The sequence below is a fragment of the Streptomyces sp. 378 genome (genome assembly GCF_030124145.1).
In the GTDB taxonomy this organism is placed as follows: Bacteria; Actinomycetota; Actinomycetes; order Streptomycetales; family Streptomycetaceae; genus Streptomyces.
The window spans coordinates 56507-102326 of record NZ_JASKMS010000032.1 but is presented as its reverse complement, the minus strand read 5'-3'; the positions used below and the strand labels follow the sequence as shown (position 1 = coordinate 102326).

Below are 45820 nucleotides of genomic sequence, written 5' to 3'. Positions count from 1 at the left end.
TCCCGCCGGACGGTGTTGAGCCGGGTCAGCAGCGCGGTGATGGTGCGTCCCTCACGCTCGGCCGCTTCCCAGTCACGGTGCCTGAGCTGGTACTTCTCCGAGTCCAGATACTCCTCGCCGCCCTCCTTCAGCGGGGTGTTCTCACACAGCTCGTAGCCGGAGTAGATGCCCCAGGCCGGCGACAGCGTCGCCGCGAGCACCGCCCGGACCTCGAAGGCGGGCCGGCCCCCGTCCTGGAGATAGGCGTGCAGGATGTCGGGGGTGTTGGGAAAGAAGTTCGGCCGCATGTAGGAGGCGGCCTCACCCGACAGCTCCGTCAGGTACTCCGTCAGCTCCTGCTTGGTGTTGCGCCAGGTGAAGTACGTGTAGGACTGCTGGAAGCCGATCTGGGCCAGCGTGTGCATCATCGCCGGCCGCGTGAACGCCTCGGCCAGGAAGATCACATCCGGGTCGGCGCGGTTGACCTCCCCGATCACCCGCTCCCAGAACACCACCGGCTTGGTGTGCGGATTGTCCACCCGGAAGATCCGCACCCCCGCCTCCATCCAGTGCCGCAGCACCCGCACCGTCTCGGCGACCAGCCCGTCCATGTCGGCGTCGAAGGCGATGGGATAGATGTCCTGGTACTTCTTCGGCGGATTCTCCGCATGGGCGATGGTGCCGTCCGGGCGGTGATGGAACCACTCCGGGTGCTTGTGCACCCACGGATGGTCCGGAGAGCACTGCAACGCGAAGTCCAGCGCCACCTCCATGCCCAGCTCCCGCGCCCGCCGCACGAACCAGACGAAGTCCTCCTGCGTGCCCAGATCCGGGTGCACCGCGTCGTGCCCGCCCTCCGGCGAGCCGATCGCCCACGGCACCCCCACATCGTCCGGACCGGGAGAGAGCGTGTTGTTCCTCCCCTTGCGGAACGTGGTGCCGATCGGATGGATCGGCGGCAGGTACACCACGTCGAAACCCATCGCCGCGATCGCCGGCAACCGGCGCGCGGCCGTACGGAACGTGCCGTGCGGCTGCTCGCGCGTGCCCTCCGAGCGCGGGAAGAACTCGTACCACGAGCCGTACAGGGCCCGCTCCCGCTCCACCAGCAGCGGCAACGGCTCACTGCTGGTGACGAGCTCCCGCAGCGGATGCCGGGCCAGGACCTCGTCCACCTCCGGCGTCAACGCCGCCGCGAAGCGGGCCGCCGTGGGCAGCGCGTCGTCGCGCAGGGTCGTGGCCGCGGCGAGCAGCACGGTGCGGCCGGCTTCCTTCGGTACGCCGGCCGCAGCCCGCTCGTAGAGCTCCGCGCCCTCTTCCAGGACCAGACCCGGGTCGATGCCCGCCGGGATCTTTATGCCCGCCGCGTGACGCCAGGTGGCCACCGGATCGCTCCAGGCTTCCACCCGGTACGACCAGTGGCCGACGGCGTTCGCGGTGACCTCGGCGCCCCAGCGGTCGCTGCCGGGGGCGAGCTCACGCATGGGCGTCCACGGACCGGGGCGGCCCTCGGGGTCCTTCAGGAGGACATTGGCGGCCACCGCGTCATGCCCCTCCCGGAACACGGTGGCGGTGACCTCGAACGTCTCACCCACGACCGCCTTCGCCGGCCGGTTGCCGTTCTCCACGGCCGGGCGGACGTCCCGTACCGGGATGCGACCGATGGCCCGGGTCCTCCTCATGGTCCTCACCTCCACCGTGCTCGGAAGCCGGGCCGCCGGGCCCGGTTCAGGGACAGATGCGCGGGAAGGCAGCTACCTTCCCGCCGGGGATCTCCGCTCGGCGACCGGGGTTCTCCGCTCCGCCGCCGGTGTTCTTCGTCTGACCGACGTGGCCGGACGGGGCCGTTCGTTCGGTTCCTGCAGACAGGTGACGTGCTGCTCCTGCAGGCACGTGATCTGCTGTTCCTCCAGGTAGGCGACCTGGTTGGTGCGCAGGTACCGCTCGGCCGCGTCCGCCGCCTCCCGCGCGCAGCGTTTGCCCATCAGCACGCAGAGGGTGTAGCCGGAGTCCTCGAACGTGGTCCGCACCGTGCGGTCGTTCGGTGCCGCGAGCATCACGCGTTCCCAGGCCCGGTAACGCCGCAACTGCCGGGCGACTTCGGCTTTGGCGGGTAGCAGCATGGCACCGATCACCTTTCGGGCTCGAGGGACACGGTCTCCCGACGGTCGGACGGCGGCCGTACGCACAGCGGCACGGACCCGTAACGGCGATCGAGTTCTTCACACATGGTGCACGTGTGACGACGCAGCGTCTTGTTGGATCTTCAATCAACGGCGGCTCGCTCGGGCTGTTCGGGCCGCCGCGGCCCGCTCACTTGTGTCCGCCACCGCCTCAGGCGTGCGCTCGTGTTGCACGAACGGGCTAGCACCCTCAGGCTGAGGGTGACTCAGAAGCGATAGGCGCTCACGTTCCGTGTTCGGGGCTCGTCCCGCAGGACCGCGGGAGCGAGAAGGAGCTGAGCTTCGCGGTGAGGAGCCGACCGATGAAGACCGCAGTGCCCTGCTACTACCACCTCGATGTGGAAGTCAGCCCGGACCGGGTGGGACAGGTCAGCCGCATTCTGGCCGCTCACCTGAAGTTCTGGGACCTGGACAACCTGGTCCAGCCCGTCTGCGGCGGTGCCGAGATGCTGCTCAAGGCCATCGACGAACACGCCACGGACAAGAACACGTCGATCGAGATGTGGTGGAACGGGCAGCACCTGATCACCGCCATCGGGGACAACGACCGCGCCCTGCGCCCGGACCAGGAACTGCGAGGCTGCCTGGAGCACCTCGCCGCGATGAGCGACGGCTGGGGATGCTGCGCCACCGAGACCGGCAGCAAGGTCATCTGGTTCTCGCAGCGCGCCCGCGCCGGGGAACGCGTCCCGCTGGTGCCGACCGCTCCCGCCCCGCGGGAGAGCGAGGGCCTCGATGTGCCCCGCGAGGAGCGGGTCGCGCGGCTGGCCGGACCGGCCAGCACCCCGGGCGACCTCCTGGAGGAGGCCCGGTGACCCGCCGGCAGCCACGGATAGGGGCGTCCGCCTGGGGCGGGCGCCCCTATCCCCTGGGAGCGGACTACGACGGTGAGGGCACCAACTTCGCGCTCTTCAGCGAGGTCGCCGAACGCGTCGAGCTGATCCTCGTCGACGACGACGGCACACACACCCGGGTGCCGCTGAACGAGGTCGACGGCTTCGTGTGGCACGGCTACGTGCCCGGTGTGGGCCCCGGCCAGCGCTACGGCTACCGGGTGCACGGGCCGTGGGCCCCCGCCGCCGGCCACCGCTGCAACCCGGCGAAACTGCTGCTCGACCCGTACGCCCGCGCGGTGGACGGGCAGATCGACAACCACCCCTCGCTCTACGAGCGCAACCCGGACGGCCCCGACCCGGCCGACAGCGCCGGGCACACCATGCTCGGCGTGGTGACCGATCCGGCCTTCGACTGGGGCGACGACGCCCGGCCCGGCCGGCCCTACGCCGACACGGTGATCTACGAGGCCCACGTCAAGGGCATGACCCGCACCCATCCCGAGGTGCCCGAGGAACTCAGGGGCACCTACGCCGGGGTGGCCCACCCCGCGGTCGTCGAGCACCTGACGTCCCTGGGCGTCACGGCCGTCGAACTGATGCCCGTCCACCAGTTCGTCCACGACGGGGTGCTGCACGACCGCGGCCTGGCCAACTACTGGGGCTACAACACCATCGGCTTCTTCGCACCCCACAACGGTTACGCCGCCCACGGCTCGCGCGGCGGGCAGGTCGCCGAGTTCAAGCAGATGGTGAAGACCCTGCACGCGGCCGGGCTCGAAGTCATCCTCGACGTGGTCTACAACCACACCGCCGAGGGCAACGAGATGGGCCCCACCCTGTCCTTCCGCGGGATCGACAACTCCTCGTACTACCGCCTGGTCGACGGTGACTGGGAGCACTACTACGACACCACCGGCACCGGCAACAGCCTGCTGATGCGGCACCCCTACGTACTCCAGCTGATCATGGACTCGCTGCGGTACTGGGTCACCGAGATGCACGTCGACGGCTTCCGCTTCGACCTCGCGGCGACCCTCGCCCGGCAGTTCCACGAGGTGGACCGGCTGTCGGCGTTCTTCGACCTCATCCAGCAGGACCCGGTGATCAGCCGCGTCAAGCTGATCGCCGAGCCGTGGGACGTCGGCGAGGGCGGCTACCAGGTGGGCAACTTCCCGCCGCTGTGGTCGGAGTGGAACGGCATGTACCGCGACGCGGTGCGGGACTTCTGGCGCGGTGAGGACCACACACTCGGCGAGTTCGCCTCCCGGCTCACGGGCTCCTCCGACCTGTACCAGCACAGCAGGCGCCGCCCGCGCGCCAGCGTCAACTTCGTCACCGCGCACGACGGCTTCACCCTGCGCGACCTCGTCTCGTACAACGACAAGCACAACGAGGACAACGGCGAGGACAACCAGGACGGCGAGAGCACCAACCGCTCCTGGAACTGCGGCGCCGAGGGCCCGACGCGCGACGCCTCCGTGCGGGAGCTGCGCACACGCCAGCAGCGCAACTTCCTCGCCACGCTGCTGCTGTCCCAGGGCATCCCGATGCTCTCCCACGGCGACGAGCTCGGGCGCACCCAGGGCGGCAACAACAACGCCTACTGCCAGGACAACGAGATCTCCTGGATCGACTGGCGGCTCACCGAGGAGCAGCGCGACCTGCTGGAGTTCACCCGATACCTCATCAGGCTGCGCACGGGGCACCCCGTACTGCGGCGGCGGCGCTTCTTCCGCGGCGAGACCCTGACCCGGGCGGACCAGCCGCTGCCCGACCTGGTGTGGCTGGCGCCGGACACCCGTGAGATGACCGACGACGACTGGCAGCGCGGCGACGCGCACTCCGTCGGTGTCTTCCTCAACGGCGACGCCATCGCCGAACCCGACCCGCGCGGCCGGCCGGTGGTCGACGACTCCTTCCTGGTGCTGTTCAACAGCCACTGGGAGCCGGTCGACTTCCGCCTCCCGAACGCCTCCTACGGCGATCGGTGGACGGCCCTCATCGACACGGCCGACCCGGAGGGCACGCCCGACGAGTCGGAGCACAAGGCGGGGACGCGTCTCACCGTCGGGGCGCGCAGCCTGGTCCTGCTGTCCCGGCCGTCCCGGGCGTCGCGCGAGAAGGAATGAGCCGTCGCGCGAGAAGGAATGAGCCGGGTCAGCGGTCGCGGCGCGCGGTCACCGTGAACTGCGCGCCGTCGTGGTCCCGCAGCACCGCCTCGTTGCCGCCCTTGGACAGGACGCTGCCGCCGTGCAGTTCGGCCGCCCGGGCGCAGGCCTCGACGTCGTCGACGAAGAAGTGGATCTGCCAGTGCGGCCGGATCGTGGGATCGGGGGCCGCCTCCAGGGCGCCCGACTCGATCCGGGCCACCACGTCCCCACGGCTGCGCAGCACGACCTCGCCGCCCTCGTAGTGGACCTCGCAGCAGCCCGGGTGCGGGGACGCCCAGTCGAGGACCTCGCCGTAGAAGATCGCCGCGTCGAAGGCGTCACGGGTGTGGAGCGTGATGAAGGCCGGCTGTGCGTTGCGCCAGGTCTCCCAGTCGGTGAAGAGGTCGCCCTCCCAGATTCCGAAGGTCGCTCCGTCCCGGTCGGCCAGCAGCGCCGCCCGGCCCGGGGGCAGTGAGATCGGCCCGACGGCGACGGTGCCCATACGTTCCTGCACCCGCGCCACCGCGTCGTCCGCGCTGCGCACCGCGAAGTACGGCGTCCACGCCACGGCCATCTGCCACATGCTCGCCACTCCCGCGATCCCGGCCACGGGCGAACCGTCCACCAGCGCGATCCGGAACCGGTCGCCGAGCTTGGCCGGCCGCCACTGCCAGCCCAGCACGGCACCGTAGAACTCCTCGGTCGCCTTGACGTCCCGGCTCGTCAGGCTCACCCAACAGGGAGCGCCGAACACGGAGTGTGATGAGACGACGTCCGTGGTTCCGGAGGGGGTGGGCGTGTTGTGGTTCATGGCAGTCGCGTCCTGATCTCGTCGGCCTGGCAGCCACCGGAGGATGTGACACCAGTGTCCAACCGGAACCGGTGTGGGCGCCTGCCGAGTACCCCGGCGGCGGCACCGAAACGGCATCCGGCCTGGTCCGCCCCGGTGGCACCGGGCGGTCCGAGTGACGACGATGGAGGGGTCGGACACTGCGTCAAGGTACTCAAGCACCCGAGGGGACCTCGGGGGCAGCGGCACACCGGACCCGGAGGTGACCATGCCCACGGACGGGGGCTCGGATCGGATCTTCGAGTTGCAGGAAGAGGTCCAGCAGCTGAAGGAGGCCGTCGTCTCCCACGCTGTCGTGGACCAGGCGATCGGGATGGTCGTCGTGCTCGGCCGGATCTCCCCCGACCAGGGGTGGGCCGTGCTGAAGGAGGTGTCCCAGCACACCAACATCAAGCTGCGCAACGTCGCCGAACTGATCCTCGTCTGGGGGCGCACCGGCGTGATACCCGAGGAGATCCGGGCCGCCCTGGAGGACGCCCTCGACCGCGCCGGACCGACGCAGATCCCCGGCTCGCCGCCGGAGGCGTGACCCCCGGCGGCCCGGAGAGGCCCTCGTTTCACGGGGTCTCGGTCAGCAGCTCCTCACGCAGATGGGCGAAGCAGCTGCTGAGCAACCGGGAGACGTGCATCTGTGAGATGCCGAGCTGCTCCGCGATGCGGCTCTGGGTCATGCCCTTGAAGAACCGCAGGTAGAGAATGATCCGCTCGCGCTCCGGCAGCGCCTCCAGGCAGGGCCTGACGGCCACGCGGTTGACGACGATGTCGAAGGCCGGGTCGGGCCCGCCGATCGCGTCCCCGAGGGCGTAGCCGTCGGTCCCGGGCATCTCCGCCTCCAGCGAGAGCGCGGAGAAGCAGTCCAGGGCCTCCATGCCGGTGCGGACCTCCCCCTCGGTGAGCTGGGAGTACTCCGCGATCTCGGCGACCGTGGGGGAGCGGCCGGGGGTGGTCTGCGACAGCTCCTTGGCGGCGTGCCGCACGCGGTTGCGCAGATCCTGTACCCGGCGGGGCACGTGCAGCGTCCACATGTGGTCGCGGAAGTGGCGCTTGATCTCGCCGGTGATCGTCGGCACCGCGTACGCCTCGAAGGCGTTGCCGCGGGCCGGATCGTAGTGGTCGACGGCCTTCACGAGGCCGAGAGCCGCCACCTGGTACAGGTCCTCCAGGGCCTCGCCACGGCCCCGGAAGCGGACGGCGATCCGCTCCGCCATGGGGAGCCAGGCCTCGACCAGTTCGTCCCGCAGGGCTTTGCGCTCGGGCCCCTCTGGCAGCCGCACGAGTCGCGCGAACGCCTCCGCGGTGTCGGGGGCGTCGTCGTGGGGGTGCGTTCGGGTGCTTCCGGCGATACGCATGGTGCGCACCTCCCTGAGCAGGTGCTGAAGGGACAGACACCGTGGGAGTGCGGACTCGGGCCTCGGAACGACACTGGGGCCCGGCCTGCCGGCTCCCACGCGCGTGCCTCCTGTCCGAAGCACTTCCCTGCCCCTTCCCGGACAGGGGCATAGCGAAACAATTAAGACAATACGGCAATCGAGGTCCCCGGGCGCCCTCGGATCCGCCTGTCCGCGGGTGTCGCCTCCGGTCGTCGGCGGGCGATCACCATGCCGCCTCCTCGGAACGGACCCACCGTCCGGCGTCCGACCTCGGGGTGCTGTTCCTCGCCGCCGCGCTCGGCAGCACCGCGGCCTCGGCCCCGCTGGCCGGTCGGGCCGATGATCTTCACTCGTGGAAGTGATGTGCGGCACGCCGGGGCAAGCGCTTTCTCCGACTGTTTCCGGATAACCGCTGGGCACGGCTTGATCACCGATCAAAACGGATGAACTGCCTGGCCACAGCGCATTCTGCTCATTTGACAGTGCGCTCAGAGCACAGATAGGAAGCAGCTTCCAGAGGTCGAGAGGTGCAGCGTGTACGAGCCGAACGTGGTCGGGGACTGGCAGGAGTACGACGAGCATGCCGGTCTGCGCGTCCGCGTCCACCGTCTGGAACTGGCCGAGCCGCCCCGTGGCCGGGACGACGCCGCCGAGGGGCTGACCTACTTCTGTCTCCGCGTGACGGTCGAGAACCGCGGCAGCCGCCATCTCGGCGTCCACCTCGAGGACGGCCAGATCGATGTCCGGCTCGGCCCGGACGGGGAGAGCGCCTTCATCGACTGGCGCAACTCGCAGTTCATCGAGGGCTTCGACGTCTACCCGCTGCGCCGGGCCACCGCCGTGCTGTACGCGGCCGGGGCCGAGGCGTCCCTGGGCCTCGTGGACGTCCAGGTGCAGTTGCGCGTCGAGGAGGAGTGGACCGACCGCCGGCTGTGGGCGGGCGGCATCGGGGCGCACGAGGGCCCTGCCGGGGCTCCGCAGGGTGCGGTGCGGGACAGCCTCGCGCACCAGGTGAGCGTCTTCCTGCGGGATCAGGCGGAGGAAGGCACCGCCTGATCCCGTGTCAGGGGTGTGGCGGGAGTCAGTGCGGGATGCCGTCGATGATCTCGCGGGCGCCCTGACGGAGCAGGGCCACGGCGACCGAGGTGCCGAGCGTCGCCGGGTCGAGCCTGCCCGCCCACTCGTGGGCATTGAGCCGGGTCTTGCCGTCCGGGGTGAACACGCAAGCCCGCAGGGACAGTTCACCACTGCGGTCCACCCGCGCGAACCCGGCGATGGGACTGTTGCAGTGCCCCTGCAGCACATGCAGGAACATGCGTTCGGCGGTGGTCTCCCGATGGGTGTCCGGGTCGCCGAGACCGCTCACCGCGTCGATCAGCGCGGCATCGTCCTCGCGGCACTGGAGGGCCAGTACGCCCGCGCCGATGGGCGGCATCATCGTCTCGGTCGAGAGGATCTCGCTGATCACGTCCTCGCGGCCGATGCGCTCCAGGCCGGAGACCGCGAGCAGCAGGGCGTCCGCCTCCCCGGCGGCCAGCTTCGCCAGACGCCGGTTGGCGTTGCCGCGGAACGGCACACACTCCAGGTGGGGATGCGTGGCGGCCAGTTGGGCGACGCGGCGCACCGAGGAGGTGCCGATCCGCGTGCCGGCCGGCAGCTCGTCCAGGGTGAGTCCGCCCGGGTGGATCAGGGCGTCGCGGATGTCGTCCCGCTTGAGGAACGCGGCGAACACCGTGCCCGCGGGGAGCGGCCGGTCGGCGGGCACGTCCTTCACACAGTGCACGGCGAGGTCGGCCTCGCCGGCCAGCAGCGCCGCGTCGACCTCCTTGGTGAACGCGCCCTTGCCCTCGACCTTGGACAGATCGCCCATCCACTTGTCGCCGGTGGTCTTCACCGGCACGACCTCGGTGCGCACTCCGGGGTGGGCGGCGGCCAACTCGGCCCGGACGCGCTCCACCTGGGCCAGGGCCATGGGGGAGTCGCGGGAGACGATGCGGATCAGTTCGGGGACGGACATGCGGACACGATAGACCCTCCCGAGGGAGCGTTCGTGCCGAACCTCCACCGACGGCCCTGCTTCGGGCGCCAGTTCGGGACGGGCTCCCCGGTACGGCCCGGACCGCTTCGGTGGTACGAGGGTCCGGGCCGAGCCGGGGGCCGGTGCCGTCAGGCGTACGGGTCGAAGGCGATGCCGGAGGGCTTGGCCGATGCCAGGTGGTTGGCGAAGCCGGCGTCCTTCAGGCCGAAGTTGGCGCTGCCGAAGTCGTAGGAGGTGAGCTTGTCGCGCACCCCGGCGGGGTAGCCGTTCCAGCCGACCAGCGCCGGGTACTGCCAGGTGCGCTCGTGGTTCTCCGGCGGCTCGTCGTTCGCGTTCGCGGCGCGGAAGCAGTGGGTGCCGATGCCGTCCTTGTGGTAGACGATCTTCGCGTGGGTGCCGTCGAAGCGGATGGCGGAGGCCGCGTGCACGGTGAACGAGCCGTGGTTGGACGTCGAGACGTACTTGACCTGGTCGTCCTGCACGAACACCGCGACGTGCTCGAAGTCGTGCCGGTGGCCGCCGATGCCGCTGCCGGCCACGGCCTGGTCCTTCTCGAAGTAGAGGGCGTAGAGGATCGCGCACCAGCCGTTGTTGCACTTGGAGCGCGCGTAGCCGTTGGTGTTGTCGAGGTCCGGGGCGTCCCGGCAGTTGCCGTTCAGTGCGCCGGTCGGTTTCAGCCCGCCGTTCACGGTGCCGTCGGGGCCGATCGCGGGTGAGGAGTAGCACCCGTCGGTGTCGTAGTCATAGGCGGGCTGGTACGTCTGCTCCAGTGCGTCCGCGTTGGCGGGCAGCGCCGACGGCGGTGCCGCGAAGGCCGTGGCGGGGAACGCCAGGACGAGAGCGGCGGCACCGGCCGCTCCGGTGAGCCATCTCCTGCGGTGGGTGAACGGGCGTGACGACACTGCGTCCTCCTTGGTCCGGGCGCAGCCCAACGGCTGTGGGGAAAAGGGAGGTTCAGCTTCCAGGTTGAGCGCGTCCATGCCAAGAGGGGGGAAGGGCCCAGGGGTGAATCACAGCCCAACAGTCGGGGGCAGGCGTCGTTTCAGACCAGGTCGTCCGGGATGTCGGCCGCCGCCTCCTCCGGCGCGAGATCCGGCCGCAGCCGCAGCCAGGACGGCTGGCGCAGCATCCCCTCCCGAGTGCGGGTGCTGTAGCGCACCTCGCCGACCAGGCGGGGCACGACCCAGTGCGCGCCCGGAGCGCGCGGGGCGGGGTCGAAGGGGCAGACGCCGGTCGCGGCGGCCCGCAACAGCCCGGCCAGTTCCGTGCGTTCGGCCTCGCTCCAGCCGGTGCCCACGCTCCCGACGTAGCGCAGCCGCCCGGTGGCACGTTGCCCGACCAGCACCGCGCCGGGCAGGCCGGTGAGCCGTCCCTTGCCGGGCTGCCAGCCGCCGACCAGGACGTCCTCGGTGCGCATGTTGCGGATCTTGATCCAGGCCCGCGAGCGCACCCCCGGTTCGTACGGCGAGTCCAGCCGCTTGCAGACCAGTCCCTCCAGGCCGTGCTCCTGGGTGGCGCGCAGGGCCTCGGCGCCGTGGCCCACGAGTGCGCGGGGCGTCGACCACGAGGGTCCGGCCAGGCCGAGGTCCTCCAGCGTCGCGCGGCGTCGCGTGTAGGGGAGCCGGAGGAGGGAGCGGTCCGCCAGGTGCATCAGGTCGAACAGCACGAGATGGACCGGGACCTCCGCCGCCCGTCGCGCGGCCCTGGCGGGCGCGTGCGCCAGACCCATGCGGGACTGCAGCAACTGGAAGCTGGCGCGGCCCTGTTCGTCCAGGGCCATGATCTCGCCGTCCAGTACGGCTGGTGTGGCGCCGAGGGCGGTGCCCAGTGGCCGCAGTTCGGGGTAGGCGGCCGTGATGTCGTCCCCGGAGCGGGCGCGCAGCAGCACGCTGCCGTCCCCGGGCAGATAGACCACCACGCGCTGGCCGTCCTGTTTGGTCTCGTAGGCCCAGCGCGTGTCCTGCGCGGCGGGCGGCAGGGTGCCGGACGTGGCGAGCATGGGCGGGATCAGCGGCAGGTCCACGGGTGAGGTGTCGACGAACCGGCGGGCCCTCACGCGCGTTCCGGGCCTGGTTCCCCTGAACGGCTGTTACCCGGTCGATTTACTTGGGATATGCAACTGGATAGTGGCGTGCGTGCCGCTCGACCGGGCCGCCGTAGCGCTGCTGCGGCAGGTCGCCGACTCCGAGCCACTGCACCGGGCGAGCTAGCCGCCCGGCTGGGTGTGGAGGCGCCGCACGTCACGCGCACGGTGCGGCAGTCGCAGACGTCCGCATACGCCACCCGCGTTCCCGGCCCGGCGACCGTCGAGCCCAGCGGCCCCAGCGCGTCCTACGCGCCCAGCGGCCCAGCGCGGCCGGCTCACCGAGGCGGGGGCGAGTCCGTCGCCGGGATCCGCGACGCCGGGATCCGCTCCACCCGGCGGCCCTCCCGGACTGATCCCGGGGGCCTGCGGCAGTTCGCGGCGATCTTCCACCGCGTAGTCGACGACTTCCTCGCCCACGCCCTCGACGAGGAGGGCGGACCACGGTCGGCTCCGGCAGGCGAGAGCCTGAACCGTCGACGTCTTCCGGCGCCCCTTCGGCTACACGCCGGGCAGTGCCCACGGCCGCTCCCGGGACCCGGTGAACCGACCTGTCTACCGACTGGTAATAATGCGCTGCAGGCCTTCAGAGGAGGAACCGTGTCCCGGTCCGAACGCTCGCCCCTGCTGCTCGCCGGCCTGCTGGCCACCGCGGGTGTCGCCCACTTCGCCGCCCCACGCCCGTTCGACGCGACCATCCCGCGCGGCCTGCCCGGCACGCCCAGAGCCTGGACCTACGCGAGCGGCGCCGCCGAGCTCGCGCTGGCCGCCGGACTGGCCCTGCCGCGCACCCGCAGGACAGCCGCGCTGGCCACGGCCGCCTTCTTCGTCGGGGTGTTCCCCGCCAACGTCAAGATGGCCGCCGACTGGCGCCACCGCCCCACCCCGCAGAAGGCCGCCGCCTTCGGGCGCCTGCCCCTGCAGGTTCCCCTCGTGCTCTGGGCCCGCGGTGTCGCACGGAACGCGGAGGGCAGGTCGTGACCGCGCGCGTGGAGACCGGCGACACGGTCGAGGACTTCGCCCTGCCCGACGAGACCGGCACCGTCCGCACCCTGTCCGGGCTGCTCGCCGAGGGCCCGGTCGTGCTGTTCTTCTATCCGGCCGCCCTGACCCCCGGCTGCACGGCCCAGGCCTGTCACTTCCGCGACCTCGCCACCGAGTTCGCCGCCGTCGGGGCGCGCCCCGTCGGCATCAGCGGTGACGCCGTCGAGCGGCAGCAGGAGTTCGCCGGACGGCACGGCCTCGGCATGCCGCTGCTGTCCGACGCCGACGGCGCCGTCCGCGAGCGGTTCGGAGTGACCCGGGGCTTCTCCCTGGCACCCACCAAGCGCACCACGTTCGTGATCGCGCAGGACCGCACCGTCCTCGACGTCGTGCGCAGCGAACTGCGCATGAACGCGCACGCCGACCGGGCGCTCGCCGCGCTGCGCGCCCACCGGGCCTGACACTGTCACGAATGCCGCCTCGCGGTTGATAGCGGGCCGCAGAGGGATGATCCTGGACGATATGGAGGACGCCTCCGCTGCTGCGATCATCGACGTCATCGGCATTCTGACGGGGTGGAGCCGGGGTGCCCGGCAGCTGACCGGCTATCCGGCCGACGAAGTCGTGGGCCGGCCCGCACGGGAACTGCTCGCCGAGGACGTGCCGCCCGAGGCGGTGTCCGCGCTGTCGGGCACCGTCATGGTCCGCCACCGCGACGGCTACCTCGTCGGGGTCCGCGTCAGTGCCTGCGCCGTGTCGGGCCCGGACGGGGAAACGGACGCCTATGTGATCACCGCCGCGCCCCCCGGCCGCGAGGAGACGTCCCTCGCGGGCCGCGCCTTCCAGCAGGCGTCCATGTCGATGTCCGTCTTCGACACCGGCCAGCGCTATCTGCGGCTCAACGAAGCCGCCTGCCACGTGATGGGCGTGTCCGAGGAGACCCTGCTCGGTCGGCACTTCCCGGAGACCGTGGAGGAGGCCGCGCACGTGCACGGCTTCGACTGGCATCTCCGGCACGTCGTGGAGACGGGCCGGCCGGTGCGCTACGAGAGCTACACCGGCGCGCCGGCCCTGAACCGGGAGCACGCCTGGGTCACCGAGATGTGGCCGGTCCGGGATGCCGCCGGCGCGCTCGTGGGGACCGCCCTGGCCGCGTTCGACAGCACCGAGCAGTACTGGGCCCGCCAGCGGCTGGCCCTGCTCAACGAGGCCGCGGCCGCCATCGGCACCACACTGGACGTGGTCCGCACGGCCGAGGAACTGATCGAGGTCGTGGTGCCCCGGTTCGCGGACTTCGCGAGCGTGGACCTGTTCGACTGGGTGCTCGGCGCGGACGAGCAGCCCGCGGTGCCGGCCGAGGAGATCACCCTCAGGCGGGTCGCGCACGGCTCCGTCACCGAAGGCACCCCCGAAGCCGCCGTGCATCTGGGAGAAATCGACGTCCACACCGCGTTCTCACCGATCGCCCGGGCCCTGCGGGAAGGCGGAGCCGTCCTCAGCCAGGCAGGAGAGCCCGCCTTCATGCGCTGGGTCGCCGAGCGCAATTCCCGCTCCCCGCGAGGACGCCCTTACCGCACGGGCGCCCACTCGATGCTGGCCGTGCCGCTGCGGGCCCGCGGCACCACACTGGGTGTCGCCGTGGCCGTCCGGGTGGCGCAGGCCGACGACTACGGCGCCGACGACGCCGTGTTCGCCGAGGAACTCGCCAGCCGTGCCGCGGTCTGCGTCGACAACGCCCGCCGCTTCGCCCGGGAACGCACCACCGCCCTCGCCCTCCAGCACAGCCTGCTGCCGAGAGGGCTGCCCGGGCAGGCCGCCGTCCAGGTCGCCCACCGCTATCTGCCCTCCGGCTCGGCGGCCGGCATCGGTGGCGACTGGTTCGACGTGATCCCGCTGTCCGGCAGCCGCGTCGCGCTGGTCGTCGGGGACGTCGTGGGGCACGGCATCCCCTCCACGGCGACCATGGGCCGGCTGGTCACGGCCGTCCGCACCCTCGCCGACGTGGACCTCCCGCCGGACGAGCTCCTCACCCACCTCGACGACCTGGTCACCCACCTGGCGGCGGACGACGAGGGGGAGGAGGTCGCCGAGCTCGGCGCGACCTGCCTGTACGCGGTCTACGATCCCGTCGCACGCCGCCTGAACGTGGCCGCCGCCGGGCATCCCGCCCCCGCGCTGGTGCTGCCCGACGGCTCGGCCCGGCTCATTCCCATGAGCGCGGGGCCGCCGCTCGGGGTGGGAGGGCTGCCGTTCGAGGCGACGGAGCTCCAGCTGCCCGAGGACTCCGTCGTCGCCCTCTACACCAACGGACTCGTCGAGGACCGCGACCGCGACGTCGACCGCGTCACCGAGGAGCTGTGCCGCGCCCTGACCGTGCCCGCGGACTCCCTGGACGCCCTGTGCGACTCGGTGCTGAAGGCCGTCCTGGCGGACGAACCCGGTGACGACGTGGCGCTGTTGCTTGCCCGAACCCGGGCGCTCGGCGCCGATCAGGTCGCCACCTGGGACATCACCCCGGACCCCGCGGAGGTGGCCACCGCCCGGCAGGCCGCGACCGACCAGCTCACCGCGTGGGGCATGGACGAGACGGCCTTCGTCACCGAACTCGTCGTCAGCGAACTGGTCACCAACGCCATCCGGTACGGCGCTCCGCCCATCCGGCTTCGCCTGATCCGCGATCAGACCCTCATCTGCGAGGTGTCCGACGGCAGTTCCACCTCCCCGCACCTGCGGCGGGCGCACCAGGACGACGAGGGCGGCCGCGGTCTGCTGCTGGTCGCCCAGCTCACCCAGCGCTGGGGCAGCAGGCAGACCACCCGGGGCAAGACCATCTGGTGCGAGCAGTCCCTCACGCCGCTGTTCTGAGCGGCCGGCTCACTTCCCGGCCACCTCCGACGCGACCTGGGCGAGCGTGCGCCCGGAGGTGACCGAGCGGGCCCGGCGGGGATCGGGAGCCCCGCCCCCGCGGCTGGTGTCACCGGCCCGTTTCACGAGCAGCCACGCTTCCTCGCCGTCGCCGCTCCGCCCGCTGCGGAACCGGGTCCGCGCAATGTGAAACCCACCCGCGTCTCCGCCGCGCGGGCCCCGAGTACCCGTCAGAACTCCTCGTGCACCTCGGGGTCCCCGCCCACCCGCCGGTGCGCCCGGTCCGCGACGGCCCGCATCTCCTCCTCGTCCAGCTCGAAGCCGAAGACGTCGAGGTTGGCGCGCTGCCGCTCGGGGTTGGCCGACTTCGGGATGGGCACCGCCCCGAGCTGGGTGTGCCAGCGCAGCACGACCTGCCCGGCCATCACCCCGTGCGCCTCGGCGATCCGCGCCACGGCGGGGTCGTCCAGCAGGGGCGTGCCCCGGCCCAGCGGGCTCCAGCTCTCGGTGACGATGCCCCTGCTCGCGTGGAAGGCGCGCAGGTCGTCCTGCGGCAGGAACGGGTGCAACTCGATCTGGTTGACGGAGGGCAGCACCCCGGTCTCCTTCTCCAGCCGCTCGATGTGCCCGGCCGTGAAGTTCGAGACACCGATCGACCGGACGAGCCCTTCCTCGCGCAGCTTGATCATGGCCTTCCAGGAGTCGACGTACCGGTCCACGCGCGGCAGCGGCCAGTGGATCAGGTACAGGTCGACGTACTCCAGGCCGAGGCGAGCCCGGGACTCCTCGAAGGAGGCGAGGGTCTCCTCGTAGCCGTGGTGGCGGCCCGGGAGCTTCGTCGTCACGACGATCTCCTCGCGCGGCACCACCCCGGAGGCCACAGCGCGGCCCACCCCCGTCTCGTTGCGGTAGTTCGTCGCCGTGTCGATCAGACGGTAACCCGCCTCCAGGGCCGTGAGCACCGCCTGCTGCGCCTGGTCGTCACCGAGCGGCCAGGTGCCCAGCCCGAGGGCGGGGAGCGTCGTACCGTCGTTGAGCGTGTGTGTCGGGATGCTGATCACCGTCGGACCTTCCCGTTGACTGTTGTCCCTCCAGCGTCACGGATACCGGCACCAATGATCAACCGGACGGGCGGGGACGAGGGCGGCGCCCCGTGATCCGGGGTCTCAAGCCGTCGATCGCCCCGGCAGCCCCGACCGGCTCGTCGCCGCATGGTCGCCCTCGGCGGAGATCGCTGTCACGATCTTCGGGAAGACCGGACGACGCCCACGACCAGCGGAGCGCTCATGACGACGGACAGCGGGATGACGGACGAGGCGGCCCGGAGGGCCGGGGTGGAGGTGAAACCCGTCGCGGGGTACATCGGGGCCGAGATCAGCGGGGTCGACCTGGCCGGGGAGCTCGATGACACCGTGGTCGCCGTGATCAGGGCGGCGGTGCTGCGGTGGAAGGTGGTGTTCTTCCGGGGGCAGCGGCTGGACCACGCCGGGCAGGTGCGGTTCGCCCGGTGGTTCGGCGAGATCGTGGTGCTGCCCCGGCGGGGCAAGGCCTCGCCCGCCGGCTTCCCCGAGATCGAGACGACCGCCGACCGGCTGGAGCTGGGCGGGCGGTTCGGGATGGAGCACGACGAGTGGCTGCGGCGCCGCCGCCACACGCTGCTGCGCGGCTGGCACTGCGATCACGGGGCCCGCGTCGACCCGCCCGCGGCGACGATCCTGCGCGCCGAGACGGTACCGCCCTACGGGGGCGACACCACCTGGGCGAATCTGGCGGCGGCGTACGCCGGACTCTCCGCGCCGCTGCGTCAGTTCGTCGACGGGCTGCGCGCCGAGCACCGGCTCGGGGTCGGCTACCAGCCCCGGCCCGGCGACGACGCGTACGTCCGTCATCTGCTCGACCGTCAGGTCGCCTCCCTGCACCCGCTGGTGCGGGTCCACCCCGAGACGGGCGAGCGGATCCTCTACGTCAACGGCTACTACGTCGAGCAGATCGCCGGCCTCTCCCGTCCCGAGAGCGGCGCCGTCCTGGAGATGCTGCTGGAGCAGGCGGTCCGGCCCGAGTACACCGTCCGGTTCCGCTGGGAGCCGGGCAGCGTGGCCTTCTGGGACAACCGAGCCACCATGCATCTCGCCCCCGGCGACACCGCCCGCCTCGACCACCCCCGGATCATGCACCGCGTGATGCTCGCCGGGGAGGTGCCCGTCGGGGTGGACGGCAGGCCGTCGGAACCGATCACCGGGACCGCCCCCGGCCGTTGGTGACCCCGGGCCGGGCGGACGGGTCGGGCGGAAGGACCGGGCCGCGGGTCGCCTAGCCGGGACCCGTACCCGAAGGCATGGCTTGGCCTACGTACTGGTTCCCCTTCCGCCCGGTCAGCGCAGCGGGATCGTCACCTCGTCCTCGATCGGCGGGGCGAGCTCCTGGGCCCGGTTGCCGGTGGCCGCGTAGCACCGCAGCCGGATCGCCTCCGGGGAGACGTCCAGGCGCAGGAAGCACTTGAAGAACGGCGGGCTGTAAGTCGCGGAGCCGGGCGAGAACAACGACGTGTAGATCTTCCGCACGGGCAGCCGGAACCGCTTGGCCCGGTCGGGGCGGCGGCCGGTGCCGAGCAGCCCGGCGACCAGGCGGACGCGCCGGGTGACCCGGGTGGAGGCGTGCGGAGTGCGGGTGGGCCGGATGCCGAGGCGCTCGGCGATCACGGCCGTCGCCTCGGCCTCGGTGAGCGTGAAGAACCGGCGCATCCGCAGCCGGTGGCCGTAGAGCCGGCTGTAGAAGGCGAGGGAGTCGCCGCGCAGCGGATAGCAGCGGAAGTCCTGCTCGGTGACGCCCGCGACGTTGACGCGGGGGATCGTGTGGGTGGCGTGCGTGAACGCTCCGCCCCCGCCCGCGACGACGTACTGGAGGGTGCGTCCGTCGTCCAGCCGGACCGGATAGCGCTGGTAGTTGTGGATGTCGCCGCCGATCGCCGCCACGTAGTGGTGCGCCGGGTCGCGGACGACGGCGTCGACGGTGCCGCCCCCCTCGATGGCGCACGGGTGGTGCCGGCCGTCCACGTACAGAGGGGAGCCGGTGACCAGGATCTTCGGGCGTGGCCCCCGGGAGACCTCGCGCAACCAGGCGCCCTGTTCCGCGTCGAGGGTGCCGAGCAGACCAGTGTCGATGCCGATGACGCGCACCGGGCCGGCGTCGATCGCCCAGTACGGGCCCGGCTGGACGGCCTGCTGTGCGGCGGCGGAGCGCAGGGTGCGTGCCTCGGGCAGGTGGCGGCCGTCGTCCGGGCGGGGCCGGTGCCACAGCAGCGATCGCAGCCAGGCCCGGGTCAGGGGGCGCGGCCGGGGCTCGGGCGGCAGGGACGGGGCGTCGTCGCAGAAGACGCGCATGAAGCCGCCGAGGTCCTCGTACCAGTCGTGGTTGCCCGGTATGGCGTAGATCGGCGCCTGATAGTCCCGGTAGGGGCGGAAGAACTTGGTGGCGTAGTCGTCCGCGCTGCCGACGGGGTAGATCACGTCACTGGCCAGCACGGCGAAGCGGGTGTCCTGACCGGCCCTCAACAGGCCCGGCACGACGGCGTACTGGGGGTCGTCGCCCTCGCCGGTGTCGCCGATGACCAGGAACGAGAACCGGTCCGGGTCGTCGCGCCGGATCACCTTGTCGGCCGGTGCGCCGGCGGCCGCCCGCTGCGCCACCCACCGGCTGCGCGTCCGGCCGACGGGGTCCCCGAACCAGGAGGCCAGCACACCGTTGCGGGCGGCCCACAGCATCCGGGGGTCCAGCCAGGAGATCTTCTCGGTCTTCGGCGGCATCAACCGCTGGTACGCGCCCCGTTCGGTGGAACCCCAACCGGCGCCTTCGGCGGTATCGCGTGAGGACTCAGACACCGGTGCACCGTAACAATCGAGCCGGGTCCCGCCCGCAGGCGGGTTTCCTCACCGCTCGCGCGTGGGCGCGACCGGTTCGCGCCCCGAAGGGCGGTACGAGGCAACGGAGTCGGCGCCCCGGCCCGGCCGCGCGGCGGAGGAGCGTTCGCCCAGCACCAGCAGGGGATCGAACATCACCACGACCCCGGCCAGCAGCAGGAAGACGACCGGCCCCGCCAGCATCGGCAGCAGCAGGGACAGGGGCGAGTCGCCCGCCCACGTCCCGCCGGTCGTGTCGTGCACGTGGACGCTGACGGCGGCCATGCCCGTGTAGTGCATCCCGGACACCGCCACGCCCATCACCAGGCTCGCGCCGAGGCTCGTCAGGAAGCCGCGGATGGTGACGGCCGACCACAACGCCGCGGTCGCGGCGCCGATGGCGATCAGTACGGACAGCGCGACACCGACCGGGTCGTAGCGGACGTCGCCGTCCAGCCGCAGAGCGGCCATGCCGAGGTAGTGCATGCCCGCCACGCCCAGGCCGGTGACCGTGCCCGCGATCGCCAGTGTGGTGCCGCTCGTGCCGCGGTGGCCGACGAGGAACACGCCGACGCCCACCACGGCGACGGCCACGACGAGACTGAGCACGGTCGTGGCCGCGTCGTACCGGACCCGGGTCTCCTCCACATGGAAGCCGATCATGGCGATGAAATGCATCGTCCAGATGCCGCAGCCGATGGAGGCCGCGCCCAACGCCAGCCAACCCGCGCTCCGGGACCGCGTGTCCAGCAGCGAGCGCACGATGCACCGCAGCCCGAGCGCACCCCCCAGGCAGGCCATCAGATAGGCCGCCACCGGAGTCACCGCACCGTAGCGAAACCCGTCGACCGTGCCGTCCATGAGCCAACTCCCCCCGAGTCATGGCTGGTTCTCAGCAAGGTCTACGCGCAGGGATCGCCTGGGGGCAAGCCCTTACCGTCGGTAGGCCGACAACTCGCCTTCAGCAGATCCCGGTTGGGGTCAGAATGTGCGCTTCAGCAGGTCGAGCAGCGCCGACCAGTGCCGCGCGTCGCCCTCCTGGTGGTACGAGGCGGTGTCGGCCTGCGTGAAACCGTGGGGCGCGCCCGCGTACACCTCGCACCGGTGGCGCACGCCCGCCGCCGTGAGGGCTTCCTCCAGACGCTCGATCTGCTCCTCGGGCAGCGAGGGGTCCTGGTCGGCGTGGCCGAAGTAGAGCTCGGCGGTGACCTTGCCGGCCACCAGGTGGGGGCTGTCCGGGGCCTCCGTGGCGAGCCGTCCGCCGTGGAAACCGGCCGCGGCCGCGACCCGCTCCGGGAAGGTGCCGGCGGTGAGGAGCGAGAGACGGGCGCCCATGCAGTAGCCGGTCAGCGCCACCGGGCCGTCGGCCACGGCCGCAGATCCGTCCAGCCAGCTCAGATACGCACCGGCGTCCCGCATCGCCAGGTCGGCGGTCAGGGCCCGCATGACGGGGCCGATCCGCTCGAACATCTCCGGACGCGCCCCCGGGTCGATGAACTCGGGCAGGTCGAACAGCGGGGCCCGACCATGCCGGTGGAACAGGTTCGGCACCAGCACGGTGTGGCCCTCCGCCGCCAGCCGGTCGGCCATGGACCGCAGCTGCGGACGCAGACCGAAGGCGTCCATGAAAACCAGGACCGCCGGATGGGCGGCCCCGTCGGCGGGGTGGGCGAGATACGCGTCGGCGGTGCCGTCCTCGGTCGGGATGTCGACAGCGGTTCCCTGTACGGCGGTCATGGCTGGGCTGCCTCTCTGTGGGGTGGGGCCAGGAACCCGTCCGCGTGACCGGGCGGATCACGGTCATCGTGACACGCCCCTTCCCGGGGCATTTCGCCCGCCCCAGGCACCCGGTTGAACCGTGAACGGCCCTTGGTCGCCGTTTTACCGACTACTCGAACCGGGAGGGGTCGCCCGCGCCGTGCCGCACGATCTCCGCCTCCCCGCCGGAGAAGTCGATGACCGTCGTCGGTTCGGTCCCGCAGTCCCCGGAGTCGACCACCCCGTCCAGCACGTGGTCGAGCAGGTCCTTGATCTCCCAGCCCTGCGTCATGGGCTCGTCCTCGCCGGGCAGCAGCAGGGTGCTGGACAGCAGCGGCTCACCGAGCTCGGCGAGCAGGGCCTGCGTGACGACGTGGTCCGGGATGCGCACGCCGACCGTCTTCTTCTTGGGGTGCTGCAGCATCCGCGGCACCTCCTTCGTCGCCGGCAGGATGAACGTGTAGCTGCCGGGTGTCGACGCCTTGATCGCGCGGAACACGTCGTTGTCGATCCGCACGAACTGCCCGAGCTGCGCGAAGTCCTGGCACACGAGGGTGAAGTGGTGCCGGTCGTCCAGCTTGCGGATCGTACGGATCCGGTCGATGCCGTCACGGCTGCCCAGGCGGCAGCCCAGCGCGTAGCAGGAGTCCGTGGGGTAGGCGACAAGAGCGTCGGCGCGGATGCTGTCGGCGATCTGGCCGATGGTGCGGGGCTGGGGGTTGTCGGGGTGCACGTCGTAGTACTTCGCCATCCGCCGAGCTTATGCCGCCGGTACGGGTCGGCGGCGCAGGGGAGGGGTACCGGCCCGGGGTCGAGGTCCGCCGTCCGGCGGTGGGGCCGGGGCGAGCACCCGGGACGTGAGGTAACGTCCCCGACCGGTGTGCCGGAGGCGGCACGGGCAACGAGGGGAAGACCGAGGTGGCTGGCCGAGCGGACGGGAACCGGCAGCGGGAAGCACAGACCGGTACGGGACCGGCGTGGGCGGAGCAACTGCTGGAGCATCTGCGCCCGGCCGGGCGGGACGTCCGCAGAGTCGTCGCCTGGCTCTCCGGCACCGTGGGCGCGACCGTGGCCCTGCTGGACGCCGCCGGGGACGTCGTCGCCGGTGATCGGCTTTCCCTGGACGCGGACCTGGTCACGGACATCATCGCCGGCCGGATCGCCTCCGCCGCCTGGGAGGGCCGGGGCAGCCACCAGCGTCTGGTCAGGGTGGAACATCCCTCCCACGCGTGCGTGCTGGCCGTTTCCCGGCAGGCCCCCTTCGACCGGCGGGCCTCCGACGTCGTCACGCACACCGCCCAGGTGCTCGGACTGCTGCTGACGGCGAACGAGTCGGCCGCGGCCGGGCATCGGCTGCGACGGGCCACCGCCGACCTGCGACTGGCGATCCTGCAACTGCTGATGGTCGAGGACACCATCGCCGCCCGTCGCGTCGCGGCCGGACTCTGGCCCGGACTGCTCGACGCCGAGACGGCCTGCGTGTACGTCGTCGAGTCCGACCCCGCCGTCCGCGACCGCGTCGCCGAGGAGTGCCTGGAGCGGACCCGGGAGGACGCCCTGGTCGTGCGCTGCCCGGCCATGGACGGTCATGTGATCGTCGTCAGCCCCCGCGACACCACGGGCGACGCCCTGCGGTCCCTGGTCGGACGGCACGCGGACCTCTTCCTCGGCGGCAGCGTCCGGCAGAGCCTCGCGCGGACCGCCACCGCCTACGGACAGGCCGTCAGCGCCCTCGCCGTCGCGCACTTCCGCCCCGACAAGACGGCCGTCTACGCGGAGCGCACCCACCCCGAACGCCTGATCGACCCGGTGGCGCTGCGCGGCTGGACGTCCCGGGTGCTGCGCCCGCTCGACACCCTGTCGCACCACACCCGCGCCGAACTCCTGGCCACCAGCCGTCTCGGCCTGGAGTTCACCGCGGTCAACGCCGCCAAGGTCCTCGGCGTCAGCCGCAACACCGTCCGTGCCCGTATGGAACGCGTCGAGACCCTGCTCGGCACCGACTTCGCCGACCTCACGGTCCGGGCGGTCGTCCACCTGGCGCTCAACACCCAGATCGGCCTGCCCGACACCCGGCTCGCCGACGGCCCCGGTGACCCCGGGCTGCGGCTCGCCGACCTGCTGTCGGGCCCCGCCGTACGCACCTGGGCGCGGGACCTGCTGGGCCGGCTGGACGCCGACGCCAGGAACCCGCGCCGGACGCTGCGCACCTGGATCGCCACCGGGGGCAACGCCGAGCGGGCCGCGCAGGCCCTGGGTGTGCACGCACAGACCGTGCGCGAGCACGTCCGCAGCGCCGAACCCCTCCTGGAACGGCAGCTGCTCGCCGGAGGAACCGACCTGTACGAGGTCGTGCTGGCGCACCTGGCCGTCGGCGACCTCGACGTGCCGGCTCTTCCGCGCCACGCGTGAGCTCCTTTGCCGCTGGGGCAACCGGTTCGCCGGGCCGGGACGGGACGAACCCGGGCCATCCGGACGCAGCTGTGCACGGGTGAGCCCTGCCGGGCGCGCAGCGGGCATCGGCACGGTTCACAAGGCGTCGGCCGTGGACGTAGGTTCAACTCACCGCGGGGGCCCGACCGGAACGGGGGACCGGTCGCGCTCCCGCGCGCTGCCTCGTGCGGCGTGTGCCTCGGGTGGTGTGGCTCAACCCCGCAGCCGTACCGGGATCTCCCGCCAGCCGAACGCGATGAACGACGGCACCTGCCGCAGTCCCTCGTCCCCGGCGGCCAGGCGCAGGTCGGGGAACCGGTCGAACAGGGCCGGCAGCGCGGTCAGGGCTTCGAGGCGGGCCAGCGGCGCCCCGATGCAGCGGTGAACGCCGATCCCGAACGCCAGATGGTCGTCGGCGGCGCGCGTGGCGTCGAAACGGTCGGCGTCCGGGCCGTAGTGCTCCGGATCCAGCCCGGCGGCGGCGTACGTGGTGATGATGGCGTCTCCGGCCGGGATCGTGACGTCGCCGACCGTCAGATCGGTGACGGCGAACCGCAGCGGCAGGGACGCGATCGACGGGTGCGCGCGCAGCGTCTCGTCGACGACGGCGTCCCAGCGGATCTCCCCGGACCGTACCGCCGCCAGTTGTTCGGGACGACGGAGCAGGGCGACGACCGCGTTGCCTATCAGGTTCACGGTGGTCTCGAAACCGGCCCCGATCACCAGCAGCAGCGTGTACAACAGCTCTTCGTCGCTCAGCCGGTCGCCGTCCTCGTCGCGGACCCGGATCAGCTCGGTGGTCATGTCGTCCCCGGGATGCGCCGCCCGGTACGCGATCAGCGCGGGCAGCACCGTGCCGATCTGCCGCTGCACGGACGCCGCTTGTTCCGGACTCGGGTCGGAGGTGTCCATGATGGCCGCGATGAGCCGGCCGGTGTCCTCCCGCAACTCGTCCGGCACACCCATCAGTTCGCAGATCATCCGCATCGGCAGCGGATGGGCGAGCCCTGCCTTGACGTCCACGACCTCGCCGTCGGCGGCCTCCAGCTCGTCCAGCAGTTCGGCCGTGATCGCCTCCACCCGGGGCCGCATCGCCTCGGTGCGCCGGTGCGTGAAACTGGGCGCGACCAGCTTGCGCAGCCGGGTGTGGTCCGGGCCGTACGCGGAGAGCATGTTGACCACGCCGACCCAGCCCAGGATCCAGGCCCAGGACGGGTTCTCGCCGATCTCGGGCCACAGCCGCCAGTGCAGCCGCGGGTCCTTGCTGACCCGTGGGTCGAGAATGAGTTGCTTCAGCGTGTCGTAGCGGGTGGGCGCCCAGGCGGGGAGGGAACCGGGCAGCTCCACGGGCACGATCGGGCCGAGGGCACGCAGTCGCGCGCTCTCGGCGGCGATGTCGGCGCCTAACGGGTCGAGAGCGATGCGGTCGGTCATGGTCACGGTCGTCCTCCTGGCTGGTCGGGAGAGCGGGGGCTGAATCGGACGGGCAGGGCTGTCAGCGAGCGGTGGAACGGACCGGGCCGCCAGGTGAGTCGCTCGCGGGGCAGTACGGGTTCGAGGTCGGGCAGCCACTGGGTGAGTCGTTCGATCGCCTCGGTGGCGATGAGCAGGGTGTGCTGCTTCACCGGACAGGCGTGCGGGCCCGCCGACCAGGACAGGTGGGAGGCGTCGGACGGGTGGCGGTCCTCACCGCGCTCCCGCTCGGCGGCCTGGGCGAGCGCCCCGTACGAGATCACCACCGGCACCGCGGCCCTGATCCACACCCCGTGGAAGGTGACCGGCGTGCGGGCGTAGTGGATGCCGTAGTTGGCGAGGGGCGTCTCGTGGTGCAGCACCTCCAGCACCGCGTCCGTCACGGGACGGGCCCCGCTGGTCAGCGTCGAGTAGTAGGCCGGGTTGCCGAGGATCCTGGACAGCGCGTTGGACACCAGGTTCGCCGTCGGCTCGTGGCCCGCGCCGAGGGTGAGGAACACCTGCCAGGTGACCTCCTCGGGCGTCAGTCCCGCAGGATGGTCCAGCAGCCAGCTCGGCAGGTCGTCGCCGCGCCGCTCCCTCTTGGCGGAGATCAGCTCCAGCACGTAACCGCCGAACTCGGCCTCGCCCGCGGCCGCCTGGGCTCCGCCCTCGATCAGCTTGCCCAGGGCGGAGTCGAGACGCTCGCCCGCGCTGTCCGGCAGTCCGAAGAGGCTGTTGAACACCAGCGCCATCAGCGGCCGGGTGAACTCGCCCACCAGGTCGGCCTCTCCGCGCGGCCCGATCCGGCTCACCAGCAGGTGCACCGCCCGGTGCACCCTGGCCCGCAGATCGTGCGGCTCCACCAGGTCGAAGGCGTCGAGCAGCGAGGTGCGGTAGCGCAGGTGGGCGCCGCCGTCGGCGAAAAGCGTGTTGGGACGCCAGCGCATCATGCCCAGCACCGGAGAGTCGTCGGGGACGGTCGCCTCCCACGGCCGGGGATCGTGCGAGAACGTCTCGGTGTCGTGCAGCAGGTCCAGCGCCGCTCGGCGGTCGGTGACGACGTACGCCGGGACACCGGGGGCGAGTTCCGCCCAGCCGACCGGGCCGTGCGCGCGCAGGGCGGCGTAATAGGAGTGGGGGTCGCGGGCGAAGCCGTCCTCCCACAGGCGGACGGGCGCCGCGAGGGAGAAGGCCTGCTCGGCGGGGGACGGTCGGGTCACCGGGGCTCCGGGGGGTGGTGGTCGATCAGGTGCTGCACCAGCGTGAGCAGGGCGTCGACCGAGGAGTTCGCCTCCCGCGCGTCGCAGGTCACCATCGGGGTCGTGGGCTCCAGGTCCAGGGCGGCGCGCAGTTGCTCGGGCGTGTGGTGGCGGGGCGCGTCCGGGAAGGCGTTGAAGGCGACCGCGTAGGGCAGTCCGCTTTCCTCCACCAGGCCCAGCACGTCGAACGAGGCGTCGATCCGGCGGGCGTCGACCAGGACGAGGGCGCCGAGTGCCCCGTAGGCGATGTCGTCCCACAGTGCCCGGAACCGCTCCTGTCCGGGGGTGCCGAACAGATACAGCACGACACCGCCCGGCAGGCTGATCCGGCCGAAGTCGATGGCGACCGTGGTGGTCGACTTGTCCCGCACCCCCGCGAGGTCGTCGACCTGTGCGGACGCCTCGGAGAGCTGCTCCTCCGTGTGCAGCGGGCGGATCTCGGACACCGAGCGGATCAGGGTGGTCTTGCCCACCCCGAAGGGCCCCGTGATCAGGATCTTCACCAAGTCCTGGGCGGTGTCGGGGAGGTGCAGGTCCGCACCCCCCGTCTCGGCGTCAACGGTGCTTGAGGTCGCGCAGGCCATCGGCCACTCTCTTCAGCAGGTCGGGGTCGAAGCGCCGGGCGGGCGGGATCGGCGCGCGGGCCAGTATGAGGTCGCGGTCGAGGAGGTCGCCGGCCAGCACCAGTACCGCGGAGACCGGAAGGCGCAGCAGGGCCGCGGCCTCCAGTACCGTCAGCGACCCGTGCTCCAGCTCCTCCAGCAGGGCCGCCTGGGCGGCGGGCAGGTCGGCGGGGGTCGGCTCACCGCTGCCGGTGAGGACGGACAGCCGCTCGAGATGCGCACGGCTGGGCCTGGCGACCCCGCCGGTCGACAGGTACGCGGGAACCAGGGGACGGCCGCCTCGGCGGCCGGTCATGCCGGCGTGTCGCCGTCGGCACTCCGGGGCCCGGCGGCCATCGCCTTCTCGCCCAGGCGCGCCACCTGCGAGTGCACCCGGTGGGCCAGCAGGTCCAGCCGCACCTCGGGATCGCCGTACGCGGCGACGCAGGTGCCGTGGTCCGTCGGCACGATGAGCACGTAGCCGTGGTCCGACTCGATGACGACCTGCCGGATGTCGGCCCGGTCGGTGTCGGCGAACGCCGCCGCTGCGGTACGGCAGGCGCCCTGCACGGTGCTGGTGATGGCCGCGACCCGCTCGGCCGACGGCCGCGACAGCGCGTCGGTGTAGCCCGTGACGAGTCCGTCCCGGGTGAGCAGGACGGCTGCCACGACGTGCGGCACCTCCAGGACCGGTTCGAGCACCCATGCCGTGTCCCCCGCTGCGCGGCTGGTCATCGAGCCGTTCCCCCTTCGTGGTCGTTGCTGTCGGTGTCGTCGTGGGCCCCGTCGGCGGTTGTCGCGGCCGGGGCACCCTCAGATACGGCCGGGACGGCGCCTGCGTTCGACCCGGTGGCGCCGCGCGCTGCCGCGGTGCCGGACTGGAGGGCACGGAGGGCGGCGGCGGCGTCCTCGGGGCGGCGGGGACGCCGCGCGGGTACGGGTTCGGCCCCCTGACCGGCCGAGGTCGCGGCGCGGTTGCGGCGACGCCGCTGGGGGAGACCGCCGCCGTCACGGGGCCCGTGATGGCCGGGGACCGGGGCGGAGACGTCGGCGTCCTGCTCGGTGCCATAGCCGTGGTCGTGATCGTGGTCGGGTGGCGCGGTGGTGCGGAACGGCCCGGGCCCCTCGGGCTCGGTGGTCGTGACGCGGTCGCCGGACCCGGTGGCCGGGGCGGGTTCGGGCTGGTGCGGTGGGTCGTCCGGGGCGGGCCGGGGTGTGCGGACCGGACCGCGCCGGGCAGGGCCCGAAGCCGGGGGAGGGACGGGAGCGCCGGTCGCCGTTCCACCGGACGGGGCGGGCTCACCCAGCTTCGGGGCGCCGGGCGCTCCGCCGGACGCGCCGTGCCCGTCCGGTCCCGTACCGCGGGAAGCGCCGGCCGCGCTCCCCGCGTCCCGCGCCACCGTCCTGCGGGTCGAGCGCGGGGCGCCGGCGGCCGGAGGCAGTTCCCCGGGGTCGATCCTCGTCAGCAGATGGCTGTCGATCCGCAGGACGGCCCGCACACCGCCGTACGGGGAGGGGGAGGACAGGTCCACGCTCAGATCGAACTGCCGGGTCAGCTGCCCGATGGCCGCGAGTCCCATGCGCGGCGGGTCGCCGAGCTCGGTGAGCAGAATCGGATCGGAACCGGCGACCATCCGCTGGGCCCGCGCCCGTTCGTCCTGCGTCATGCCCAGCCCGGCATCGTCCACCGTCACACAGACGCCGTGGTGGACCGCCTCCAGGTTGACCACGACGTCGGTGTCGGGCGCGGAGTGCCTCAGCGCGTTGTCGAGGAGCTCGGCGACGATGATGGCGACCGGCTCGACGGCGTGTGACACCAGGGCCGTACCGGGCGCCAGGTGATTGCCGACCCGGACGCGCCGGTAGCCCGCGAGCCGGGCCTGGCCGCCCGTCACCGCGTCCACCAGATGTGAGTCCTCCCGGGCGAGCCCCACCCAGGCCCCGCACACCACGGCGGCGACCTGGGCGCGCCGCAGCGACTGCTCGTTCTCGTGGTCCAGTTCGAACAGGGTCTGCGCCAACTCGGGATCGTCGTAGCGCTGTTGCAGTCCGCGCAGGGCGTCCTGGAGCCGGTACAGCGCCGCCTGGACCTCCCGGGTGGCCCCGCGCATCCCGGCCTGAGCGGCCGCGTCGATGCGGACGCGCTGCGCGGCCAGCTCGGTGTGCAGCCCCTTCAGCACCTGTTCCAGGGCGAGCCCCAGGGGCGACCCGGCCAGTTGCGGGTTCAGCGGGCCGGGCACGGTGACGTGGGAATGCGCCGCCTGCCGGGCCGCGGCGGGCACCCGCCGCGTCGCCAGATGCTCCACCTCGGAGGCGAACGACCGTGAGGTGCCGTCGAGTTGTGCCCGCAGCGCGGACGTTTTCGCGCGCTGCGCCGCCAGTTGCCGCCGTGAGCGCAGCAGCCCGCCGCCGAGGGCGATCGCGGACAGTGTGCCGAGGGCGAGGGCACCGACGGCCAGGTCCGGTACTTCGATCATCGAGTCGATTCCAGGAGGGAGTCGGGCAGGGCTGGGTCCGGGGTGCTCTGGCGAGCCACCCGCAGCACAGTACACACCGTCATCGACCGGTCTCGCACGGTGGAGCACGACTTCGTTCCGAAAGTGATCGCTGTCTGGCCGCTTCCGTGCCAACTGTCTGAAATGCCGCACCGAGCACGGGAATTGGCGGTGCGTACGGGTCTGCCCGACCGGTTCGGTTCCACGTGACGCGGTGATCACTCCACGTGACGAACCCGGGCTGTGTGCCCGAGCGGAGGGCGGGTACCCGTCCCGCGCCTGAATTGGTCCGCTCCGCGAGAAGGAGGCCCGCATGAGCAGTGAATCGGAGACCGGCGGTGTGACCGGTACGCAGGACAAGGACTACAACCTCATCTGGTACGTCGAGGCGTGCCTGAACAACGCCCTGCGCCTGGAGAGCTACATCCAGGACGCGGAGCGCGCCAAGGACACCGAGGTGGCGGACCTGTTCCGCAAGGCCCAGGCGGACAGCCGCAAGGGTGCCGAGCTGGGCAAGGGGCTGCTGCGCGCACGCCTCCAGGAAGGCTGAGACGCACCGGCCTTCCAGGGCCCGGATCCCCAACGCCTTCCAGGGCCCGGATCCCCAACGGGGTCCGGGCCCTCCTCCGTGTCGGACGCGGAAGACCTCGGCGACCGTTCGACGAGTTCGTCCCCGGTCATCGTGCCGTCCACCGTGACGGCGGGCAGCCCCGGGCGTCCGGGGACCCCATCCGGGACGGCGCCGCCGCTGCGCACCGTCACCCGGGTCCGTGCGGAGGGACCGGATCCCCGAGACAAGGGCGGGCCGGTCCTCGCCGTAGGTGACGACGGCCGCGTACACCGTGTCCACGGCCGCCTGGCAAGCCGGCGCCCCGGCCGAACGCGCCGAGGCCGAACGCCGGGCGCGACGGACTGGCACGTGAGTGACCCCGCCCAGCCGGGTACTCGGCCCGTCCCGCCAGGACCGGCCGGGCGGCCGTTCACGGTGCCGACCCGGCCGGCCGCCGGCCACGAGCCGAAGGAGCCCACACATATGACGGACGTATCCGGCACCGGCCCCGCCCCGGGCGACGACCGCAAGGTACTCACCAACCGCCAGGGCCATCCGGTCTACGACAACCAGAACCAGCGCACGGTCGGCGCCCGCGGCCCGGCCACGCTGGAGAACTACCAGTTGCTGGAGAAGATCAGCCACTTCGACCGGGAACGCATCCCGGAGCGCGTCGTGCACGCCCGCGGCGTCACCGCCTACGGCCACTTCGAGGCCTACGGCACCTGGGGTGACGAGCCGATCGGCCGCTACACCCGGGCCAAGCTGTTCCAGGAGCGCGGCAAGCGCACGGACGTCGCCGTCCGCTTCTCCACCGTGATCGGCGGCCGTGACTCCTCCGAGGCCGCCCGCGACCCGCGTGGTTTCGCCGTCAAGTTCTACACCGAGGACGGCAACTGGGATCTGGTCGGCAACAACCTGGGTGTCTTCTTCATCCGGGACGCCATCAAGTTCCCGGACGTCATCCACGCCCTCAAGCCGGACCCGGTGACCTTCGAACAGCAGCCGCGCCGCATCTTCGACTTCATGTCGCAGACGCCCGAGGCCATGCACATGCTGGTCAACCTGTTCAGCCCGCGGGGTATCCCCGCCGACTACCGCCACATGCAGGGCTTCGGCGTCAACACCTACAAGTGGGTCAACGCCGACGGCGAGACCAAGCTGGTCAAGTACCACTGGATGCCCAAGCAGGGCGTGCGCAGCATGACCGAGGAGGACGCGGCCAACGTCCAGGCCGAGACCCTCGGCCACGCCACCAAGGACCTGTACGAGGCCGTCGCCCGCGGCGACCACCCGGAATGGGAGCTGCTCGTCCAGATGATGGACGACCACGACCACCCGGAGCTCGACTTCGACCCGCTGGACGACACCAAGACCTGGCCCGAGCAGGACTTCCCGCCGAAGCCGGTGGGCCGGATGGTGCTCGACCGCATGCCGGAGAACTTCTTCGCCGAGAACGAGCAGATCTCCTTCGGCACCGGCGTCCTCGTCGACGGCCTGGACTTCTCCGACGACAAGATGCTCATCGGCCGGACCTTCTCCTACAGCGACACCCAGCGCTACCGGGTCGGCCCGAACTACCTCCAGCTCCCCGTCAACCAGGCCAAGAACGCGGAGGTGCACACCAACCAGCGCGACGGCCAGATGACGTACCACGTGGACGGCGGAGGAGAGAACCCGCAGGTCAACTATGAGCCGTCCCTCACCGGGGGCCTGCGCGAGGCCCGCTACCCGGCCCACGACGAACAGGGCCCCGAGATCCACGGCCGGCTCACCCGCAAGCGCATCCCGCGCACCAACGACTACCTCCAGGCGGGTCAGCGCTACCTGCTGCTGGAGGACTGGGAGCGCGACGACCTGGTGAAGAACTTCATCGGTCAACTGTCCCAGTGCGACCGGGCGATCCAGGAGCGCATGGTCTGGCACTTCCTGCTGGTCGAGAACGACCTCGGTCTGCGGGTCGGCGAGGGACTGGGCATCGGCCCGGAGGACGTGGCCGGTCTGGAGCCGCTGGCGAGCCAGGACCTCACGGACGACGACCGTGAACGCCTGGCCAACCTCGGCAAGAACAAGCCGCGTGACGTCGAGGGCCTCACCATGACCCACTGCGTCCCCGACGAACGGCATGTCGTGACCCGTTGACCGGTCACCCCGACAGGGCCGTACGGGCCACCGCGAACGCCTGTTTCGCGTAGCCCCGGCCGAACAGCACGGCGTGCACCAGCAGAGGGAACAGCTGGTGCACGCCGACCCGGTCGTCCCAGCCGTCGGCGAGCGGCGCGACCTCCTGGTAGCCGTCCAGGACGTGCTCCAGATGAGGGCAGCCGAACAGCCGCAGCATCGCCAGGTCCGTCTCCCGGTGCCCGCCGTGCGCGGCCGGGTCGATCAGCCGGACCTCTCCGTCGGCGGCCCACAGCACGTTGCCGCTCCACAGGTCTCCGTGCAGGCGTGCGGGCGGCTCGGCCGGTCCCGACAGATCCGGCAGCCGCTCGCACAGACGCTCCACGACGGTTGCCTCGCCGACCCGGACGGTGCCCTGATCGACCGCCTGCCGCAGATACGGCAGCACACGCTGCTCGGCGTACCAGCTCGGCCAGTCCGCGGCGGGCTCGTTGCGCATCCGCGCGAGCCCGATGTACGCGTCCGCCGGTCCGTCCGGCGGCGGCGCGCCGAACGCCGGTGCCCCGGCGGCGTGCAGCGCCGCCAGGTCCCGGCCGAAGCGCACCGCCGCCCGCCGGCCCGGCCGCCCTTCCGTCACCCGGTCGATGACCAGCCAGCCCTTTTCATGTCCGTGCACCACCGGCACGCGCACGCTCCCGGCGGCGGCCAGCCATCGCAGCCCCGCCGCCTCGGCCCGTGCCGCCCCCGGCGCGTCGGACCGTTTGACGACCACGACCCGCCCGTCGTCCAGGGTGGCCTCGGCGAGAGCTCCCGACCGGGGCCGTTCGTCCCTCACCGCACTGCCGGTGAGCCGGGCCACGACATCCGCTCGGGCGGTCATGCGCACTCCTCCTCGGCGCCGGTCGATCACCACTCAGCGTACGGCCGCGCCGCTCAGCCTTCTGATACCCCGTGTGGTCACTGCTGGGAGCTCCCCGGGGCCGTTCGCCCGGTGTCCCGATCGCAGAAGCAGACCTCTCGACCCCGGCGGCCGTTGCCCCCCCGGTCGAGGCCTGTTCGGCGTTCCGGGACATGCGCCACGCGCCGGTCACGCGGGACGGTGAAATCCCGCCGCCGGCCGACAGAACCGGCCACCGGCGGGGGATCAGTCGGGTCATGACGAGTTCACCGTTCCAGCGCACCATCGCCCTGCCGGCCCCCGTGTGCGAACAGGCCGCACAGTACCTGGAGCAGGCCGCGCGCCGGGCCATCGACGGCGCGGCGATCCCCCTGAAGGCCTTCCGTACGGCTGCGGACAACGATTTCGTCCTGCCCGTCTCGGTCGTCGAACAGGCGGCGGCCTGCCTGCTCGTCCTGGCCACCGAGACCGCCCAGACGGTGCGTCCCTCCGCCCTGCGCGCCACCATCAGCGTAGCGCTGCGACTGCGCGACGCCGTGCAACTGACCCATCAGCCCGCCCTCAGCAGCCGGTTCTGGTGAGCCGCCCCGCCGCCCCGCCGCTCAGGCGCGGCGGAAGGCGACCTCGACCTGCCGGTGACGCAGCTCCTCCAGGGTGGCGTGCTGCAGCCGGGCCCGTTCGATGAGCTCGTCCAGCCGCCCGGCGTCGAGCCGCTCGTCCGTGGTCGCGAGATCGCGCAGGGTCTCCCAGCCCGCCAGCTTGCCTTCCACCCCGAGCGCCAGCACCTCCAGCTCCCACAGCGTGCTCAACGGAGAGCGCCGTACCAGGCTGCCGTTGCTCTTCAGGCGCCCCATCTGCTCGACCGCCCGGCCCGTGTAGACCTTGTAGCGGCGTACCGGCACGTCGAGGCGCCGCATGATCCCGAGCAGGCTCGTCCGGTCGTCGGCCATCTCGGCGGCGACCGGGGCCAGCGCGTCGGCGAGCGGCGAGCCGGTGCACGAGCGCAGCAGGTAGCGCATGCGCGCGGTCGCCGCGGTGGCGCCGGCGAGATGGTCGTTGAGATAGATGCCCAGCAGGGACATGTCGGTGGCCGGGGCACGCCGGGCGTCCGGGGAATCCGCTCGCTGTTCCGTCATGACGCGACTCCTGTCGTACTCCGGTCCTGCCCCACGGCCACCCTCGTGGTGATCCGTACGAGACAGGGAGGGCGAGGCGTCGAGCCGGTCCCGAAACGCACGGGAGGCTCGACCGGGGCGAGGGCGCCGAGGCTCTCGCCCGCACGGGTGACGCCGGCCGAGGTGACCGGGTGCAGGTCCCGGGCCCCGTACCACTGGTGCCGTCCGGGGCGGGCACTGCCGTGGGTGCGCGCTCCCAGCAGCAGACGGGCGGGCCGGTTCCACAGCGCGATCCAGCCCGGGTGGGTGGCGAGCGGACCCGGCACCGCGCGCAGCGCGAGGCCCGGCAGGGTCCGGCGGCCGGTGCTGAAGCGCAGATCGAACGGCGGGGCCGTGACGGTCCAGTGCCGCCGGCCGGTGATCCGCACCTCGACCGGTACCACCCGGACCTCGTCGAAGACATACGTGCCGGCGACGAAGTCCGCAGTCCGGCGCGTGGGCGCCAGCAACAGCCGGTGCCCGTCGGCCTCCTCCACCATCACGTCGCTGAACGGGCCGAACGGCGACCGCGGCCAGTGCCCGAGCACCACACGGACGCCGGAGGCCGTGCCGATCCCCGCTATCCAGCCGTCGAAGCGCAGCGTGCGCACCGGCGACCGGGCACCTGGGGACCGGGCCGGACCAGCGGATTCGGGTCCGTGAGACAACACGCGGGCCGGGTGCCCGGCCCCTGTGCGGCCGAAACGGAGGACGGCCGTCGCTGCGCGGGGCCCGTCCGCGGCCCGCCCTCATGCCGGGTTCCCGCGGCCCCCGCGCGGCTCCGGGACGCCGACGGTGTGGCCGAGGCCACATCCCGGACGAGGTCCCGATCACGTCCGGGTGGGCGAAGCGGCGGTTACCGTCTACGACCAGATCCCGCTCCCCTCCCTCGGACGGCCCGGCAGTGCCAGCAGATCTCTCCCCCGTCATCGCGGCGACCGCCCAGTGGCTGACCCGCGCCTTCCCCGCCGCCGGCGGCGCGCTGGCCTCCGCGCTGTGCGAGGTCCAGGCGCGGCAGGCCGTGACCGTGGCGGCCTGGCTGCGGTACCCGACGGCCATGGACGCCGCCCTGCTCGGCATGGCGGGACCCGGCGGCTCCGGGCGGCTCGACTGGGTCACCGGCGCCGACGCGGCCCTCGGCGACGACACGGACGCGCACGCCTGGCGCACCTGGGTGGACGAGGTCGTGGCCAGCTGGGCGGCCTGCCTGCTCACCGATCCGGAGCTGGCCGCCCGGGCCGTGACCGCGCTCGCCGACGGCAGCCACAGCACCGGATCACGGGCCGAGTTCCGCCGGCTGACCGCCCCCGACGACGGCGACCGGAGGGCCGCCGCCCTGCTGCGCCACCCCGACCTGCTCGCCCCCGTCGCCGATCTGCACCAGGACCAGCTGCTCGACCGCCTGAACCCGGGCCGCACGCTGATCGCCTGACGCCTCCGCGCTCACCCCGCCGGCCTGCGCGGACACGCGTCGGCCGCCCGTCCTCACCCTCCGTGACTCACCGGTTTGCCGTAAGCGACCGTGCCGCGCGCGCACGGTCGGCGGACGCTGATCGTGGGCTCGACGGCCCTCCGGTCCGCGATCGCCGGTCCGGGACGCACCCGTCGTGCCGCGCCGCACCGCCGACGGAGGAGCAACCGACATGGCCACCGCACTCTCGCGCAACTGGGAACACGCCGTCGTCACCGGCGGCGCCGGGTTCGTCGGCTCCCATCTGTGCGCCGCACTGCTGGAGGCGGGCGCGGCCGTCACCTGCGTGGACGACTTCAGCACCGGCAGGCCCGAGAACATATCGCCGCTGCTCGAACAGCCCGGCTTCACGCTGGTGCAGGCGAACGTCACCGAGGGAATCCGGATCAAACGGCCGCCGGACCTCGTCCTGCACTTCGCCTCCCCGGCCTCCCCGGCCGACTACCTGCGCCTCCCGCTGCACACCATGGAGACCGGCAGCCTCGGCACCCGCAACGCCCTGGAGCTCGCCCACTCCTCCCGCGCCCGCTTCGTCCTCGCCTCGACCTCCGAGGTCTACGGCGACCCGCTGCAGAACCCGCAGGACGAGCGCTACTGGGGCAACGTCAACCCCGTCGGGCCGCGCAGCGTCTACGACGAGGCCAAGCGCTTCGGCGAGGCGCTGACCACCGCCCACGCCGACACCCACGGCACCGACACCTGCATCGTGCGGCTGTTCAACACCTACGGCCCCCGGATGCGCGGCCACGACGGACGCGCGGTGCCGACCTTCGTACGGCAGGCCCTGGCCGGCGAGCCCCTCACCGTGACCGGCGACGGCCGCCAGACCCGTTCCCTGTGCTACGTCGACGACACCGTACGCGGCATTCTCGCCGCCGCCGCCCATGGCATGCGCGGACCCGTCAACATCGGCAACCCGACCGAGATCACCATGCTCGACCTCGCGCGCCTGGTCGTCGAACTAGCCGAGTCCTCCTCGGAGATCCGCTACATCGAACGCCCCGTGGACGACCCGGCCGTGCGCTGCCCGGACATCACGCTGGCCCGCGACAAGCTCGGCTGGGACCCACAGGTGCGTGCGGAGGAGGGCCTGCGGCGCACGATCGCGCGGTTCCGCGAGGCCGGCACCGAGGAGTGACCCGCCCGGGCACCCAGCACCGCCGCGTCCGGTTCTCGACCGCCGAAAGGCCCGCCCTCCATGCGCATTCTCGGAATCAACGCCCTCTTCCACGACCCCGCCGCCGCCCTGGTGATCGACGGACGGACCGTCGCAGCCGCCGAGGAGGAGCGGTTCTCCCGCCGCAAGCACGGCAAGAGACCCCTGCCGTTCTCCGCCTGGGAACTGCCCGAGCGGGCCGCCGCCTGGTGCCTGAAGCGGGCCGGGCTGCGCCCGCAGGACCTCGACGCGGTCACCTACTCCTTCGACCCGGCCCTCGCCCGGCCGGCCGAGGAGATGGGCCTGGACGACCCCTGGGACCACCTGCGGCTCACCTACGCCCGCGAGGCACCCGGCTTCCTGGGGACCGCCCTGCCGGGCCTCGACCCGGCCGTCGTCCGCTTCGTGCCGCACCACATGGCCCACGCCGCCTCCAGTGCCTTCGCCGCCCCGGACGCCGGGAACTCCTCCGTCCTCGTCCTCGACGGCCGCGGCGAACGCGCCTCCCACCTGGCCGCCCGCCGCGTCGGCGACCGCCTGGAGGCACTGCACGCACAGGACCTGCCGCACTCGCTCGGGCTGATCTACGAGGAACTCACCGAGCACCTCGGCTTCCTGCGCTCCTCCGACGAGTTCAAGGTGATGGCCCTCGCCTCGCACGGCAGGCCCCGCATGCTCGCCGAACTGCGCCGCCACGTGTACCCGACCGGCGACGGCGGCTTCCACGCCACCGGCGTGCCCTGGCACGAGCTGTGTGCCCCCCGCGGGCCGGACGAACCGTGGACGCAGGACCACGCCGACGTCGCCGCCGCCGCCCAATGCGTGCTGGAGGAGACCCTGCTCGACCTGGTGCGCTGGCTGCACGGCCGGACCCACGACCGGGTGCTCACCCTCGCTGGCGGCGTCGCCCTCAACTGCGTCGCCAACTCCCGTATCGCCCGCGAGGGACCCTTCTCCCGGGTCTGGGTGCAGCCCGCGGCGGGCGACGCCGGCACCGCCCTGGGCGGCGCCCTGCTGCTGTCCGCCGTGGAGGGCGACGAGCCGGAGGCCATGGCCGGTGCCGATCTCGGGCGGGAGTGGTCCGACGCCGAGCTCGCGGCCTGGCTGAAGACCGCGGCCGTACCCTTCGAGCGGCCCCCGGACATCGCCGCCACCGTCGCCCGTGCCCTGGCGGACAACGGGATCGTCGCCTGGTTCCAGGGCCGCTCCGAGTACGGTCCCCGGGCCCTGGGCCACCGCTCCCTGCTGGCCCACCCCGGACACGCGGGCAACCTGGAACGGCTCAACGACGTCAAGGGCCGCGAGCAGTTCCGGCCCGTCGCCCCGATGGTCCTCGCCGACCGCGCGGCCGACATCTTCGACGGCCCGCTGCCCAGCCCGTACATGCTGTTCGTGCACGACGTGGCCCCCGCCTGGCGGGACCGCGTCCCCGCCGTCGTGCACGTGGACGGTACCGCCCGCATCCAGACCGTCGACCCGGCCCGCGAGCCGCTCGTGGCCCGGATGCTCGGCGAGTTCGAGCGGCTCACCGGAGTGCCCGTGGTCGTCAACACCAGCCTCAACACCGCCGGGCGGCCCATGGTCGACGACCCGCGCGACGCCCTGGAGTGCTTCGGCTCCTCGCCCGTCGACCTGCTGGCCATCGGCCCGTACGCCATCCGGCGCGGCGACCTCTTCCGCACCGACCCCCGCAGCGACGACGCCGGAGACCTCCCATGACCGCACCCGACGCCCCGGCGAGCGACGCCGAGTACGCCGTCGTGATCCCCACCCTCGGCCGGCCCAGCCTGGGCGCCTGCCTGCACGCCCTCGCCGAGGCGACCGGGCCGCGCCCCGCCCGCGTGGTCCTCGTCGACGACCGGCCCGACCCGGCCGGCGTGCCGCTGACCGCCGACGTCCCACCGTCCCTGCGCGCGCGCACCATCGTCGTGCCCGGCAGGGCGCGCGGGCCCGCCGCCGCACGCAATCTGGGCTGGCGGGCGGCCGGTGACGCGCCCTGGATCGTCTTCCTGGACGACGACGTGGTCCCCGGGCCCACCTGGGGCGACGACCTGACCCTGGACCTGGCCGCGGCGACCGAGCGCACCGCCGGAATCACCGCCCGCATCGAGGTGCCCCTGCCCGCCGGGCGGCGCCCCACGGACTGGGAGCGCAACACGGCCGGACTCGCCGGCGCCCGCTGGATCACCGCCGACATGGCGTACCGCAGAGCCGCGCTGACGGCCGTGGGCGGGTTCGACGAACGGTTCCGGCGGGCCTTCCGGGAGGACGCCGATCTCGCCCTGCGCCTGCTCGACGCCGGATGGACGCTCTCCGGAGGCCGGCGCACCACCACCCACCCCGTCCGGCCCGCCGGGCGCTGGGTCTCCGTCCGGCTCCAGGCGGGCAACGCCGACGACGTGCTGATGACCCGGCTGCACGGCCGTGGCTGGTGGCGTCGGGCGGAAGCGCCCCGCGGGCGTCTGCCCCTGCATCTGGCGGTGACCGGAGCGGGTGTGGCGGCGCTGGGCTGCGCGCTGCTCGGCCGGCCCCGGGCCGCCACGGCCTGCGCCGTCACATGGCTGGCCGGCACCACCGAGTTCGCCCTCGCCCGGATCCTGCCCGGACCGGGCACCCGCGACGAGATCCTCACCATGACGGTGACCAGCGCCCTCGTCCCGCCCGCCGCGACCTGGCACTGGCTGCGCGGGCGGCTCGCGCACCGCAAGGCCCGGCCGCTCACCGCGTCCGGCAACGGCGAGCCGGCGACCACGCCCCGCCCGGCGGTCCGGGAACGGCTGCGGTCATGACGCCGCCCCCCGGCCCCTCGCTGCTCCCCGGGGACGTGCGGCAGCACGCGCACGCCCCGGACAGTCCCTTGCCCGCGGCCGTCCTCTTCGACCGCCACGGCACGCTCGTCGCCGACGTGCCCCACAACGGCGACCCCTCGCGCGTCGCGCTCATGCCGGGCGCCCGCGAGGCCGTGGACACCGTGCGCGCCGCCGGGGCTCCCGTCGGGGTCGTGACCGACCAGCCGGGCGTGGCGAGGGGCCTGCCGACCCGCCGTGAGGTGGAGGACGTGCGGCTGCGCGTGACGGAACCGCTCGGGCCGTTCGCCGTCCGGGCGGTGTGCCCGCACGGCCCCGGGCAGGGCTGCGGCTGCCGCACGCCGGCGCCCGGTCCGGTCCTGGCGGCGTGCCCCCGGCTCGCCGTTCCGCCCGGACGCACCGTGGTGATCGGCGACATCGGAGCGGACCCGGAAGCCGCGCGTGCGGCCGGTGCCCGCGGGGTGCCGGTGCCCACGGACGTCACCCGGGCCGAGGAGGTCACGACGGCCGACGCCACGGTGGCGGACCTGCCGCGGGCCGTACGTCTCGTGCTGGACCCGGCCGTACCGACGGGGGAGGCGCGATGAGCCCCTCGCTGTCCCGCGCCCGCCTTCCCCGCACCCTCGTGGTCCGCCTCGACAGCTCCGGGGACGTGCTGCTGGCCGGGCCCGCCGTACGGGCCGTGGCCGCCGGATCCTCCTACACCGCGCTGCTCTGCGGACCCCAGGGTGCCGCGGCCGGGCGGATGCTGCCCGGCGTCGACGACGTGCTGACCCACGACGCCCCCTGGGTCGGGATCGATCCGCCGCCGGTCACGCGGTCGGCCACCCGGCAGCTGATGCGCACGCTCACCGACGGCCGCTTCGACCGGGCGCTGGTCCTGGTGTCGTACCACCAGAGCCCGCTGCCGATCGCCCTGCTGCTGAAGCTCGCCGGGATCGGGTGGACCGCAGCCGACAGCGAGGACTACCCGGGCGCGCTCCTCGACCTCAGGCACCGCCGGCTGCCGCACCGGCACGAGGTACTGGCCGCCCTCGACCTGGCGGCCGCCGCGGGTTTCGCCCTGCCGCCCGGCGACGACGGCCGGCCGCGCGTCCTGCCACCGCCGGCCACCACCCGCCTCACCGGCCCCGAGCCCTACGTCGTCCTCCACCCCGGCGCGGCCGTGCCGGCGCGGGCGTGGACCCCGGGGCGGGCGGCACGGGCCGTCGCCGCGCTGTCCGCGGCGGGCCACCGCGTGGTCGTCACGGGCGGGCGCACCGAGCGTGAACTGACCGCACGGGTCGCCGGGCGGCACGCCCTCGACCTCGGCGGCGCCACCGACCTGCCCCAACTCGCCGGGATCCTGGCCGGGGCCCGGGCCCTGATCTCCGGGAACACCGGCCCGGCGCACCTGGCCGCCGCTGTGGGGACACCCGTCGTCAGCCTCTTCGCGCCGGTCGTGCCGGCCGAGCGGTGGGCCCCCTACGGCGTACCGCACGTCCTGCTCGGCGACCCCCGGGCGGCGTGCGCCGGAACCAGGGCACGGCACTGCCCGGTGCCCGGACACCCCTGCCTCGACGGCATCGGCGACGCCGAGGTGCTCGACGCCGTGGCGGTCCTCACGGGCCACTCGGCGCACCGGGGAGAACAGACCCAACGAGGAGCGGCCGTATGAACATCCTGCTGTGGCACGTGCACGGCTCCTGGACGACCGCCTTCGTCCAGGGCCCGCACACCTACCTCGTCCCCGTCACCCCCGACCGCGGCCCGGACGGCCTCGGGCGGGCCCGCACCTTCACCTGGCCCGCGCCGGTACGCGAGGTCACTCCCGAGGAACTCCCCGACACGCCCGTCGACCTGGTCCTTCTCCAGCGGCCGCACGAGGCGGCGCTGGCCGAACGCCTGCTCGGCGGGCGGCGCCCCGGCCGGGACGTGCCCGCGGTGTACCTGGAGCACAACGCCCCCGACGGGGACGTGCCCGACACCCGGCACCCGTGCGCCGACCGCGACGACCTGACGCTCGTGCACGTCACGCACTTCAACCGGCTGTTCTGGGACAGCGGAACCACCCGCACCGAGGTGATCGAGCACGGCATCGTCGACCCGGGCCACCGCTACAGCGGCCGGCTCGCCCGCGCCGCCGTCGTGGTCAACGAACCCGTGCGGCGCGCCCGCCACACCGGAACGGACCTCATGCCCGCCCTCGCCGAGGCCGTCCCGCTCGACGTGTTCGGCATGGGCACCGAGGGACTGGCCGAACACCTCGGCCTGCCCCCCGGCCGCTTGCGCACCGCCGACCTCCCGCAGAGCGAGCTGCACACCGCCCTGGCCGAACGCCGCATGTACCTGCACCCGGTGCGCTGGACCTCCCTCGGCCTGTCGCTGCTGGAGGCCATGCACCTGGGCATGCCCGTCCTGGCGCTCGCCACCACCGAGGCGGTGGAGGCCGTCCCGCCCGGCGCGGGCACCCTCTCCACCCGCCCCGACGTCCTGGCCCGCGCCGCCCGCCGCTACCTCCACGAACCCGAGGCGGCGGCCGCGGACGGAGCCCGCGCCCGCCAGGCGGCGCTCGAACGCCACGGGCTCAAGCGCTTCCTGGCCGACTGGGAACGCCTGATCACGGAGGTGTGCTCATGACGCCGTCCCTCAGCCCCTTCCCCGCTGGACCGCTCGGCGGGGACCCGCGCGTTCCGGGCGTCCTCGCGATCGCGCTGGTCTCCGAGCACGCCAGTCCCCTCGCCACCCTCGGCGGCGTCGACGCCGGCGGACAGAACGTCCATGTGGCCTGCCTCGCCGGGGCACTCGCCGACCGGGGGCACCGCGTCACCGTCTACACCCGGCGCGACGCGCCCGACCTGCCCGTCCGGGTGGAGCTGCGCGACGGTGTGGAGGTCCACCACGTGCCCGCCGGGCCGGCCGAACCGCTCCCCAAGGACGCGCTCCTGCCGCACATGGACGAGTTCGGCCGCCACCTCGTCCGCAGCTGGCGCACCCGGGCTCCCGACCTCGTGCACTCCCACTACTGGATGTCGGGCCTGGCCGCGCTGCGCGCCACCCGCGAACACGGCCTGCCCCTGCTGCACACGTACCACGCCCTCGGCACGGTGAAGCGGCGCCACCAGCGGCTCGCCGACACCAGCCCGCCGGAGCGCATCCCGGGTGAGATCGAGGTCGGGCTGGGCTGCGACCGCGTCATCGCCACCTGCCGGGACGAAGCCCACGAACTGGCCCGCATGGGCATCCCCCCGCACCAGGTGGGCATCGTGCCGTGCGGCGTCGACCCCGACCGGTTCACGCCGAAGGGCCCGGCCGCGCCACGCGGACCGTACCCGCACCGGATCCTCCAGCTGGGCCGGCTGGTACCGCGCAAGGGCGCCGCGGTGACCATCGCCGCGCTGGCCCGGCTGCCCCGGACCGAGCTGGTCGTGGTCGGCGGGCCGCCCGCCGACCGGCTCGACGGCGACCCGGAGGTGCGGCGGCTGCGCGGCATCGCCCGGGACGCGGGCGTCGCCGACCGGGTCCGCTTCACCGGTGCCCTGCCCAGCGAGGACGTGCCCGCGCTGCTGCGCTCCGCCGACGTGGTGGTGTGCCCCGCCGACTACGAACCCTTCGGCATCGTCCCGCTGGAAGCCATGGCCTGCGGCGTGCCCGTGGTGGCCAGCGCGGTCGGCGGGCAGCTCGACACCGTCGCCGACCCCGGCACCGGGCGGCTGGTGCCGCCCCGCGATCCGGCGGCCCTGGCCCGCGTCGTCGCCGGACTGCTCGCCGACCCGGAGGCCCGCGCGGCCTGCGGGGCGGCCGGCCGCCGCCGGGTCCTGAGCCGCTACGGCTGGGGGCAGGTCGCCGCGGCCACCGAGGCCGCCTACTGCGAGGTCCTCGACACCGAAACCGCCGCGACCGGCGCAGGCTGACCGCTCCGCTCCGCCCCGCCCCGGCAACAGCCGACGTCCGACGTTCGAAGGAGGTGTGGGTTCGCCGCCGTCACCCACGGCGGTACGCCCGACCGACATGAGCGAACCCTCAGCACACGACGCCCTGGAAGCCGCTCGACTGCACTGCCGGTCTTTGGAGGAAACCCTCGCACGGTTCCGTGACGACGGCCTGGACCGGGTCGCGGACTGGGGCGGCCGGCTCGCCGACGTCCTCACCGGCGGCGGCCGACTGCTCGTCGCGGGCAACGGCGGCAGCGCCGCCCAGGCACAGCACCTCACCGCCGAACTGGTGGGCCGCTACCGTCGGGAACGCCGCGCGTACTCCGCGCTCGCCCTGCACGCCGAGACCTCCAGCATGACCGCCATCGGCAACGACTACGGCTTCGACCATGTCTACGCCCGCCAGGTCACCGCCCACGGCCGTCCCGGCGACATCCTGATGGTGCTCTCCACCTCCGGCCGCAGCCCCAACCTCATCGCCGCCGCCGTGACCGCCCGGCAGGCCGGACTGCGTGTGTGGGCCCTGACCGGGCGCGGCCCCAACCCCCTCGCGGAAGCCGCGCACGAATCCCTGTGCGTCGACGCCGGCAGCACCGCGAACGTCCAGGAGACGCACCTCGTCGCCGTTCATCTGCTCTGCGAGTGCTTCGACACGGCCGTGGCCACACCCCTGGCCCGGCGCGCCGTCCTCACCCACGGGAGCACGTCATGACCGGGCCGCACCCCCTGGCCGTCGTCGGGGACGTCCTCCTCGACGAGGACATCGAAGGCGTCTCCACCCGGCTCTCCCCGGACGCCCCCGCCCCCGTCGTCGACGTCACCGGCGACCGCCGTCACCCGGGCGGCGCCGGTCTGGCCGCCGCCCTCGCCGCCCGCGGCGGCCGGGACGTCGTCCTGGTGACCGCACTCGGCGACGACGACGCCAGCGCGGCGGTACGGCACGACCTGCGCGGCCGGGTCCGGCTGCTGGAGCTCCCGCTGAACGGCACCCTGCCGGTCAAGACCCGCGTCCTCGCGGGAGGCCGGCCCGTCGTCCGCATCGACCGGGGCGGCGGCACCCCCGGCGAACCCGGCGACGCGGTCCGTGAGGCGCTGGCCGGCGCGCACGCCGTCCTGGTCGCCGACTACGGCCGGCACACCGCGGGCGCCCTGCGGCCGCTCCTGGAGGAGGCCGCCCGGCGCACCCCGCTGGTGTGGGACCCGCACCTCAAGGGCGACCCGCCCGTGCCCGGAGCCCGCCTGGTCACCCCCAACGCGGCGGAGGCACAGGCCCTGCACCCCGGCGCAGGAGGGACCACCCTGGGCGCCTTCGCGGAGCGCGGGGCACGACTGGCCGAGCGCTGGCGGGCCGCCGGTGTCGCGGTCACCCTCGGTGAGCGCGGGGTGCTGCTGGCCCGGCCGGGTTCCGGCACCCCGATGCTCGTGCCCGTGCCCTACCGGGCCGTCGGGGATCCCTGCGGCGCGGGCGACTGCTTCGCCGCCACGGCGGCGGCGGCCCTCGCCGACGGACTGCTCCCCGAGGAGGCGCTGCAGCGCGCGGTCGCCGAGGCGGCCTCGTTCGTCGCGGCGGGCGGCGCGGGCAACCCCGACCTGTGGCGGACCGAGCCGGTGCCCGGCCCCGAGGACGATCCCGCGACCGACGCGTTCGGCCTCGCCGAGAGGGTCCGGGCCCGCGGTGGCACCGTCGTCGCCACGGGCGGTTGCTTCGACCTGGTGCACGCCGGTCACGTCGGCCTGCTGGAGAGTGCCCGGCGCATCGGCGACTGCCTCATCGTGTGCCTGAACTCCGACGCGTCCGTCACCCGGCGCAAGGGCCCGGGCCGCCCGCTCAACCCGGCGGCGGACCGCGCCCGCGTCCTGGCCGCGCTCGGCAGCGTCGACGCCGTCGTGGTCTTCGAGGAGGACACCCCCGAGGCGGTACTGGCCCGGCTGCGGCCGGACGTCTGGGTCAAGGGCGGGGACTACTCCGTCCAGGACCTGCCCGAGGCGGAGGTGCTCCGCACCTGGGGCGGCCAGGCCGTGGTCCTGCCCTACCTCGACGGCCGTTCCACGACCCTGCTGGCCCGCAGGGCGGCCAAGGCGGCGCAGGAGGCGCTGCGGCCGTAGGGGAGGGCACCGGGCCGGAGCTGTGCGGACCGCCGTACGAGGGCCGCCCCTCGCCCGGCGGTCCCTCGGGCTGCGGGCTCCGCCCCGGTCGGCCCGGCACGTCGTGCTCGTATCGAGGGCCTTGCTGCCCTCGTACGGAGTCCGTTCAGGCCGCGGGGCTCAGCGCCGGCCGACCCGCCACGTCGTGCTCGCCGGTGCGGAGCATCACCGGTGCCGCGGCCCGCCGCTGCCGCAGCAGGGCGCCCGCGCCGATCGCGCCGGCGATGAGCAGCCCGCCGGTGACGAGGGCGCCGCGGGGTCCGGCCACCTCCATGAGCAGGCCCAGCGCGGGCGGGCCACCCAGACCCCACACCGTGCCGATGCTGCCCCACACACCCAGCACCCGTCCCCGCAGACGCGGGGGCGGG

At 73.2% G+C, this 45820-nt stretch carries 44 protein-coding genes (1 of these 44 only partly in view); 22 read left to right on the top strand and 22 right to left on the bottom strand.

The window, feature by feature from the left end:
- Together QNO09_RS32445 and QNO09_RS32440 are read right to left on the bottom strand one after the other, a co-directional pair.
- The coding region (locus QNO09_RS32445; protein WP_283973828.1) for an alpha-1,4-glucan--maltose-1-phosphate maltosyltransferase at positions 1 to 1661 on the bottom strand (1661 nt) is incomplete at its 3' end.
- A 72-nt stretch (positions 1662 to 1733) separates the two neighbouring features.
- On the bottom strand, positions 1734 to 2102 hold the full coding sequence (locus QNO09_RS32440) for a DUF5133 domain-containing protein (protein ID WP_283973827.1): 369 nt from the start codon (positions 2100 to 2102) through the stop codon (positions 1734 to 1736).
- Between the two features lie 362 nt (positions 2103 to 2464).
- Here QNO09_RS32440 and QNO09_RS32435 point away from each other — a divergent pair, with 362 nt between their 5' ends.
- Together QNO09_RS32435 and glgX are read left to right on the top strand one after the other, a co-directional pair.
- Complete coding sequence (locus QNO09_RS32435) at positions 2465 to 2977, top strand: pep a2 (protein ID WP_283973826.1); 513 nt, start codon at positions 2465 to 2467, stop codon at positions 2975 to 2977.
- Positions 2974 to 5127 carry a glycogen debranching protein GlgX gene (gene glgX, locus QNO09_RS32430; protein ID WP_283973825.1) on the top strand — a complete coding sequence of 718 codons (2154 nt, stop codon included), beginning with the start codon at positions 2974 to 2976 and terminating at the stop codon, positions 5125 to 5127. The genes QNO09_RS32435 and glgX overlap by 4 nt, the downstream gene beginning before the upstream one ends.
- A 28-nt stretch (positions 5128 to 5155) precedes the next feature.
- On the opposite strand, the gene QNO09_RS32425 is transcribed toward glgX, so the two are convergent.
- The gene (locus tag QNO09_RS32425; protein WP_283973824.1) at positions 5156 to 5959 is read right to left on the bottom strand and encodes a VOC family protein; all 804 of its coding nucleotides are present in this window, start codon (positions 5957 to 5959) and stop codon (positions 5156 to 5158) included.
- 247 nt (positions 5960 to 6206) lie between these two features.
- Between QNO09_RS32425 and QNO09_RS32420 the strand changes: the two genes are divergently transcribed.
- Positions 6207 to 6527: an ANTAR domain-containing protein gene (locus QNO09_RS32420; RefSeq protein WP_283973823.1), complete on the top strand. Its 321-nt coding sequence runs from the start codon at positions 6207 to 6209 to the stop codon at positions 6525 to 6527.
- 28 nt (positions 6528 to 6555) lie between these two features.
- Here QNO09_RS32420 and QNO09_RS32415 read toward each other — a convergent pair whose 3' ends face one another.
- Positions 6556 to 7347 (bottom strand): RNA polymerase sigma factor SigF, encoded by a 792-nt coding sequence (locus QNO09_RS32415; RefSeq protein ID WP_283973822.1) that lies wholly within the window; start codon positions 7345 to 7347, stop codon positions 6556 to 6558.
- 555 nt (positions 7348 to 7902) lie between these two features.
- Between QNO09_RS32415 and QNO09_RS32410 the strand changes: the two genes are divergently transcribed.
- Positions 7903 to 8424, top strand: coding sequence for a hypothetical protein (locus QNO09_RS32410; protein WP_283973821.1), 522 nt, complete (start codon positions 7903 to 7905; stop codon positions 8422 to 8424).
- 25 nt (positions 8425 to 8449) lie between these two features.
- On the opposite strand, the gene hemC is transcribed toward QNO09_RS32410, so the two are convergent.
- The 3 genes from hemC to ligD all read right to left on the bottom strand — a co-directional run bounded on the left by hemC (position 8450) and on the right by ligD (position 11429).
- On the bottom strand, positions 8450 to 9385 hold the full coding sequence (gene hemC, locus QNO09_RS32405) for a hydroxymethylbilane synthase (RefSeq protein WP_283973820.1): 936 nt from the start codon (positions 9383 to 9385) through the stop codon (positions 8450 to 8452).
- A 149-nt stretch (positions 9386 to 9534) separates the two neighbouring features.
- The gene (locus QNO09_RS32400) at positions 9535 to 10308 is read right to left on the bottom strand and encodes an NPP1 family protein (protein ID WP_283973819.1); all 774 of its coding nucleotides are present in this window, start codon (positions 10306 to 10308) and stop codon (positions 9535 to 9537) included.
- A gap of 140 nt (positions 10309 to 10448) precedes the next feature.
- Entirely contained in the window at positions 10449 to 11429 is a 981-nt protein-coding gene (gene ligD, locus QNO09_RS32395) for a non-homologous end-joining DNA ligase (RefSeq protein ID WP_283973833.1), read from the bottom strand.
- A 660-nt stretch (positions 11430 to 12089) separates the two neighbouring features.
- On the opposite strand from ligD, the gene QNO09_RS32390 reads away from it, so the two are divergent.
- From QNO09_RS32390 to QNO09_RS32380, 3 genes are all read left to right on the top strand, one after another.
- Positions 12090 to 12470, top strand: a complete 381-nt coding sequence (locus QNO09_RS32390; RefSeq protein ID WP_283973818.1) for a DoxX-related protein — start codon at positions 12090 to 12092, stop codon at positions 12468 to 12470.
- Complete coding sequence (locus QNO09_RS32385; protein WP_283973817.1) at positions 12467 to 12934, top strand: peroxiredoxin; 468 nt, start codon at positions 12467 to 12469, stop codon at positions 12932 to 12934. The genes QNO09_RS32390 and QNO09_RS32385 overlap by 4 nt, the downstream gene beginning before the upstream one ends.
- Positions 12935 to 12995: 61 nt before the next feature.
- Positions 12996 to 15338, top strand: a complete 2343-nt coding sequence (locus QNO09_RS32380) for an ATP-binding SpoIIE family protein phosphatase (protein ID WP_283973816.1) — start codon at positions 12996 to 12998, stop codon at positions 15336 to 15338.
- A gap of 230 nt (positions 15339 to 15568) precedes the next feature.
- Here QNO09_RS32380 and QNO09_RS32370 read toward each other — a convergent pair whose 3' ends face one another.
- Complete coding sequence (locus QNO09_RS32370) at positions 15569 to 16399, bottom strand: aldo/keto reductase (RefSeq protein WP_283973815.1); 831 nt, start codon at positions 16397 to 16399, stop codon at positions 15569 to 15571.
- A gap of 225 nt (positions 16400 to 16624) precedes the next feature.
- Here QNO09_RS32370 and QNO09_RS32365 point away from each other — a divergent pair, with 225 nt between their 5' ends.
- Complete coding sequence (locus tag QNO09_RS32365) at positions 16625 to 17599, top strand: TauD/TfdA dioxygenase family protein (protein ID WP_283973814.1); 975 nt, start codon at positions 16625 to 16627, stop codon at positions 17597 to 17599.
- Positions 17600 to 17710: 111 nt separating this feature from the next.
- On the opposite strand, the gene QNO09_RS32360 is transcribed toward QNO09_RS32365, so the two are convergent.
- From QNO09_RS32360 to QNO09_RS32345, 4 genes are all read right to left on the bottom strand, one after another.
- On the bottom strand, positions 17711 to 19216 hold the full coding sequence (locus QNO09_RS32360) for a metallophosphoesterase family protein (RefSeq protein ID WP_283973813.1): 1506 nt from the start codon (positions 19214 to 19216) through the stop codon (positions 17711 to 17713).
- Positions 19217 to 19264: 48 nt separating this feature from the next.
- Positions 19265 to 20095, bottom strand: a complete 831-nt coding sequence (locus QNO09_RS32355; RefSeq protein WP_283973812.1) for an MHYT domain-containing protein — start codon at positions 20093 to 20095, stop codon at positions 19265 to 19267.
- A 120-nt stretch (positions 20096 to 20215) separates the two neighbouring features.
- A complete protein-coding gene (locus tag QNO09_RS32350; protein WP_283973811.1) occupies positions 20216 to 20971 on the bottom strand; it encodes a dienelactone hydrolase family protein in 756 nt (251 codons plus the stop codon).
- Between the two features lie 151 nt (positions 20972 to 21122).
- Positions 21123 to 21743: an L-threonylcarbamoyladenylate synthase gene (locus QNO09_RS32345; protein WP_283973810.1), complete on the bottom strand. Its 621-nt coding sequence runs from the start codon at positions 21741 to 21743 to the stop codon at positions 21123 to 21125.
- Between the two features lie 167 nt (positions 21744 to 21910).
- On the opposite strand from QNO09_RS32345, the gene QNO09_RS32340 reads away from it, so the two are divergent.
- A complete protein-coding gene (locus QNO09_RS32340; RefSeq protein WP_283973809.1) occupies positions 21911 to 23404 on the top strand; it encodes a helix-turn-helix domain-containing protein in 1494 nt (497 codons plus the stop codon).
- 234 nt (positions 23405 to 23638) lie between these two features.
- Here the strand turns inward: QNO09_RS32340 and QNO09_RS32335 are convergent, their stop codons facing one another.
- The 6 genes from QNO09_RS32335 to QNO09_RS32310 are packed head-to-tail and all read right to left on the bottom strand — an operon-like array spanning position 23639 to position 29218.
- Complete coding sequence (locus QNO09_RS32335) at positions 23639 to 24865, bottom strand: cytochrome P450 family protein (RefSeq protein ID WP_283973808.1); 1227 nt, start codon at positions 24863 to 24865, stop codon at positions 23639 to 23641.
- A complete protein-coding gene (locus QNO09_RS32330) occupies positions 24862 to 26100 on the bottom strand; it encodes a cytochrome P450 family protein (RefSeq protein ID WP_283973807.1) in 1239 nt (412 codons plus the stop codon). The genes QNO09_RS32335 and QNO09_RS32330 overlap by 4 nt, the downstream gene beginning before the upstream one ends.
- Positions 26097 to 26723, bottom strand: a complete 627-nt coding sequence (locus tag QNO09_RS32325; RefSeq protein ID WP_283973806.1) for a GTP-binding protein — start codon at positions 26721 to 26723, stop codon at positions 26097 to 26099. The genes QNO09_RS32330 and QNO09_RS32325 overlap by 4 nt, the downstream gene beginning before the upstream one ends.
- On the bottom strand, positions 26695 to 27057 hold the full coding sequence (locus QNO09_RS32320) for a DUF742 domain-containing protein (protein WP_283973805.1): 363 nt from the start codon (positions 27055 to 27057) through the stop codon (positions 26695 to 26697). Before QNO09_RS32320 ends, QNO09_RS32325 begins: the two co-directional genes overlap by 29 nt.
- A complete protein-coding gene (locus QNO09_RS32315) occupies positions 27054 to 27476 on the bottom strand; it encodes a roadblock/LC7 domain-containing protein (protein ID WP_283973804.1) in 423 nt (140 codons plus the stop codon). Before QNO09_RS32315 ends, QNO09_RS32320 begins: the two co-directional genes overlap by 4 nt.
- On the bottom strand, positions 27473 to 29218 hold the full coding sequence (locus tag QNO09_RS32310) for an ATP-binding protein (protein WP_283973803.1): 1746 nt from the start codon (positions 29216 to 29218) through the stop codon (positions 27473 to 27475). The genes QNO09_RS32315 and QNO09_RS32310 overlap by 4 nt, the downstream gene beginning before the upstream one ends.
- A 331-nt stretch (positions 29219 to 29549) precedes the next feature.
- On the opposite strand from QNO09_RS32310, the gene QNO09_RS32305 reads away from it, so the two are divergent.
- Together QNO09_RS32305 and QNO09_RS32300 are read left to right on the top strand one after the other, a co-directional pair.
- Positions 29550 to 29786, top strand: coding sequence for a hypothetical protein (locus QNO09_RS32305; protein WP_283973802.1), 237 nt, complete (start codon positions 29550 to 29552; stop codon positions 29784 to 29786).
- A gap of 483 nt (positions 29787 to 30269) precedes the next feature.
- On the top strand, positions 30270 to 31928 hold the full coding sequence (locus QNO09_RS32300) for a catalase (RefSeq protein WP_283973801.1): 1659 nt from the start codon (positions 30270 to 30272) through the stop codon (positions 31926 to 31928).
- 4 nt (positions 31929 to 31932) lie between these two features.
- Here the strand turns inward: QNO09_RS32300 and QNO09_RS32295 are convergent, their stop codons facing one another.
- On the bottom strand, positions 31933 to 32787 hold the full coding sequence (locus QNO09_RS32295) for a fructosamine kinase family protein (protein ID WP_283973800.1): 855 nt from the start codon (positions 32785 to 32787) through the stop codon (positions 31933 to 31935).
- Between the two features lie 275 nt (positions 32788 to 33062).
- Between QNO09_RS32295 and QNO09_RS32290 the strand changes: the two genes are divergently transcribed.
- Entirely contained in the window at positions 33063 to 33386 is a 324-nt protein-coding gene (locus QNO09_RS32290) for a hypothetical protein (protein WP_283973799.1), read from the top strand.
- Between the two features lie 21 nt (positions 33387 to 33407).
- Here QNO09_RS32290 and QNO09_RS32285 read toward each other — a convergent pair whose 3' ends face one another.
- Positions 33408 to 33941 (bottom strand): hypothetical protein, encoded by a 534-nt coding sequence (locus QNO09_RS32285; protein ID WP_283973798.1) that lies wholly within the window; start codon positions 33939 to 33941, stop codon positions 33408 to 33410.
- Positions 33938 to 34570, bottom strand: coding sequence for a hypothetical protein (locus QNO09_RS32280; RefSeq protein ID WP_283973797.1), 633 nt, complete (start codon positions 34568 to 34570; stop codon positions 33938 to 33940). The genes QNO09_RS32285 and QNO09_RS32280 overlap by 4 nt, the downstream gene beginning before the upstream one ends.
- Before the next feature lie 293 nt (positions 34571 to 34863).
- Between QNO09_RS32280 and QNO09_RS32275 the strand changes: the two genes are divergently transcribed.
- From QNO09_RS32275 to rfaE2, 10 genes are all read left to right on the top strand, one after another.
- Complete coding sequence (locus QNO09_RS32275; RefSeq protein WP_283973796.1) at positions 34864 to 35391, top strand: hypothetical protein; 528 nt, start codon at positions 34864 to 34866, stop codon at positions 35389 to 35391.
- 211 nt (positions 35392 to 35602) lie between these two features.
- Complete coding sequence (locus QNO09_RS32270; protein WP_283973795.1) at positions 35603 to 36568, top strand: NAD-dependent epimerase/dehydratase family protein; 966 nt, start codon at positions 35603 to 35605, stop codon at positions 36566 to 36568.
- A gap of 60 nt (positions 36569 to 36628) precedes the next feature.
- Positions 36629 to 38305 (top strand): carbamoyltransferase family protein, encoded by a 1677-nt coding sequence (locus QNO09_RS32265; protein WP_283973794.1) that lies wholly within the window; start codon positions 36629 to 36631, stop codon positions 38303 to 38305.
- Positions 38302 to 39375: a glycosyltransferase family 2 protein gene (locus tag QNO09_RS32260; protein WP_283973793.1), complete on the top strand. Its 1074-nt coding sequence runs from the start codon at positions 38302 to 38304 to the stop codon at positions 39373 to 39375. The genes QNO09_RS32265 and QNO09_RS32260 overlap by 4 nt, the downstream gene beginning before the upstream one ends.
- Positions 39372 to 39980 (top strand): HAD-IIIA family hydrolase, encoded by a 609-nt coding sequence (locus QNO09_RS32255; RefSeq protein WP_283973792.1) that lies wholly within the window; start codon positions 39372 to 39374, stop codon positions 39978 to 39980. Before QNO09_RS32260 ends, QNO09_RS32255 begins: the two co-directional genes overlap by 4 nt.
- On the top strand, positions 39977 to 41050 hold the full coding sequence (locus QNO09_RS32250) for a glycosyltransferase family 9 protein (RefSeq protein ID WP_283973791.1): 1074 nt from the start codon (positions 39977 to 39979) through the stop codon (positions 41048 to 41050). Before QNO09_RS32255 ends, QNO09_RS32250 begins: the two co-directional genes overlap by 4 nt.
- Positions 41047 to 42012, top strand: coding sequence for a glycosyltransferase (locus tag QNO09_RS32245; protein WP_283973790.1), 966 nt, complete (start codon positions 41047 to 41049; stop codon positions 42010 to 42012). The genes QNO09_RS32250 and QNO09_RS32245 overlap by 4 nt, the downstream gene beginning before the upstream one ends.
- Positions 42009 to 43286, top strand: coding sequence for a glycosyltransferase (locus QNO09_RS32240; protein ID WP_283973789.1), 1278 nt, complete (start codon positions 42009 to 42011; stop codon positions 43284 to 43286). The genes QNO09_RS32245 and QNO09_RS32240 overlap by 4 nt, the downstream gene beginning before the upstream one ends.
- Before the next feature lie 97 nt (positions 43287 to 43383).
- Positions 43384 to 44019 carry a D-sedoheptulose-7-phosphate isomerase gene (locus tag QNO09_RS32235; RefSeq protein WP_283973788.1) on the top strand — a complete coding sequence of 212 codons (636 nt, stop codon included), beginning with the start codon at positions 43384 to 43386 and terminating at the stop codon, positions 44017 to 44019.
- A complete protein-coding gene (gene rfaE2 / locus QNO09_RS32230) occupies positions 44016 to 45413 on the top strand; it encodes a D-glycero-beta-D-manno-heptose 1-phosphate adenylyltransferase (RefSeq protein ID WP_283973787.1) in 1398 nt (465 codons plus the stop codon). The genes QNO09_RS32235 and rfaE2 overlap by 4 nt, the downstream gene beginning before the upstream one ends.
- A 145-nt stretch (positions 45414 to 45558) precedes the next feature.
- On the opposite strand, the gene QNO09_RS32225 is transcribed toward rfaE2, so the two are convergent.
- Positions 45559 to 45820: the 3' portion of an MFS transporter gene (locus QNO09_RS32225; protein ID WP_502962374.1), read on the bottom strand. Its footprint extends 980 nt past the window's final position; only the last 262 of its 1242 coding nucleotides appear in the window; the start codon falls outside the window, past its right edge — the gene reads right to left on this strand; its stop codon occupies positions 45559 to 45561.

Excerpts from the sequence above, each read along its gene's own strand:
- QNO09_RS32240 (WP_283973789.1), top strand. The coding sequence starts at position 42,009 with ATGACGCCGTCCCTCAGCCCCTTCCCCGCTGGACCGCTCGGCGGGGAC.
- QNO09_RS32435 (WP_283973826.1), top strand. The coding sequence starts at position 2,465 with ATGAAGACCGCAGTGCCCTGCTACTACCACCTCGATGTGGAAGTCAGC.
- QNO09_RS32365 (WP_283973814.1), top strand. The coding sequence starts at position 16,625 with ATGACGACGGACAGCGGGATGACGGACGAGGCGGCCCGGAGGGCCGGG.
- QNO09_RS32440 (WP_283973827.1), bottom strand. The coding sequence starts at position 2,102 with ATGCTGCTACCCGCCAAAGCCGAAGTCGCCCGGCAGTTGCGGCGTTAC.
- QNO09_RS32325 (WP_283973806.1), bottom strand. The coding sequence starts at position 26,723 with ATGGCCTGCGCGACCTCAAGCACCGTTGACGCCGAGACGGGGGGTGCG.
- QNO09_RS32425 (WP_283973824.1), bottom strand. The coding sequence starts at position 5,959 with ATGAACCACAACACGCCCACCCCCTCCGGAACCACGGACGTCGTCTCA.
- QNO09_RS32355 (WP_283973812.1), bottom strand. The coding sequence starts at position 20,095 with ATGGACGGCACGGTCGACGGGTTTCGCTACGGTGCGGTGACTCCGGTG.
- QNO09_RS32290 (WP_283973799.1), top strand. The coding sequence starts at position 33,063 with ATGACGAGTTCACCGTTCCAGCGCACCATCGCCCTGCCGGCCCCCGTG.
- QNO09_RS32300 (WP_283973801.1), top strand. The coding sequence starts at position 30,270 with ATGACGGACGTATCCGGCACCGGCCCCGCCCCGGGCGACGACCGCAAG.
- hemC (WP_283973820.1), bottom strand. The coding sequence starts at position 9,385 with ATGTCCGTCCCCGAACTGATCCGCATCGTCTCCCGCGACTCCCCCATG.
- QNO09_RS32270 (WP_283973795.1), top strand. The coding sequence starts at position 35,603 with ATGGCCACCGCACTCTCGCGCAACTGGGAACACGCCGTCGTCACCGGC.
- QNO09_RS32285 (WP_283973798.1), bottom strand. The coding sequence starts at position 33,941 with ATGACGGAACAGCGAGCGGATTCCCCGGACGCCCGGCGTGCCCCGGCC.
- QNO09_RS32250 (WP_283973791.1), top strand. The coding sequence starts at position 39,977 with ATGAGCCCCTCGCTGTCCCGCGCCCGCCTTCCCCGCACCCTCGTGGTC.
- QNO09_RS32260 (WP_283973793.1), top strand. The coding sequence starts at position 38,302 with ATGACCGCACCCGACGCCCCGGCGAGCGACGCCGAGTACGCCGTCGTG.
- QNO09_RS32350 (WP_283973811.1), bottom strand. The coding sequence starts at position 20,971 with ATGACCGCCGTACAGGGAACCGCTGTCGACATCCCGACCGAGGACGGC.
- QNO09_RS32320 (WP_283973805.1), bottom strand. The coding sequence starts at position 27,057 with ATGACCGGCCGCCGAGGCGGCCGTCCCCTGGTTCCCGCGTACCTGTCG.
- QNO09_RS32295 (WP_283973800.1), bottom strand. The coding sequence starts at position 32,787 with ATGACCGCCCGAGCGGATGTCGTGGCCCGGCTCACCGGCAGTGCGGTG.
- QNO09_RS32235 (WP_283973788.1), top strand. The coding sequence starts at position 43,384 with ATGAGCGAACCCTCAGCACACGACGCCCTGGAAGCCGCTCGACTGCAC.
- QNO09_RS32305 (WP_283973802.1), top strand. The coding sequence starts at position 29,550 with ATGAGCAGTGAATCGGAGACCGGCGGTGTGACCGGTACGCAGGACAAG.
- rfaE2 (WP_283973787.1), top strand. The coding sequence starts at position 44,016 with ATGACCGGGCCGCACCCCCTGGCCGTCGTCGGGGACGTCCTCCTCGAC.
- QNO09_RS32245 (WP_283973790.1), top strand. The coding sequence starts at position 41,047 with ATGAACATCCTGCTGTGGCACGTGCACGGCTCCTGGACGACCGCCTTC.
- QNO09_RS32255 (WP_283973792.1), top strand. The coding sequence starts at position 39,372 with ATGACGCCGCCCCCCGGCCCCTCGCTGCTCCCCGGGGACGTGCGGCAG.
- QNO09_RS32415 (WP_283973822.1), bottom strand. The coding sequence starts at position 7,347 with ATGCGTATCGCCGGAAGCACCCGAACGCACCCCCACGACGACGCCCCC.
- QNO09_RS32315 (WP_283973804.1), bottom strand. The coding sequence starts at position 27,476 with ATGACCAGCCGCGCAGCGGGGGACACGGCATGGGTGCTCGAACCGGTC.
- QNO09_RS32420 (WP_283973823.1), top strand. The coding sequence starts at position 6,207 with ATGCCCACGGACGGGGGCTCGGATCGGATCTTCGAGTTGCAGGAAGAG.
- QNO09_RS32310 (WP_283973803.1), bottom strand. The coding sequence starts at position 29,218 with ATGATCGAAGTACCGGACCTGGCCGTCGGTGCCCTCGCCCTCGGCACA.
- QNO09_RS32345 (WP_283973810.1), bottom strand. The coding sequence starts at position 21,743 with ATGGCGAAGTACTACGACGTGCACCCCGACAACCCCCAGCCCCGCACC.
- QNO09_RS32380 (WP_283973816.1), top strand. The coding sequence starts at position 12,996 with ATGGAGGACGCCTCCGCTGCTGCGATCATCGACGTCATCGGCATTCTG.
- QNO09_RS32265 (WP_283973794.1), top strand. The coding sequence starts at position 36,629 with ATGCGCATTCTCGGAATCAACGCCCTCTTCCACGACCCCGCCGCCGCC.